This window comes from Pseudomonas sp. GW821-FHT03E01, from assembly GCF_059420765.1.
In genome coordinates this window covers 225,535-283,205 of record NZ_JBWKUI010000009.1, presented here as the reverse complement: position 1 = coordinate 283,205, position 57,671 = coordinate 225,535, and the positions used below count along the sequence as shown (strand labels likewise).

Below are 57,671 nucleotides of genomic sequence, written 5' to 3'. Positions count from 1 at the left end.
GGATAGAATCAGCGTGATACGCCTACTCAAACGGACGGCCAACGTTTTGATGTTGTCTGGATTGCTGGGGGCAGTGAGCGAAGCGGCTGTCATGGAGATAGAAGCGAAATTCAGTCCGGATCCATCCAACCCGCTGGTCAATAAATTTATCAATACAACGAAGTTCACCGGGTTCTGCCAGGGTAACGAACCGGCCTGTGAGCGACGAGGACTGTCCAGTTTCAGGACACCCATTACATTCACTGCAACCAGACCAATCCGGGTCCATGAGACCAATCGCCGCGAAGCCGCAATGTTCCGCATCCCGGCGGAATGGCGAACATTGACAGTTACCAAAATGGGGGGGGCAAGCACTGAAACGGCGGAAGTGAAAGTACGTATGCCTGGTTTCGCGGTTAACTATCGCCTCAGCCACGATGCACGCGATTTGGTTGGGCGTCCAGATTTGGGTTCTCACGCCGCTCACGGACTTCTATGGCAAGGAGGGCTATGGTTGAGTCCTCCGTCACCCTGTCAGTGGGCGATAATGGCGAGTACAAATATGAGGGAGCATGAAACGTTCTGGCTTACTCCGGCGGGTAGCACTTGTCATAAAGCACCTAACTACATTATTCCAGAGTTTGATTATAAGTCTTTTGACTTTGCTTACGAGCTTCAAACCCCTGAGCCCTTGAAGTTGTCGCAAGGTACTTACACCGGAAGTATTCAGTACTCCGTTGGCCCGGGTAAGGATTTTGATATGGGTGATGTCATGTTGCCCAGTGAAGACTCTCTAACGCTGAACTTCACACTTACCGTTGAGCATATGCTCAAGGTTGAAGTTCCACCCGGTGGTCATCGTGTGGAATTGGTCCCGCAGGGTGGCTGGCAATCCTGGCTGCAACAAGGCCGAAAGCCGACGCGTTTATTCAAGGACCAAACGTTCAATATCTCGGCCAGTTCGCGTTTCAAAATGGAGCTGGAGTGTCAGTACACCCAGGATGGCAATACCTGCTCTTTGCAAGAGCCAATTTCGGGCCACGTTGTTCCATTGAATATCAGCGTAAGTCTTCCTCACGGCTTGACCGATGCAAGTGGGCAACCAGTGACCCGTCGACAACTACTTCGTAATGGTAGTGGTACCGAGCTGTTTCAACCCGGTTTTTATGTGGAGCGAAGGCCGGGGACTCTGCACTTCGAAATCCCCTCCCGCGAAGTGGCTGAGATGATTCGGCCGGGCCGATCACGATATTATTCCGGCAATGTAACGGTTATCTGGGATTCGGAAATTTGATTGTTTTCGATATTCAAGTTTATTAAGTGAGGTACTGAAACATGAAGAGCTTGTTAGCCTTAATGGGTTTTTGTTTGTTTGCCCAAACGGTTCATGCCGCACCGAGTATCAATATCGGCACCGTTTACGATTATCTGGACGGTGATAAGAGCACCTATCTGAAGCGTGTATTCAATGGCGGCGACAGCACGGCGTTCGTCAAGGTCAACATTCTCGAAATTCTCTACGACGCCGACGGCAAGTCGCAGGAAGTGCCGCTCAAATCCAACACCGACGGCAAGTCCCGCGATGGTTTGATGGCAAGTCCCGCGCGACTGATCGTGCCTGCCAATGGCATGCAGGGCACCCGTCTGCTGTTCATGGGCGAACGGGACAGGGAGCGTTATTTCCGGGTGCGATTCGTACCCGTGGTGCCGGAGAAGGAGGACGAATTCGCGGTGTCCGGCGAAGAGCGGGAGGACTACAAAAAATCCCTGTCGGCCGGGGTCACCGTACTGGCAGGTTATGGCGCGGTGTTTTTCGTACGGCCAAAGGAAACACGCTTCGACAGTGCGATTGAAAACAACACAGGCACGTATCGGATCCGCAACAACGGCAACAGCGTGGTGGTGGTCGATGAGTTCAAGGATTGTTCGGTTAAAAACGAGCAGGACTGCCAGCCCACCACCAAGCATCACATCCTCGCGGGCCGTACCTTTGAGTTCGAAAAACAGGCCGGTCGCGAATATCGCTTCACCCTGGTTGAAGGTGAACGCAGCAAAAAACTGGACGTGAAGGGATAACCCATGAGCAGGAAGCTGACCCAGGTCTTTTTGTCGGTTGTCGCGATGTGGACGAGCGCTGATGTCTTCGCCGCCCGGGAAGAGCACACCTTCGAAGTGTTCGTGACGATTCCGACCCAGGCGTTTTATGTCATTCCATCGGACCCGGGCTGGATCCATCGCGAACAGCAACTGCCCTGGAACTTGACGTCGTCGACACTGGGTGGCTTGCGCAAGTACTTCGATGTGAAGAACGAAGCGGGCTCGATCGAGGCGCGGCTGGAAGGCCGACCGTATCTGTCCAACGGCACCGACGCCCATGACATTGCCTTGCGGGTGCTGTTCAACGGCAAACAGTTGAGCGAGCACGAGAGCAGCGAGGTGGTGTCCATGGCCGAGGCCGCGCCTGGTAAACGCGTGGTGCTGGAAATCCTCCCGATGCCGCCTGCCGATGGGGTTTACAAGCCCGGCAATTACTTTGGCAGCGTCAACATGATCTTCAACGCGGTGATGCCGGATGCCTGATACCGATTGTGTGGGGCGCAAGGGATGATTCGTTTTCAAGCGTTACAACCATGGGCGGGCGCAATGGCCGTGCTCCTGGGATCGCTGTCATCGGTCTGGGCGCAGGAGGTACAGATTCAAGCCTCGTTCAAGCCGGACTCGGCGAATCCGCAGCGTAACCAATTCCAGAATGACACCCCTCCCAGTGGTTACTGCGCCAGCTATCCCAGCGAATGCCGGGACAATGCGATGTTCAGTCTGCGGGTGCCTATTGAGTTCGACTCCAGCGGACCAATCGTGGCCAATCATGGTGATGCCCGGCAAGGCGCGATGATCAAGGTCCCGGCACAATGGCGAGAGCTGACGGTCATTCATGAAACGACAGGCGAGCCGGAAACCGTGAAGGTTCGAATCGCCGGGTTCGGCTCTGCCTATGTTACTGACGATGTGATTCAGCTGGTGGGCGCAGGTAACGATTATCGAGAGGCCCATAATAAATTGTGGGGCAGCAGTTGGGTGAATGCGCCATCACCCTGCCTATACAGTGGCGTGGTTTTTTTTGCGCCACAAAGGTATCGTTTTTTCTGGAAAACACCTTCTGAAGTTTCATGCCAGAAACAGGCGAAATTCGACGTGCCGTGGATGCGTTACGAATATGTCGATTTTGCGTATGAATTGGTGACCCCTAACCCTTTGGGCATGTCCTCGGGAAAATATCTAGGTAACTTGACCTACACGATCGGCCCCCACGGCGATTTCGACTTGGGCGACATCATGCTGCCCAGCAGTCCTTCATTGACGTTGAACTTCGCCCTGGACGTACAGCACACCCTCAAGATCGAGGTGCCTCCTGGTGGAAGTCGTGTTGAACTGGTCCCGCAGGGTGGCTGGCAATCCTGGCTGACGCAAGGGCGCAAACCGACGCTGCTGTTCCGCGACCAGACCTTCAACATTTCCGCCAGTTCACGTTTCAAGATGCAGTTGCAGTGCCAGTACGTCCTGGGTAATACCTGCTCGCTAAATGAACCGTTGTCCGGCGACTTTGTGCCATTGAACGTTGGCGTCAGTCTGCCCCATGGCTTGACGGACGCGGGCGGCCAACCTGTCAATCGTCGGCCATTGCGCCTGGACGGCAGTGGCACGCAGTTGTTCATGCCAGGGATTTATGTGGATCGCAAACCGGGAATCCTGCATTTCGAAATACCCGCCAGTGAAGTGGCAGAAATGATTCGCCCCGGACAACAACGACGGTATTCGGGACGCGTGACAGTTATATGGGATTCAGAAGTCTAGTGTCTTGCGCCAATGCAGTGAAAAGGAGTGCAGCAATCATGGAAATACTCAGGAAAATCATCCAGCTGAGCGGCTTGGGATTGGCGGGTGCGTTCATGCAGACCGCGGTCGCCAGCACCGTTGAAATGACCGCGGTATTTCGTCCCGATCCGGCGAAGCCGATGCAAAACACCTTTATCAATACGACCCCTCAGGGCGGGTATTGCGGAGATCATCCCGAGTACTGCGAGGAGGGTGTTTTCAGCATTTTGTTGCCCGTTCGCTTCCGGGCGGCGGCAGATATACCGGCGCTGCATGAGCAGCGTCGGGGCGCGATGTTCCGGGTTCCTTCATCCTGGCGAGACGTCACGGTGGTGCACGACGTGACCGGAGAGTCCGAGACGCTCAGGATGCGCGTGAACGGGATCGGGGCCGCTTACACGATCAAGACGCCTCTGCCCACAGGGGTCTGGCAAAGTACCTGGGTCAATGCGCCTCCCCCTTGTGGATATGGCGGGGTGGGTTATGGCACTGCCTTGTACTATGCGTTCTTCTGGCGAGTGCCGGCCAATGCGGGTGTGTGTGCCAAGCAGGCACAAAAGGACATTACCCAGGACTACCAGTTCGCTTATGAAAACACGGGGTTCAGCTACGAGCTGGCCACGCCCAACCCGCTCAAGATGTCGGCAGGCACCTATCGTGGCGTGCTGAACTACACCGTCGGGCCGCATCAGGATTTCGACATGGGCGATGTCATGTTGCCTGACGACGATTTGATCACCCTCAACTTCACGTTGAATGTCGAGCACACCTTGAAGGTGGATATTCCCCCAGGCGGCAATCAAGTGGAACTCGTTCCGTCAGGGGGATGGCAGGCCTGGCTGACCCAGGGGCGAAAACCGACCCGGTTGTTTCGTGATCAAACCTTCAACATTTCTTCGTCCAGCCGTTTCAAGATGCAGCTTCAGTGTCAAATCACCGGATTAACCGATTGCATGATTCTCGACCCCGTTTCGAAGCGACCTGCCGTGGTGAAACTGAGCGTCACCTTGCCCAACGGTTTGACGGATATCTTCGGGCAACCGGTCACGCGGCGTCCTTTGCATGTCGGGCAGGCAAATGCCCAGAAATTCCAACCCGGTTTCTACGTGGATCGCGCGCCAGGTACCCTGCATTTCGAGATTGCACCCAATTATGTGGAGTACATGATCCAGCCCGGGGTGTCGTCCAGATACTCCGGAAACATCACCGTGATATGGGACTCCGAAGTGTGATAACAGTGGAAGACGCCCTGAAGGCATGATCGCCTTCAGGGCGGGGGCTGATTATCCGGCGTTTTGCAGCGCCGCTCGGGTCAACCGACGGCTCAGCTGTTTTTCCTCGTAGCCGATGTCGTTGAGCAAACCGCCATAGACCTCGTCCGTCATTTCCTCGCCGGTGAGCACAAGGCTTTCCGGGACGTTGAGTTGACTGGCAAGGTCGAGTAACCGCTGCTTGAGCGCGCGTCGTTGCACAATCAACTGCTCTTTGGAACCGGCCCAGGCGCGTTGGGCCTCGCGCAGTTCATCCAGCAGGTCGGTCCTGTGTTCATACATCCGGGCATTGCGCCGGAACTCCGCGGGATAGGTGTCACGCAGGTATTTCTCCCAGTACGGCTGTTCGATCATTCCATTGACCAACCCGTCGCCGGCTTCCATCGACATTACCGTGTCGAACGCCGTGTCGAGCATTTCAGCGTTCACCCTGGCCAATTCGGGATACCGCAACAATGTCGATTGCCACGGCAAATCGAGACGTTGCGCCAGGCCGCTCTCATAGGCGAGGTACACTTCAATTTCGTCGCCGCCCGGACGTTTGGCGAAATCGGCCCGTGCAATATCTTCCACCCGCGCAAGACGGGCCGCCCCTTTTGCCAACCTGACCAACCTGCTTTCCAGCATGGCGCCCGATGTCGACAAGGCATAGGCTTCGGAGGCAAGCACCTTGATGCCCATGTGGTTGAACATCTGGGCTCCCGCATCGGCGCAGGTCGTGGGCGACGTTGCCATTTCGAACAGATCGGCGCGCAACTCGCTGTCCAGGTCGACGGCTTCGACCATTCGCCATACCCGGCTGCTCAGTTGATTACGCAATTCACCGCCGGCCCGGTAATCGGCCGAGGTGGTCTGTTTCTGGATCAAGGCGAAAAACCCTTCAGAGCCAGGCTCGGACATCAGGTCGTGCCAAGCTTCCTGGCGGAAGGTCCCCAACCCGGAGACTTCGGCACTCCACCACTCCGAGTCATCCTTCATCGGCCATTGGGCCATCGCGTCGGTGGCGGCGTCGGTATAGACCTGTGTGGGCGAGATGCCGACCGAGCGTCGATACGCCTGGAACTTGACGACATTGGCCTGAGACAGGTTCATTTCGAACAGGCGGGTCCGCGCCACGATAAACGCATCGTCAGAGCCGGGCACGACGGTGGGAATGATCCTGATCGGGTTTTCCTGCAGATCCAGAAAAAATCCTCGAGGCCGACGCTTGTTGGGCGCAAAGAGCCCGTCGGGCCACGTGGTGGCCCCCGTGTTGCTCAGACTCAGGATGCTGAGCCTGGGCATGCGCTCAACGTTCGGCAGCATCCCCAGCCTTGGGTTGTCATCGAGCCTGAGTGTTTCGATACGGGTCAGGTTTCGCAGCTGCTCGACCGACGCCGGCGTCAGCCTGATGTCGTTGTTCATCAGGCGTAGCGTGCGCAGGTAATGCATTTTGCCGATGCTGTCGGGCAACTGCGTCAAGCCGCAACCGCGGGCGCTCAGTTGCCGCAGGTGGGGGAAGTCTTTCAACAGGCCGGAGGCTTTCTGGGAGAACGTCGTGCGGTCCAGGTTCAACGTGGTGATCTGATCGAGGTAGTGCTTGATGTCCGGCAGTTCCTTCCACCAACGCTTGAGGTCGACAGCGTCGATTTCCGTGGAAAGGTCCAGTGCATAGCCGCCATCGGAAGTGGTGCTGCGCTCGCCGAATACGGTGGGCTTTCTCCTGAAACAATCGATGAGCCGTTCGCTGATGTGCAGCCCGCCACCGCGGACGAACCCTTGGCGATCCGGACCCCAGCTATCAGGTTGCCGATATCGCCATTTATTGAGCAGCACCTCAAGATCATGCAGTTCGCGGTCCAGTCGTGTCAGGGTCTGATGCCCTTGTTCCGGCGAGCCAAGGGATCGCACAAAGGTATCGGCTTCTCGTTCGTTGAAGTGGGGGTAGAGGTCCCGCACCCTTTCCGTGAGGGTGGCTTTGCGGGTGGACAAGCCAGGGCCGCGCAACAGCATCATGTCTTCGTGATCCGCCCGCGGACGGATTGGTGGCGCGAGGAGCACGGTGCGGCGTTCGGCAGGTGTCTGGGTCTTGACCATGACCCATTGTTTGAAAAAACGGCCCTGGCCGGGTCGATAACCCAATTGCGTCTGTTTGTTTTTCGGCAAGGCGTTGAGCACCGCTTCGAAAAAATCGGCGGCTTCCCGCAATTTGTGGTTTTGCGCGTCCCAGACTTCGAAGCGGTTCACCTCATCCCGGACCAGTATCCGGACGGTCGACGCGTCCTGCGTACCCACGCTGCAGCGCAGGGGGCCGGCATCGCTGCCTTCGCGTACTTCGATGCGTAACTCATTGAACGTGTCGGAATGAATCCTGAGCGCATTGAGCACCAGGCTTTCGGTTTCCGGCACCCGCTGCGCATCGTCGTAGAACCCTTCATAGGCATGGTTTGCCCGGACTTCGAAGTCCGCTTCACGGGCGCGGATCTTGATGTTCAAAGGCAGGCGCTGCTCTTGTTCCATTCGCTTGAGGTCAGGGCTGTCGGCACGGCTCAGCAGGGTCTTCACCGCACGGGACGGCAGCTGTGCAAACTCATGGCGCACGAGCCTGACCCGGGGATCGTCCGATGCTTGTGCACCTTGGTACAGCTGATTGACGATGTCTGGAAGCAGGCGATTGGCTTCGTCCGCCAGCCGATCGCGCAGCGCTTGCACCTGTTCGCTTTTCGCCATTGGCCGGCCGAGTACTGCTTGCAGTTCCGCTTCATCGAGGAAGTTGACGAGGCTTGGCGCAAACTGGTCGCTCAACAGGTGCGACAGGCTGGTGGCCAGCGTCTGCCCCGCCGTTGCCTCGGGATTGCCGTACTGGCGAAAGGGACCGGTCAGGTCGTCGTTGTGATAAACCTTCAGCGATTTATCCGCAGGCCAGCCGTCCAGATAGGTCGCCAGCGGTTCAAACCAGTAGGAGGACGGATCCAGCGCCAGCCCTGTGCGAATCCGTTCAATGCCGTTCCGGGCCTGGCGCTGGAGGTGCAGGCGTTCGAGGCTGTCGTCCAGTAGCGGTGGCGCAGCCGTGTTGTCGATGTACATCCGGCGCAGTGCGCCGTCGTCGGTGCCGCTGGCAATGCGCACGTGTTCGAGATCCGCGTCGGTCAGACCGTCGACGGTGTGGCCGAGACGGCGCAGCAGTTTCGGCGTACTCCATGCTCGCGGGTTTTCGCCTTCGTGAGTCCAGGCGCCGAGGCCGTTGTGTCGCAACTCGGGTGAATACGCATTGGCGCGGTGTGGATGCTTGACGCGGTAGTTGCCGGTTTGCGGGTCTTTCTGCACGGCGAAGTGGGTGTCATCCAGCGGCAGGATGTCCTGGCCCTGGTGGGTATGCAGGCCCAGTTCGTCAGGACCGGAGTCGGCCGACAGCTTCACATCCGGCAGTTCGTAAGGCCGCAGATCGGGATGCCACAGGCGTGGCTCGCCATTGGGCAGCGTGACCGGTTTCATGCCTTCGATCAGTGGCGAGAGTTTCAGACGCACGACCTCGCCAATGTTTGCCCCGGCGGCGAACGCCGCCAGTTGAATGGCATCTTCCACTACACCCACGATGTGCTCGACGGCTTCGTTCCACAGCCCCAACGTCATGTCGACGAAGCCTTCGATGACATCGTTGGCGATCTGATAGGCGGTGTAGGCCATCATCAATTCCCCCAACCCCGGCACGAACGGTGTGACGACCATCAGGGCGACGTTGAAGATGTCCGAGACTATTTTCTTGAAATTCTCCCACCAGGCCCATCGGGCATTGCGATCGGTGTCGGCGGTGGACACGGCGATGTGTCGGGCGTCATTGAGGATTTTGTTCAGCTTCTGCTCAAAGCGGTATTTCCAGAATTCGCCGCGGATCGGTGTGGCGCTGAAACGAAGATTGGGCTGCTCGACCGGCACTTCCCGCCAGCTGGGCCCTGGATCCAGCGGATCTTTCTGATGCCATTTCACCTCGAACAGACGCTGCTGCAACCCGCCGAAAAAATGCCCTCGCTCCGGCTGATCGACGAACCGGCTGAAGAACTGGCGATAAGTCATTCCAGTGGACGAGATGAGCGGGTTGTCCCGCAGCTGGCGAGTCAGTTCATTCATGAAGGCGACCGTTGAGGGGTACTCTTTCAACGGATGTTCAGGGTCTTGCGGGACATACGCGAATATCGGCACGACCTCTCGCCTGTGCTCACGGTACAGGTCCGGTGTGATCAATACGATCCCGGCCAGCCGGCTGTCCAGAATGGACAGTTCAGCGAAATGCATCACCCGGCCCTTGCGGGTGAGGTTGCGCTGGCCATCGAGCATCTTCAGGATCAGGTCGCTCGCATCGGCATCAATGTCGCCGGTCATCAGCGCTTGTTGAACGGCTGCCTTAAAGGCAGCTTTCTCGCTGTCGATGATTTTGAGTTGCAGAAAACGCCTGGCGACGGCATCGCCGGGTAGCAAGCGGTCTTCAAGGTATCGGGTATAGCGCGCGCCAATGTCCAGCTCACGACACAGGGTCTGGAACTGGGCGATGGACATTTTGCGTTTGACCGGCAGGACGTCGAACAGACCGCGCTCATCGGGCTGGCTGATGAAGTCGGAATCCGGCTCGCAGGTTTCGCTGCGTGCGAAGTTGTGCAGGGCAGCGTTCAGCAGGGAGACGGTTCGGGTGACGACGCCGCCTGTGACGTCGATGGCATACCAGGGGCGTTCCTTGGGTAAGTAAAGATGCAAGTAAGTGGTTCTGACATCGACATCGACCCCGTACTGTTTCATCAATGCATCGGTGAGCAAGGGTTCAGCGAAGTCATCAACGTTTTGTAACTCTTCGAGAAACCGATCCACCTTGTTCTGGGCAGACCAGAGTTCAAGGTTGGCATCTTGTAACTGTGTGTGAGCAGATTGAGTGGCGGTCCTGATCCATTGTCCGGAACGGGTTTGTGTGAGGCTCAGTTCCCGCGCCCTGCGCAACGAAGCATCCTTGAATGTCGGGTGAATTCGACTCTGGATGAAAGCGTAGTGACGGCCCTTATCGTCGTCTGCCCCTCCTGGGCGGGCAGTTTTACGTCCTTGTAAATCTGACATTGTTTTTATCAGCCTTGAGCAGTTATGGAAGGCAACAGCCTATCCTTCGTCGCTCAAAGTAAAAGTCTGAATTACTGCGCGGAACACCTGTGGAGAGTGCCGAAAGCATTGGAATTTTCCATGCCGAAAATAACTATTTACCACCCGGTCAGCGGCGGGAGAGCTCCACGGGCAAACATCCGGTGCCACTCCCCGGTTGCAGATACGGCATCAGGATGGGCGCCATGCCCTTGAGCACTTGCACGGGCAACGCCGAGGTAAATTTGAAGGCTTCGGCCGAGCGCCCCGGCACGTAGGCGGTCAAGGTGCCGAAATGGCTATCGCCGATGTAAAACACGAATGTTGCGGTGCGGTTGATCGATTTCGAGCTCAGAATCCGCCCTCCCGGACCGATGGCTTCGATGCGGTTGTCGCCGGTCCCGGTTTTACCGCCCATGGCCAGCGGGGTGCCGTTGGCCAGTTTGAAACTGCCTGCCACGCGTTTGGCCGTGCCGGCATCCACCACTTGCGACAAGGCCTCGCGCATGGCGGTTGCCACCTCGGAAGGCATTACGCGTTTGCCGACGACCGGATTGTTGATCAGTTGGGTTTCATAGGGCGTACCGGCCGCGAAGTGCAGGCTGTCGATACGCAGCGTCGGCAGGCGTACACCGTCGTTGAGGATGGTGCCGATCAGCTCCGCCAGTGCGGCGGGGCGGTCGCCGGAGCTGCCGATGGCGGTGGCCAGCGAGGGCACCAGGTGATCGAACGGGTAGCCGACTTTCTGCCAGCGTTGATGAATGTCGAGGAACGCCTCGATCTCCAGCATCGTGCGGATGCGGCTGTCACGGGCGCCCTTGTGTTTGCTTTTGAACAGCCAGCTGTAAACCTCCTGGCGTTCGAATTCGCTGGCTTTGACGATCTGGCTGAACTTGGCGTCGGGGTTGTTCAGCAAGTAGCCCATCAGCCACAGATCCAGCGGGTGGACCTTGGCGATGAAGCCCTGATCCGGCAGGTCGTAGCTGCCCGGGCCGTAACTCAGGTACAGGCGTTCGAGGCGTTCGTCGGTGAGTTTTTCCGTGAGCTTGGCGCCCTTGAGGTGTGAGCGCACGAAGGTGTTGAAGCTCTCCTGGTCGGCCTGCGGGAATAGATAGCGATGCACGGCCGCCATGCGGATCGGTGTCGGGTGCATGCTGTCGAGGAAGGTCTCGAGGCGGGTCTGGGTGTCTTTGTTCTGGTACTTCTTCCAGAACCGCAGCAGGAATGCGGTGCCTTCACGGTCGGCGAACTGGGCCAGGTATTCCTGACGCCGCGGGTCGCGGTCGTCCTTGAGCAATTCGGCGCTGCTGTTGGGGCCTGCGTAGGTGCTGTAGCGCACCAGGTCGCGCATCAGCCGGATGAACGGCAGGTTGATCGACTCACGAATGGCATCGCGCAGGGACGGCATGCGGCCGTTGTCTTCCTTGCGGAAGTTAACGAACGTGTGCAGCCCGCCACCGGTGAAAAACGCCTCGCCGGGGCTGGCCGAATATTTGCGATCCAGTGCGGCGCCGAGCATTTTTGGCAGGCTGCGGTCGGTGTTCTGAATCATGTAATCGACGGCCCAGCTGCTCAGGCGATCCTGTTCGGCGACTTCGGTTTTCTTCAGTTCGGCAACGGTCATGCCTGCGTAGCGATCGTGCAATTCGGAGATGATCTGCAGGTAAGTGGTGAGCACACGCATTTTTGCGGTGGAGCCCAGTTCCAGCTTGCTGCCTTCATTGATGTCGAACGGTTGGTCGGTGCTGTCGGTCTGCACCCTTACCCGCGAGCCGTCCGGGGTCAGTTCGAACAGGGTGAAGCTGTAGCGCACCTGCGTGGTGCTGGTGGGGGTGAGCAGGCGTTCGCCGATCAGGCCGATTTCCGCTGCATAGGCTGGGTCGGCCAGATGCTTGAGGTATGCGGTGGCCTGGGTTTGCAGCTCGCCTTGCAGGGTGCTGGTGGCGGAAAGGTCGAGGCGGTCGAGGTCATACAGCGGCCGGTTGAGCAAACTGCCCAGGCGACTGCGCGCGACACTGATGCCTTTGTTGGTTTCGATTGGTTGGATGGTGGGCTGGGTCTGCCAGTCGCGATAGGTCACTTGGCTGGCCAGTGCCGCCGCCGCGAGCGGCGCATCGATCACCCCATTTTGTGACAGCAGGCGAATATGGCTGTCGGTCAGGCTGGCCAATTCATCGCGGCCCTTGGTCAAGTAGTGCGAAGGGCGGCGTTGAGCAATCATCAGCGACAGCATTTCACGCAGGGCCAGGCCTTTCTCCGCCAGGCTTTTCTGATCGGTGTCGGTGCTGGCCAGCCGTTCGTTGGCCTTGTTGAAGTCGGCGCCGTACCACACACGCAAACCTTCGGCCATGCCGTGCACTTCACCGTGGCCCGGCACCGCGGACAGCGGAACACTGTTGAGGTAATCGCGAATCACATTTTGCCGTACCTGAAGGGTTTCCGGCCCCGTCTGATAGGCCCGCACGCTGGCGGAAATCATTTGGCGGATTTTTTCCGCGCCCGACACGGTCAAGCCGTCGGGCGAGTGTCGATATTTCTCAAGCTGTGTCGCCAGCGTACTGCCGCCCGCCGATTGGCCGGGCAGGCGCAACAGCTTGGCTACCTGGGACCACGCCGCCATGCCGAACCGTGGCCAGTCCACGGCGGGGTTGGCCAGGGGCTGGTGCGGATCGAGCAGAAAGCGGTTTTCGATGAACAGCAAGCTGTTGACCACCACCGGCGGGATCGCGGCAAAGCTTGAATAGAGCTGTTGTGGATACTTGAACTGATACAGCGGGGCCGCACGGCAATCGGTGATTGACAGCCCGGCCTGGATTTTCTCGGTATAGGGAATGAAAAAGCCCTTGTCGCTGTACTTCATCAGCGCAGGCGAAAAGCGGGTTTGCGCCGCTATCACGTAATCGCGTTTGAGCAGGCGCGGCAGAAATTCATCCAGGGAGCTGTAGCCCAGACGCTGATCGAACGGGCCTTCGCCAGGGTAGCGAATCGCGTCGCTGGGGCCGGGTTGCAGTTCATATTTCAGCGAGGCGGCATATTTACTGATTTCCCGGGCCTGGAACTTGGAGGTGCGCATTTCCTTGGCTGCAGCCAGGCCCAGGACAATCAGGATAATCAGCAGCAGCAACCAGAACGCCCCCCAGCCGTGCCGTGAACGACGGGGTTTTTCAGGTAAAGGCGCTTCATCCACACGTTCAGTCGGAACCACAGTGTCACTCGAATCGGTTTGCCACAAAGCGCCCATAGTCGACTGATCCATTCACGCAGATTGATCGGACTTGTTTGAAGCTTAGACGGTGGTTGGCGTTGGTGAAAAAATTGTGAACAACCAAATATCAGATGCGCACGATTACCTATGGAGAAGGGCTGTTGTGGCCAGGGAGCTTGCCTGTGGCGAGGGGGCTTGCCCCCGTTCGGCTGCGCAGCAGTCGTGAGCCCTTTAAATGCGGCGTGCCTGAAAAATTCAGTGCTGCTGTTTTTTGGGGACTGCTGCGCAGTCCAACGGGGGCAAGCCCCCTCGCCACAACAGCCCCCTCGTCACAGAAATCCCTCACAGATGTTTATAGCCAGCAGGCATCCCATAGCGGGTAATCGCCAATTTTATTGACCAGCCCCGCTCTTAAAGGGTTGGCAACAATGTAACGAGCGAATGGCAGGAGTTCTTCTCCATCGCGGATTGCCCGGTCGTGGTAGCCGCTTTGCCATAGCGGACCACACCGACCGTTCATTTTGTTCACTGCCAGGGTGCAGCGTGACTTGGTAGAGCCGACAACATTGCCCAGATTGTTGCCCTGCAGCTGCATTAGCCAATGAAAATGATCGGGCATCACAACCCAGGCAATTGAATTCACTAAACCCGCATCGTGAGCTCGGCGCAGTTCTGCGACAAGCAGACGCCCCAATCGCCAGTCAGAGAATATGGGTTGGCGCTCGTGAATAACTGCGGTGATGAGGTAAGCGCGGCCGTTTTCAGAGGCTCTGCCAAAGCGCAGGCGATGAGAGTTTGGTTGAGTAGGCAATCCATTGCTTCCTTGCGTAATAGTCAGGTGACCCTTCCACGCTAGTGCCCGATTGTCTGTTTCGGTTCTGCAAATGCTGAGTGAAGATTCTGATTCCTGCGAAGGATTCACCACAGTAAGCCCCCTGCCCACAAGGGGTGTCGTCTGAAAGGGTTGAGCTAGACGCATCAACGAGGTAAATGCTGCCTAGGTAGGGGCATGACGATGCACCATTGCTGTGCAATACTCCGTGCGGTTTCAGTGGCGAAAAAACCTGCATAAGCCAGGTAATGCCACTCCGTTCTGCGGGAATTACCCGTTAGTTATCGCTGAATATTGTGTTTTATATAGTGAAAACACCTGTCGTTAGCTTTTTATACTGCACGCCCCGCTGATCTTGGAGGTTTTGTCCTACAAGACGTGTCTGTCCACAAGACAGGCCCGGTTTCACCAGGCGCTGGCCTATCGGTCGGCGCTTCGACACTCGGTGGTCATATCCAATAACAAGACGAGGTTGCACCCCTATGCCAGTCGGCAATCACCTGCCTCACGGCGAGACCGCTCAGGGCGGCCCGCTTAAACGCGAACTGGGCGAACGGCATATTCGCCTGATGGCACTCGGTGCCTGTATCGGCGTCGGCCTGTTCCTGGGCTCGGCCAAGGCCATCGAAATGGCCGGCCCGGCCATCATGCTCTCCTACATCATCGGCGGTCTGGCGATCCTGGTGATCATGCGTGCCCTCGGCGAAATGGCCGTGCACAATCCGGTCGCCGGCTCGTTCAGCCGTTATGCCCAGGATTACCTCGGGCCTTTGGCGGGTTTTCTGACCGGCTGGAACTACTGGTTCCTGTGGCTGGTGACCTGCGTCGCGGAAATCACCGCAGTGGCGGTGTACATGGGCGTCTGGTTCCCCGACGTGCCGCGCTGGATCTGGGCACTTGCCGCGTTGGTCAGCATGGGCTCGATCAACCTGATCGCGGTGAAAGCCTTCGGTGAGTTCGAATTCTGGTTCGCCCTGATCAAGATCGTCACCATCATTGCGATGGTGGTCGGCGGTATCGGCGTGATCGCGTTCGGCTTCGGCAACGACGGCGTCGCCCTGGGAATTTCCAATCTGTGGGCCCACGGCGGCTTCATGCCCAATGGCGTGCAAGGCGTGTTGATGTCCCTGCAAATGGTGATGTTCGCCTACCTCGGCGTCGAGATGATCGGCCTGACCGCCGGTGAAGCGAAGAACCCACAGAAGACCATCCCCAATGCGATCGGCTCGGTGTTTTGGCGGATTCTGCTGTTCTACGTCGGCGCCTTGTTCGTGATCCTGTCAATTTACCCGTGGAACGAAATCGGCACCCAGGGCAGCCCGTTCGTGATGACCTTCGAGCGTCTGGGCATCAAGACCGCCGCCGGCATCATCAACTTCGTGGTGATCACCGCGGCGTTGTCGTCCTGCAACGGCGGCATCTTCAGCACCGGGCGCATGCTCTACAGCCTGGCGCAGAACGGCCAGGCCCCGGCCGGTTTCGCCAAAACCTCGAACGGCGGAGTGCCCCGTCGTGCGTTGCTGTTGTCGATCGGCGCGTTGTTGCTGGGTGTGCTGCTCAACTACATGGTGCCTGAGAAGGTTTTCGTCTGGGTTACCGCGATAGCCACCTTCGGCGCGATCTGGACCTGGGTGATGATCCTGTTGGCCCAACTCAAGTTCCGCAAAGGCCTGAGCGCCAGCGAGCGTGCCGGCCTGAAATACCGCATGTGGCTGTACCCGGTCAGTTCGTATCTGGCGCTGGCCTTCCTGGTGCTGGTGGTCGGCCTGATGGCGTACTTCCCGGATACCCGAGTGGCGCTGTATGTGGGCCCGGCGTTCCTGGTACTGCTGACGGTGTTGTTCTACATGTTCAAGTTGCAGCCGACCAATGTGGCGCAAGGCGCGGTGCGTTCGGCTTCGTAAGTTGTAACGCCAGCCATGCAAAAGCCCCGGTCAGAATGATCGGGGCTTTTGCATTTAAACGGCTGCCACGGGTATCGGCACATTCAACCGCTTATTGAAATCCAGCCAAACCCCCAGCAACGCCATCAATCCGACCCCCAACATTGCGCTGAATAGCTGCATCGCCAATACGTTCCCACCCAAGGCATTGAGCATGTCCGCCAACGGCGCCAGCAACACACCAAAACAAAACACCTCCAGAGAATATCGGCCCATGCGACAGCTTTGTCGCGCCAGCCAGTGTTGCGTCCAGCCCGTGTCCGGCAACAATCTCGCGGTGACGTAGGCGAGGGCGAGGAAGTGCAGCAGACGCGCCGGTGAGAGGTTGGTCTTGCTGATCGGATAGAGCCATTCGCCGAGCCATTGGGGCATGAACGCGTCATGCACGGTCGGCCATTTCCACGACAGCGCGATCATCCCGGTCATTACCAGATAGGTCAGAGCCGCGATGAGAACCGGCTGTCGAGTCAGCGGTCGAGGTTGCGGCGCCCGAGGCCTTTGCCGGTGAATCGCCGCCGCCCCCCCGAGAATAAACAGCAGCTGCCAGGCCATCGGATTGAAAAACCACACCCCCCCGTCGGTGCCCGCCAGGTTCCACTGCAACCATGGCGCCAGCAGGTACAACACCACCGACAGCCCCACCACGTATTCCGCCTTGCGCAGCAGCATCGGCAGTACCAGCGGCAGGCCGAGCAGCAACAGAATGTACAGCGGCAACGGGTCCATCAGGTTCGGCTTGAAGCGCAGCAGCAACTCGTCCATCAACGCTTGCTGCGGATTGCTGAGGAAATACTGCAAGCCCATTTCCTGCACCAGATCGCGGGTTTCCACGTGGCTGTTGGCGAAAAACACGATGCCCATCAGCAGCGCCAGCAAAAAGATGTGCACTACATAAAGCACCCAGGCGCGTCGCAGGATTTTCACCGTGGCGACCATGAGCCCGTCGCGCCGGGCGATCTTGCCGTAGGCCAGCACGGCCGCGTAACCGGCCAGGAACACGAAAATCTCCGCCGCATCGCTGAAGCCGAAGTTACGCACCGTGAACTGCGCGAGCGGGTTCTGCGGCACGTGGTCCCAGAAGATAAAGATCAGGGCCAGGCCGCGGAAAAAGTCGATTCGGTGATCGCGTCCAGACGTCATGAAGGCGGGCTCTTGAACGGGCTGTTGAATAAGGAGTTGCCGGCGCAGCAAAAGAGGGTGCGCCGCACATTGGCGGCGCGCAGGGTGCCGTTATTCACAGGCAATTGCAAAAGGCTGGATATTACCGAATGTCTCAGATGCTTATAGCGAACGGATCGAACGGCGTGGCCGTCGGTCTGCCGGACTGTCCGCGCACCAGAACTCCCCATGATGGCATCTGGCGAGCATCTACACTTCGGTTCTCAGGAGTGTGAAACGTGAAGGTTTCGCTGATTGTCCCGGTATTCAACGAAGAGCAGGCGATCAGTCTGTTCCACCAGGCGGTGCGTCGTGAGTTGAAACTTGACCCTTATGAAGTCGAGATCGTGTTCATCAACGACGGCAGTACCGATCAGACGGCTGAGCAGGCCAAGGCGCTGGCCCAGGTCGATGAACAGGTATTGCTGATCAATTTCTCGCGCAACTTCGGCAAGGAGCCGGCGTTGTTTGCCGGGCTGGAGTACGCCACTGGCGACGCGGTGATCCCCATGGACGTGGACCTGCAGGACCCGATCAGCGTCATTCCACGGTTGATTGCCGAGTGGCAAAAAGGTGCCGATGTGGTACTCGCCAAGCGCCGGGACCGTGCCAGCGACAGTTACCTGAAACGCCACAGTGCGGCAATGTTCTACCACCTGCTGAACAGGATTTCCTACACCCGTATCGAGGAGAACGTCGGGGATTTCCGCCTCATGGACCGCAAGGTGGTCAATGTGATTCGCGCACTCCCCGAGCATCAGTTGTTCATGAAAGGCGTTCTTTCGTGGGCCGGTTTCACCACCGTGGTGGTGGAGTACGAGCGGGCCCAGCGGGTGGCGGGACGCAGCAAATTCAATGGCTGGAAGCTGTGGAACCTGGCGCTGGAAGGCATTACCTCGTTCAGCACCGTACCCTTGCAGTTGTGGACTTACATCGGCGGCGGCATTTCAATCTTCGCGGTGCTGTATGCGGTGTACATGGTGCTGGACAAGATTTTCTTCGGCAACAGCGTCCCCGGTTACCCTTCATTGATGACGGCCATATTGTTTCTGGGCGGTGTGCAACTGATCGGCATCGGCATTCTTGGAGAGTATGTCGGTCGCATCTACATCGAAGCCAAGCATCGGCCCCGGTATGTGATCAAAGACGTCATCGGCGGCAAAGACCGGGTCGGGCTTTAGCATGGGCAGACTGGGCGATTTTTTCAGCGGCGAAATCGGCCGTCGTCGGGTCTGGCTGTTTTTTCAACTCGCGACGCTGATCTATGTCATTCCGCTGATCCTCGCCGACTATCCCTACATCGATGACAACTGGCGTTCGCTGTCCGCCGGCACGGACTGGGTGGGGCAGGGGCGGTTGTTCACCGAGCTGTTCTACAACGCGCTGACCTTCAGCGATGCCGCGCCGAACATCTTTCCGTTGCCGCTGTTGATCGCCACGCTGGCCATGGCCTTTGCGTTGACCAGCCTGACGTTTCATTACTACCCGCAGCCGACGCTATCCTGCTGCATGGTGGTGTTGCCGCTCTGGTACAACCCGTTCTTCCTGCAGAACCTGTCGTATCAATACGACGGACCGACTAATGCCTTGAGCCTGGTGGCGGTGATCTATGCGATCACGTTTCGTCATCCTTCGCGCATCTTGCAATGGCTGGTGCCGGCCTTCCTGATTGCCCTGGGGCTGGGGCTCTATCAGGTGAGTATTAATGTATTTCTGGGCCTGTGTTGCCTCGAACTGCTCAGGGGCGCGAACGATAAATGGGCCTGGCCGCAATGGTGCGAGTTGATCGGCTGGAAACTCGCGCAGGTGGTGCTCGGCGGCTTGATCTACAGCGTCACCGCTTATCCGTACATGGATCAGACCCGCGTTTTGTTCCTGAACTGGGCGGCAGCACCCTGGCTGCAGCTGGAAATCAACATTGGTCGCGTGCTGGAAAAAGTCGTGCTGCTGTTTCACGGTGGATTCACCTGGGTGTTCGCCGTGCTGCTGTTGTGTGCCATCGCGGGCAGCGTACGGCTGACCCGGAACGTGGTGGCACGCCAGGACACGGCGTTGAGAAAAGTGCTGATGGGCCTGGCGTGTGTGCTGACCGTGCCGACCGTGATTTTTCTAGTGTCGGGGGCTGTGTTGTTTTTCCGGGATTTCAATGAAGGCGCCAGAACCTTGATGGGGTTCGCAGTGCTGTTGGTGCTGCTGTTCTATTTGAGCCATCTGGCGCTGGCACATATTCATGAGCGGCTGACGCTGCTGTTGGTGGTTCCGCTGCTGGCCATGCTTTCGCTGTCCTACGCCTATGGTCGCGTACTGTCGGTGCAGAACACCTTCGCTTCCAGCGCGTTGTTTTCCCTGGGGCATGACATTGCATCCCATCGGCAACTGCGCGAGGCCAAGCGCATATACATGTCGGTGAGTTATTCCGATCACTGGCTGGTGGAGTCTGCAGGCTCGTTCAAGCAGATGCCGGTTTTGCATTATCTGCTGAACATCAACTTCTACATGCTGGCGGAAAACCTGCCGAAAGCGGGCATCACCAACGTGGTCGCGGAGCGGGAGCGACGCAACGCGACGTTGATGGGTTATCAGGGTTATCCACCGCTGGTGGATAACAAGTTCTACAACCTCTATCTGTTGGGTGACTACGGTTTCATCGTGATGAAAGAGCCGACGCCGATCGCCACGCTTGCGTGGTGAAACGGTGAGCGCTCCCGCGATCTATCTCAAACGCTTGCCATCCGGGGTTGCCGACGGTGCGGGTTTGCTGGGGGTGCTGGCGATCGCATTGTTGGCGAGATTTCACGCCATCACCGTGCCGGTCATCTGGTACGACGAGGCTTACAGCATACTGCTGGCCGAGGGCTCGCCTGCGTACATCTGGGCCACGACGGCTCGGGATGTTCATCCGCCGCTTTACTATGTCTTGCTGCATTACTGGATGGTGCTGTTCGGTCATGGCGTGTTATCTGCGCGGTCCCTGAGCGCACTGGCTGATGTCGGCACGCTGTTGCTGGGCATTAAATTGATGAGCCTGTTGGCGACGCGAAAGGCGATCTGGATCGCAGCATTGTTGTTGGCGTTGCTGCCGATATCGGTGCGCTACAGCCAGGAAGTGCGAATGTATACCTTGCTGGGGTTTTGGCTGATGGGGGCGACTGTGGCGCTGGTGTGCTGGGTCAAGGCGCCGGATCAAAAGCGTTACCCGGCCGTTTACGTGTTGCTGATGACGGCGGCTTTTTACACGCACTACTTCGCCGCATTGTGCGTGTTGGTGCATTGGCTTTTTTGGTGGCGGGTGCGCAAGGTCCAGGACACGGTCCCCGTACGTGCGTGGATACTGGCCAACAGTGCAATCGTCGTGTTGTACCTGCCGTGGGCACCGCCTCTCGTCAGTCAATTGCTGCGAATGGACGGGCTCGAATGGATACCGCCGCTGACCTGGCCGACGGTGCTGACCTTCGTTTGGCAACTGGTGGTGATGGAGGGTTCGACCAGTGACTTATGGCGCGCGACACCCTTGGTTTTGATCATGGTTTGCGCCGCTGCCGTACTGTTCAAGGCACGCAACGAGCGACCCTTCAGTGTTTTGCTGGTGGGCTATTTTTTTGTGCCGGCGCTGACCGTGTTTCTGGTGTCGCTGATCGTGCCGGTTTTCAATGCCAGGTACCTGGTATTCGCCGCCGCTGCGTTGCCCCTTATCGTTGCGCTCGCACTGGACGCATGGAGCCAACGCCACGCTGTCCTTGCTGCTGTCGCCATGGTTTTTATTGTCTTGGTGGAAGTGCACGGGCTGTCGGCGATTTACGCACAAACGGATGAGATGAACGGCACCAGCATTCGCAGAGACGCGAAACTGGACGCCGTGGTCGCAGGTCTTGGTCGCGAGGTGCGTCCGGGTGACGAGATCATTGTGGATAACCTGTATTGGTACTTGCCGTTCATGTACTACAACTCGACAGGCATTCAGCCGAGGCTATACGTCTTCAAAACAGCGACCGGCACCTTGTGGGGAACCGCTGAATATGGTGGCTGGGCACTCATTCCCCGTCACCTGCACTCGATTTTCTTCAATGATTTTTCGACCCTGAAACTCAATGCCAGGAGAGTCTGGTGGGTGACGGGCATTGCTCGTCCTGAGCATGACGCCTTGTTTCCGAAACATTGGAAACAGGTGCTGACGCTAAGGGAAGGGGGCAGTGAGGCTCGTTTGTTCATCGTGGAGGACGCGCCAATCCCTGAGATTGGCGCGCTAACACAGTCTATGCAGCCGCCGCATCATTAGGCTCAAAACTGTCCGCCCGTGCCATCTGCCACATCCGCGAATAAAACTCGCCGTTCACTTCGCCAGTGAGCAATTCCCCCGGTTTCAAGAACACATGCAGCTGCGAGAACAGCTTGATCTCGGTCGCCGACATGCGTCGCACCAGATGCTTGGCCGACAGCTGTGAAGGATGGTCGAGGCCTGCGGCGGCGAGCATTTCGGCGAGGGCCTTCAGCGTATTGCGATGGAAGTTGTACACGCGCTGGGCCTTGTCCGGAACGACCAGCGCGCGCTGGCGCAGGGTGTCCTGGGTGGCGACGCCGGTCGGGCATTTGTTGGTGTGGCAGCTTTGCGACTGGATGCAGCCGATGGCGAACATGAAGCCGCGCGCCGAGTTGGCCCAGTCGGCACCGATGGCCAGGACGCTGGCGATGTCGAAGGCACTGACGATTTTGCCGCTGGCGCCGAGCTTGATCTTGTCCCGCAGGTTCAGGCCCACCAGGGTGTTGTGCACGAACAACAGGCCTTCACGCATCGGTACGCCGATGTGGTCGGTGAATTCCACGGGCGCGGCGCCGGTGCCACCTTCCTTGCCGTCGACCACGATGAAGTCCGGGAGGATGCCGGTTTCCAGCATGGCCTTGGCGATGCCCATGAATTCCCACGGGTGGCCCAGGCAGAACTTGAAGCCCACGGGTTTGCCGCCGGACAGTTCACGCAGTTGCGCGATGAAGTGCATCATTTCGATCGGCGTGGAAAACGCGCTGTGGCGCGACGGCGAAATGCAGTCTTCGCCCATCGGGATGCCACGGGTTTCGGCGATTTCCTGGGTGACTTTGTGCTTGGGCAGAATCCCGCCGTGGCCGGGTTTGGCGCCTTGGCTCATTTTGATTTCGATCATCCGCACTTGCGGGTTCTGTGCCTGGGCGGCGAAGCGTTCCGGGTCGAAGCGGCCATCGGCGGTGCGGCAGCCGAAGTAGCCGCTGCCCAGTTCCCAGGTCAGGTCGCCGCCGTTTTCCCGGTGATAGGGGCTGATGCTGCCTTCGCCGGTGTCATGGGCGAAGTTGCCGAGTTTGGCGCCCTGGTTCAACGCGCGAATGGCGTTGGCGCTGAGGGAACCGAAGCTCATGGCCGAGATGTTGAACACCGATGCCGAGTACGGTTGGGTGCACTGCGGACCGCCGACCATCACCCGGAAACTGCTCGGGTCGCTCAACGGCGCCGGGCGCATCGAGTGGCCGATGAATTCGAAACCCGACTGATACACGTCGATCAGCGTGCCGAAAGGTTTGTCGGCGCTCTCGTTCTTGGCCCGCGAATACACCAGCGAACGCTGGGCCCGGGAGAAGGGCAGGGCATCGCTGTCGGATTCGAGCAGGTACTGGCGGATTTCCGGGCGAATGCCCTCCACCAGATAACGGATATTGCCCAGGATCGGGTAATTGCGGCGCACCGCATGAGGGCTTTGCAGCAGGTCGAACAGGCCCACCAGGCTGAGGACGCCGGTGACGGCGGCGATCGGCCAGAGCCAGTCGTATGCCAGGAAGGGCAGGCTGGCGAGGGTGAATATCACACAGACGGCAAAGAAGGCGTAGCGGCTCAGGAGTGACAGGCTCATACGGTTTCCTTGGGTTCGGACTCGGTCATGATGGACCGTGGTATACAGGCTTTTGTGGCGAGGGAGCTTGCTCCCGCTCGGCTGCGCAGCAGTCGCAAAACCTGCTGACGGGATTTGTCTGACTGAACGCATTGCCTGTTTTGGGATCGCTTCGCGATCCAGCGGAGCAAGCTCCCTCGTCACAGAGATCTCCTGTGTTAGCACAGAGCGTCTGGCATTCTGCGCCTGGAGAATAAACGAAAACAGCCTGGATTGAGATTTGATCCCTTGTTCGGCTGGTCAGACAGCCGCTTTCGATTGGCGCACCGGCAGCTCGACCCGAAACGTGGTACCCACGCCGACTTCGCTGCGTACCGAAATGTCGCCCCGGTGTTTTTTCACGATGCCATAGGACAGGGACAACCCGAGCCCTGTCCCCTGGCCCACCGGTTTGGTGGTGTAGAACGGGTCGAATATCTTCTGCAGGCATTCCGGTTCGATGCCTGATCCGGTGTCCGCGACTTCGATCGACACCGTTTCACCTTCAAGCCCGGTACGCAGGGTGATGGTGCCCCGTTTCGGCCCCATGGCCTGAGACGCGTTGACGATCAGGTTCATGATCACCTGATTGATCTGCGACGGCAGGCATTCGATGTCAGGCAGCGTTTGATACTCCTTCACCACATCGGCCTTGTACTTGAGTTCATTGGCGACGATGTTCAGCGTCGACTCGATGCCCTGTTGCAGGTTGGTCCACTGCCATTCCTGATTGGAGTCGACGCGGGAGAAGTCCTTCAAGTCTTTGACGATCTGCCCGACCCGATTGATGCCGTCCTTGGACTCCTTGATCAGCAGCGGAATGTCTTCGCGCAGAAACTCCAGCTCGACCTTTTCCCGGAGCTGGCCGAGACGTTCGAGGACCTCGCTTGAGGTAATGGCCGCCTCCGCCTCCCGATAGGCATCGAGCATGGTCTGCAGTTGCTTGAAATAGCCATCGAGGGTGCCGAGGTTGGAGGAAATGAAGCCGATGGGATTATTGATTTCATGGGCGACACCCGCCGCCAGTTGCCCCAGCGAGGCGAGTTTTTCCGACTGCACCAGTTGGCTTTCCAATTGTTTGCGCTCGTCGATTTCCCGCTGCAATGCTTCGCTGGCCTGTTTGAACTGGGCCGTGCGCTGATCCACCAGATGCTCCAGATGGCTCATCTGGATAGACGCCCGTTCGGTCATGTCCCATTTGGTGAGCAAGGTATTGGCCATCTGCTGGACTTCGATATTGTCGAACGGTTTTTTCAGAATCAGCAGGCGGTCGTGGGCGTGCAGGCGCTCCAGCAGTTCATCCCACGAATAGTCGGAATAGGCGGTACACACCACCACTTGCAGGCTCGGGTCTTCCTGCCACAGGTGTTCGATGGTCTGTGCACCGTCCCAGCCCTCGGGCATGCGCATGTCGACGAAGGCCAGGGCGTAGGGACGGTTTTCCTGTAAGGCCTGGACGAGTTTGCCCAGGCCCTCCTGACCGCCGTAGGCCGAATCCAGTTCGAACAGCGGTTGGGTGGATTTCACTTCGCTGCCGAACAGCGCGGCCTCCATTTCGTCCAGTTCTGCATGTTTGGCCGAGGTTGGGGTGAGGATTTTGCGAAAGTCATCATGGATGGACGGGGTGTCGTCGATCAGCAGAATGCGGCGGTTCGATAGGTCGCTCATGCTTCCTCCATGACGGGGTTCAACGGGATCTGCAAGGTGAACAGGGCGCCCTTGCCCGGTCCGTCGCTGTGGGCGGTGAGATGGCCGTTCATTTCGATCGCGGCCAGCGCACAGCTGTGCAGGCCGAAGCCGTGGCCTTCCTTGCGGGTGGTGAAACCGTGGGCAAAGATCCGCGTCATGTTTTCCGGCGCAATGCCTTCGCCGTCATCCTTGACGCTGATTTGCAGGATCGTGTCCTCGACGACTTTTACCCCAAGGGTGATCTGTCGGGCTCGGTTGCTGAGGTCGGACATGGCGTATTTGGCGTTGCTGATCAGGTTGATCAGGATCAGCAACAAGCGGTGCTTGTCGCCCATCACTTGCGGTACGTCGCCGTACTCCTTGACCACCGTGACGTGATGCCGGGTCAAGGCGCCTGCGTTCATGCGCAGGGCGTCCTCGAGCAATTCGCTGATGTACAGCGGTTCCACCAGGTTGTTGGCCCCCGCGTAGGACTGCTGGGTGGCGACGATGTCTTTGATGTGATCGACGCTTTTGCTCAGTTGTGCGAGTTCCTCGGTCATGCCTTGCTGTTCGAGGGCAATCGCCTCCACCAGTTGATTCAAATAGCCGGGCAGTAGTTTTCCTTTTTCGTTCTGGGTCAGAAAAGTGCCGAGGTCGCTTTGATGCTCGTTGATCAGCTGCATCGCCTTGCCCAGCCCCTGGGCCTTGCTGCTACGCAGCCGGCGGCTGACCAGATCGGCCGAGATGTTCACGCTGTTGAGCACGTTGCCGACGTTGTGCAGCACGTTGGTGGCGATTTCGGCCATGCCGGCCTGACGCGCGGTGTCGAGCAATTCGCTCTGGGTATCCTTGAGTTCGCGGGTGCGCTCTTCGACCCGTTGTTCGAGGACTTCGTTGGCGGTTTGCAGTTCCTTGTTGACCCGCTGAGTCTCCCCGAAGCTGCGCATCAGGCGAATTGCCAGGTACACCAGCACCAGCACCAGCAGCGTCGAAAACACCAGCATGTAGAAGTGGTAGCGCTGGTCGATGGCATCGGTTTGCTGCTGGTCTTCGTTCAGCAGGCCGGTAATGTCGTCCAGTCGTTCGGCCACGGGAATGGCCTCGATGTTTTCCAGTAACCGATTGACCACCGGTTGCTCACGCAGGATCAGGGTGATGTGGTTACTCAAAATATCGATCGGGCTGTGAAACTGCTCCGGCAATCGTTGCTTGTTAACCCCCAGTTTGTTCATCCCCAGCAGAATATCCGCCGCTTTATCGTCGGAGGTGACCTGGGCGAATTCCAGGCTGCTGAGCAGCAAGTCGTAAGTGTCGGTGGCGATGTTCTGCAGTTGCAGCTTGTCTTCATCGGGCAGTTGAGCAAGCGGTTGCTGGATGTCGTCTTCGGCCGTGGGCAGGAACGCCAGTGAGTTGCGCAGCACCGCGTTGTGGGATTTGAATTGCTCCACCAGCCGGGTTTTTTCCTGGATGGCGGCAAGGTATGCCTCATGACTGGCACGCCAGGTCGGCGTGTCGTTGCGGCCGTGATTGGACTCCATGCTCTCGAACCGCTGCCACAGGCGCGTCATCTCGCTCAGCGGTGTCACCAGTGGATCGTAGTTGTGACTGATGGCGATCCTGGCCTTGAGAATCTCGGTTTCCCATTGCGCGTTCAACTGTTTGATCCGACCGATCAGGTCCCGGGATTCGGCGTAGGTCGACGTCTCGTTCGAGCTGGACTTGAGGTACAGGAACAACAGCGTCGAGGCCAGCAGTACGGCCACGGCTGCGAGCAGTGCCAGGTTGCGACGGGGGGAAGTTTTCATAAAGGTTTGCCTCCCCATTCACCGGTCAGGGTCTTGAGGAATTTGATGATCAGGTCCTTGTCCTTGTCGGAGGGCACACGACCGAGCTGGAACTTGAACATCACGTCTACCGCTTCTTCGAGGGTTTTAGCCGAGCCGTCGTGAAAGTACGGCGCGGTCACGGCGACATTGCGCAGGCTCGGCACCTTGAACACGTTGCGGTCCTCTTCGGCCTTGGTGACCAGATAGCGGCCCAGATCGGCTTCGGTGGGGTTGCCACGAGCCTGAAAGTAATCACCCATGACCCCGAATTTCTGGAACATGTTGCCGCCGATGTTCACCCCCTGATGGCAGGCAATGCAGCCGTAGTCCTTGAAACGTTGGTAACCGTACTTCTCGTCAGTCGTGAGGATCTCGGTATTGCCCGACAGGTATTGGTCGAAGCGCGAGTTGGCACTGATCAGCGTGCGCTCGTAGGTGGCCAGGGCACTTTGCACATTGTTCATGGTGACGCCGTCCGGGTAGGCCTTGGTGAAAGCGTTTTTGTAATCCGGGTCGGCGGAGAGCATCTGGACCACTTGTTCCCAATGACTGCCCATTTCACTGGGGCTCTGCACCACTTCGTGGGCTTGGGTTTCCAGAGAATCGGCGCGGCCATTCCAGAATTGCCGGAAGTTCAGGCTCGCGTTGAACACGCTCGGGGTATTGATCGTCAAGGGATCGCCCTTGAAGCCAGTGGACAACGCCTTGTCGTCGGCACCGCCGATTTCTAGACGATGGCAACTGGCACAGGACAGGCTGTTGTTGACCGACAGCCGTGGTTCGTTGAACAACCGGCGACCGAGTTCGACTTGCGAGGGATTCTGCTCGGGCACTGCGGGCAAGGGTTTGAGCGGTTCGTCCAGCGGTGCGCCACTGGCTATCAGACAACAACCGAGTAGAGGCGCAAGGAGCAAGTAGCAGAAGGAACGTGACATCTTGTGATTCCTTGGCTCAGGGCCTGTGTGTCGTTGCACATCGTTCAGGAGAGGGGCTTTACGGAGGTCAGGTATTGCACGAAGGCGTCCGGCTCCACGGCTTTGCTGAAGTAGTAACCCTGGCCTTCCTCGCAATGGAGCGCCTTGAGAAAATTCAGTTGTTCGAGGGTTTCCACCCCTTCGGCAATGACCGTCAGATTGAGGCTTTTGCCCAGGCTGATGATGGCGCCGACCAGAGCCGCGTCGTTGCTGTCACGGCCCAGGCCACGAATGAACGATTGATCGATTTTCAGTACATCGATGGGAAACCGTTGCAAGTAACTCAGGCTGGAATAGCCGGTGCCGAAGTCATCGATGGCCAGCCGTACCCCCAATGCCTTGAGCCGACTCAGCGCGACCATCGTGGCATCGACGTTCTGCATCAATACGCCTTCGGTAATTTCCAGCTCCAGCAAGGCCGGGTCCATGCCTGTGTTCTGGAGTATCTGTTCGATGCCGTCGACAAAATCCCGCTGGCGGAAATCGATGGCCGACACGTTCACCGACATGCACAGATTCGGCAGGCCCTTTGCCTGCCAGGTACGGGCTTGCCGACAGGCCTGGGCCAGCACCCATTTGCTCAATGGCACGATCAAACCGCTGTCTTCGGCCACTGCAATGAAGTCTGTCGGGTAGATCCAGCCGTGCCCCGGTTTTTGCCAGCGGATCAACGCCTCGGCGCCGACCACCTTGCCGCTGCCCAGGTCGAGTTTCGGTTGGTAGTGCAGGACAAACTCGTTCCGCTCCAGTGCCAGGCGAATCCCCGACTCGATGGTCTGCTGTTCCCGCGCGCGCTGGTTCATCTCATCGATGAAAAAGCTGAAATCGTTGGGGCCGCTTTCCTTGACGTTGCGCATCGCGGTTTCGGCTTTCTTGATCAGTGCGATGGCATCGAAACCGTCATCGGGATAGATGCTGATGCCCAGGCTGGCCGTCACGCTCAAGTCGTGCCCGGCGACGTGCTGGGGCGCACGTATGGCGTTCAATAGTTTTTCGGCGATGCCCTTGGTCTGTTGGGGGTGGTGGATGTCGGCCAGGATCACCACAAATTCGTCGGAGCCGTAGCGAAACACCGAGTCGGAGGCACGCACGCAGGCCACCAGGCTTTGCCCGACACGCTTGAGCATCTCGTCACCGGTCGGGTGGCCCAACGCATTGTTGATGCGCTTGAAGCGGTCGAGCCCCAGAAACATCACCGCCAGTTGTTTGTCATGGCGTCTGGACAAGGCCAGGGACTGGTTCAGCCGGTCACCCAGCAAGGTGCTGTTGGGCAGCTCGGTCAACACGTCGTACTGCAACAGATGAGACACCTTGAGCAGTTCATGGACCCGGGCTTCGATGGTTTGCTCAAGGCTCAGTACTTTCATCGCCGCGTCCTGCGCCATCTGCCACTTCCAGGTCAGGGCGCTGGCCATCTGGCGGATTTCCAGGCTGTCGAAAGGTTTTTTCAACACCAGCAATTGATCGCCGAACTCCAGCCGTTCGGCCATGGCTTCCCAGGTGTAATCGGAGAACGCCGTGCACAGCGCGATTTGCAGGTTAGGGTCGACCTTCCAGAGCCGCTCGATGGTTTCCAGACCATCCCAGCCAGGCGGCATGCGCATGTCGGTGAACGCCATGGCGTAAGGGCGACCTTCTGCCTGGGCCCGCTTGACCAGTTTGAGTGCTTCCTGGCCCTGATAGGCGGAGTCGAGCTGGAAGACCAGCCGAGTCGTTTGCGGGGTGTCGAACAGCGCGGCTTCAGTGCCGGCGAGGGTGAGTTCATCGTCGGTATCGGCGCCCAGAATCTTGCGGAAGTCCTCATGGATCGAGGGCGTGTCATCGATGATCAGGATGCGCCGGTTGGCCTGGATGAACGGAGTTTTCATTCCTTGTCCTCCGTGGCACGTTGCGAATCACCCGGCATTGCTCCGGGATTGTGATTCGCGCACACGATGCTCCCGGCTTTCAACAGTTCGGCGGCCTGCTGGCTGCTGACCGCTTTGCTGAAGTAGTAGCCCTGGGCATTCATCGGTGAACCGGTGGCCATCAGCGAAGTACGTTGCTCCTGGGTTTCGACACCTTCGGCGATGATGCCGATCCCGACGTCGCGGGCGAAATTGATAATGGCCCGCAAGGTGGTGGCGCTGGCCGCGTCGTGGGCGGCGGTGTCGATGAACGCCTGAGCGAGTTTCAGGTGATTGACCTGGTAAGTCTTGAGGTAGTCGAACGAAGAGTATTCGGTGCCGAAGTCATCGATGGCGATCTTCACCCCCAGCTCACGCAGGCGTGGCAGGATATCGTTGTGCGTCCACTTGGTCTGGGCCAGGGTCGCTTCGGTGACGTCGAAACGCAGGTCCCACGGGCACAGATCCCAGCGGGCAGTGGTGCGCAACACGTCATAGATCAGCTCGGGACCACTCTTGAGCTGGGCCAGGGACAGTTTTATCGCCACCACCGGTGGTGCCATGCCTTCATCGCGCCACTGGTGCATTTGCCGACAGGCGCGCTCCAGCACCCAGTGACCGAGGGCGATGATGATGCCGGTCTTTTCCGCCGCGGGCAGGAATGCGGGTGCTTCCAGTAAACCGCGTATGGGGTGATTCCAGCTGACCTGCGCTTCCATGCCGAGGATCTTGCCACTGCTCAGGTCTACTTCCGGCCAGTAACGCAGTTCGAGCTCGTCGCGTTCGATGGCGGTTTTCAAGTCGTTGGCGATGGTCATGCGCTCGACCACTTCCTGATTGATTTCCTCGGAATGGAAGTGGTACTGGTTGCGGCCCTTTTCCTTGGAGCGATACAGCGCCATGTCGGCCTGGGTCAACAGGCTGTCGGCGCTGAGGCTGACCTGGGCGTAGCTGCTAATGCCGATACTGACCGAGACCCGCACGTCGTTGCCGGCCAGGGAGTAGGGCAGCACCAGTGCATCGCGGACCTTGGCGGCCAGGGCTGCTGACTGGGTCGGATCGCCGACGTCCAATTGCAGAATCGCGAACTCGTCGCCCCCCAGACGGGCGACCACGTCGTTTTCCCGCACGCAGGTTTTGATCCGTCGGGCGACCTCCTGCAGCAACAGGTCACCCACCGGGTGGCCCAGGGTGTCGTTGATGCGTTTGAAGTGATCCAGGTCCAGGTAAAACATGGCGAACGGGGTGGCCCCGCGCCGGGCGGCGGCGAACGCCTGATGCAGGCGCTCGATCAGCGTCGCGCGGTTGGCCAGCCCGGTCAGCCCGTCGGTGCGGGCCAGCAGGGCGATCTTTTCCTCGGCCAGTTTGCGTTCGGTGATGTCGATGATGATGCCTTCGACTTCCAGCAAGCGGCCTTCATCGTCGCGCACCGGGATGTAGCGGTTTTCGACCCAGCGCCAGTCACCGTCGCCGGTGCGCATCCGGAATTCGATGGAAGCACCGGCTGCATGGCGGTCCAGCACCCGCGCCATGGCGGTGTCGACTTTCTCTTGATCGTCGGGATGGATCAGCTCCTGAGCCCAGTTGGAAGAAGCCACCAGGGCCGCCGCGATGTGGCCGTATTTGGTGATGTTGTGGGAGATATACATCAACGGAAACGACGGTTCGCCGCGCAGCCGATACAGAATGGTCGGGCTGTTCTGCACAATGATGTTGGCGTCGGACAGCTCCCGGGTGCGCTCCTCGACCGCTTGCTCCAGCAGGGACATCTTCAGCGCCGCGTCTTCGGTCATTTGCCACTTGGCGGTCAATGCGCTGGCCATCTGGCGGATTTCGATGGCATCGAAGGGTTTTTTCAGGATCAGCAGGCGATCGCCCAGATCCAGGCGCTCGTCGATGTCTTCCCAGGAATAGTCGGAATACGCGGTGCAGAGCGCCACTTGCAGCTTGGGATCGACCTGCCACAGGCGTTCGATGGTTTCCAGGCCGTCCCAGCCCGGCGGCATGCGCATGTCGATGAAGGCCATCGCGTAGGGTGAGTCATTCGCCAGCGCGGTCTCGACCTTGTCCAGCGCCTCACGGCCCTGAAACGCGGATTCGATGATAAAACCTTGCGACGATACCGACACGGGGGTGCCGAACAGGGCGTTTTCAGCGCTGGCCAGACTGTCGTCTTCGATCGATGACGGGCTGAGAATCTTGGCGAAATCCTCGTGGATCGACGCGGTGTCGTCGACGATGAGAATCCGACGATTAGTCCGCGCAAGCAGCGTATTCACTGACATGCGCCTGTACCGACAGCAGTTTGGTGCGATGAGCTCATAGAGGGTATCCCTTCCCTGAGTGCAGGACGGAGCGGGCATCGTTTGGATCCGAGTGACCTGAGCATAGTCGTCCGGTCGGATATTCGCCCGGTTGACTGAAACGAATCATTTGCGGAGTCGGTCGGAAAATCATCTAGCCTGTAGCTCAGGCTCGGGAAAGTCAGAGGAAGTTTTTTCGCGCCTGACATAAAGAGGCTGGTTTCACTTGAGGTATCGCCATGGAAGAGCAGCTCCCCACGACTGTGACCGATAAACCCACGTTACTGCTGGTCGACGATGAGGAGTCGATTCTCAACAGCCTGCGCCGCCTGCTGCGCAGCCAGCCCTACGAGGTGCTGCTGGCCACCAGCGGTGCCCAGGCCCTGGAAATCATGGAGCAGCGGTCGGTCGATCTGGTGATGAGTGACGCGCGAATGCCTAATATGGACGGCGCCACGCTGCTGGCCCACGTCCATCAGCGCTACCCCGACACCACCCGGATCATGTTGACCGGTTATGCCGACCCCTCGGCCATTATCAAAGCCATCAATGAAGGGCAGATCCATCGTTACATCAGCAAGCCCTGGCACGATGAGGAAATGCTGCTGACGCTGCGGCAATCGCTGGCCTATCAGTATTCCGAGCGTGAGCGGTTGCGTCTGGTGCAGGAGACCTGGGACCAGAACGAAAAACTGAAGCTGCTCAACACCACCCTGGAAAAACACGTCGCGGCCCGCACCAGCGAGCTGCAACAGACCGCTGACATGCTGGACCTGGCTTACGAAGAGCTCAAACGCAGCTATGTCACCGGCACGGAAGTGTTTTCGTTGCTGGCCAACCTGCGCCTGCCACCTGCCAAGCAGACCAACCGGCAGATCATCGAACTAGTGCGGGTGTACTGCAAACTCCATTACTTGGACGAAGCCACCAGTCGAGACCTGACCATGGCGGCGGCGCTCTACAACATCGGTAAATTGAGCTGGACCGACAGCATGATGAGCACGCCTTCGGATCTGCTGCATCACAATGACCGCGAGCGCTATCGGGGTTATCCGAAGCAGAGTGAGTCGCTGCTGATGACGCTCGACCCGATGAAAGATGCCGCGCGGCTGATCCTGCACCACCAGGAGCGTTGGGACGGCAGCGGTTTTCCCGATCGGCTCAAGGGCGAGGCCATTCCGCTCGGTTCACGGTTGCTGAAACTGGCGGTGGATTTCATCGAGTTGCAGCGTGGGCTGATCCTCGAACGGCAGATGAACAGCGATGAAGCCCTGGTGTATATCCGCCAGTACGCCGGTCGGCTCTATGACCCGGAACTGGTGGAGGATTTCATTAAAGTCTGTGCTGCTTACCTGAGCGATGTGACGCTGGCCGATCCGACGGTCAAGGTGCTGACCACCCGGGACCTGGCGGCGGGGATGATCCTGGCGCGCAACCTGAATGCCGACAACGGCATGCTGCTGCTCAATGCCGGCAAGGTGTTGAACGGGCCGCTGGTGGAGAAGCTGATCGCGTTCGAGGCGATGGAAGGTGCCAAGTACAGCATTTTTGTGAAAGTGCCGGAGGAAGTGGCGATTCTCGAGACGAGTTGAGTCTGTAGGAGCGAGGCTTGCCCGCGAAGAACGATGACGCGTAGTACCTGAAAAAACGCGGTTCATTCTTCGCGGGCAAGCCTCGCTCCTACAGGGAGGCTGCGGAAATTTTTTTCGGCGTGACGAAAAGCCGGCGCTCATGTGATCCTTGCGCCTTTACCCAAGGCCAATCCTGATCCATGACGCTTTCATCCGCCGCTTCGCCCCGCATCATCCACATTGCCGCTGCCCTGTTGATCGGCCCCGACGGTCGCACCTTGCTGGTGCGCAAGCGCGGCACCCAGGCGTTCATGCAGCCGGGGGGCAAGATCGAGGCTCATGAGCAACCGGTCCACGCCCTGGCCCGTGAGCTGGAGGAGGAATTGGGACTGGTCATCGATCCGGCGCACGCCACCTACCTGGGGCCATTCTCGGCACCGGCCGCCAACGAGCCGGGTTTTGTCGTACTGGCCGAACTGTTTCAGCTGACCATCGATTCTGACGTTTGCCCGGCGGCGGAAATCGAAGAGGTGCGCTGGATCGACCCGGCCACCGACGGCGATCTCACGCTGGCGCCATTGACACGAGACCTGATCTTGCCGTTTTATCGAGCTTCACTGATCGAAACCGCCTGATCACCCAGACCCTCTGACTTCAAGGACAGGATGCCCATGATTCCACTTCAAGACTTGCTGATTTTTGCCGCCGCGGCGTTGCTGATGGTACTCACGCCGGGGCCGAACATGATCTACCTGATCTCCCGTTCCATCTGCCAGGGACGCAAGGCCGGGGTGACGTCATTGCTGGGTGTGGTCGCGGGATTTCTAGTGCACCTGTTCGCTGCTGCAGCGGGTTTGACCGCGGTGTTCATGGCCGTGCCGGTGGCCTACGAGGTGCTGAAGTGGGCCGGTGCGTTGTACCTGATGTGGCTGGCCTGGCAGGCGGTCAAGCCCGGTGCGCGTTCGCCGTTCGAGGCGCAGCAGTTGCCGGCGGACTCGTCACGCAAATTGATCACGATGGGTTTTCTCACCAGCGCTCTGAACCCGAAGATCGCGGTGTTTTATCTGTCGGTGTTTCCGCAGTTCATTTCCCCTGAGCACGGTTCGGTGTTCAACCAGAGCATCATCCTCGGCCTGACCCAGATCAGCGTGAGCTTCAGCGTCAACCTGCTGATCGCGCTGTTCGCCGCAGGCATCGCCTCCTGGTTCGTCAACAACCCGAACTGGCTGGCGATGCAGCGCTATTTCATGGGCTTCGTCCTGTCCGGGCTGGCGGTGCGGTTGATGTTTGAGCAGCGGCGAGTGGCCTGAACATGTGGATTCAGCGGCTTGATGCCAGTCATGCCCTGGATTATCGGGCGCTGATGCTCGAAGCCTACGACTCGCATCCCCAGGCGTTCACTTCCAGCGTGCGCGAGCGCGCCACGATGCCGCTGGGGTGGTGGGAGTCGCGCCTGACCAGCAAGCTGGACCGGGTGCTCGGGGCGTTCGAGGAAGGGGAACTGGCAGGCATCGTCGGCCTGGCCTTCGAGTCTCGGGAAAAGGCCCGGCACAAGGCGACGCTGTTTGGCATGTACGTGACCGGCAAGGTGCGCCAGCGCGGGCTCGGTTATCAACTGTTACAGGCGGCGTTGGCTGAAGCGCAGAGTCATCAAGGCCTGAGGCTGATCCAGCTGACCGTCACCGCCGGCAACGAAGCCGCCTTCAGGCTGTATCAGCGCTGCGGCTTCGTGCAGTTTGGCCTGGAACCGTTGGCGGTGCGGGTCGGCGAAGACTACTTCGACAAGATCCACATGTGGCGCGAGATCACCCCTGAGCCTTGATCGTTCTATCGGACGGCACTAACCCCATCCAGCGTCGAAAACGACGTGTCCTTGGCCGTCAGCAAAAAGTCGCGCATGTACGGCGCATCCAGCATGTCGGCGCGGATCCCGGCATACAACGTCGCAAACAAGCCTTTCTCCCCCAGTCGCTTGGCCTTCACATAACCCCGTGAACTGTACTCATGCAGCGCCCAATGGGGCATGCCGCAGACACCGCGACCGCTAGCCACCAGTTGCATCATCATCACCGTCAGTTCCGAGGTGCGCACCTGCGCCGGTTCGATGTCGGCCGGCTCCAGGAAGCGGGTGAAGATGTCCAGCCGATCGCGTTCCACCGGGTAGGTGATCAAGGTTTCCGTGAGCAGGTCTTCGGGCACGATGTACGGTTTGCTCGCCAAGCGGTGTTGGTTCGCCACCGCGAGCATGGCTTCGTAGGTGAACAACGGCACGTAAGTGATGCCCACCAGTTCCAGCGGATCGGAGGTCACCACCAGGTCCAGGTCGCCTCGGGCCAGCGCCGGCAGCGGGGCGAAGGAGAAGCCCGAGGCCAGGTCCAGCTCGACTTCCGGCCAGGCATCGCGGAACTGGTCGATGGTCGGCATCAGCCACTGGAAGCAACTGTGGCACTCGATCGCCATGTGCAGACGCCCCGCCGTGCCACCGACCAGCCGTGCAATGTCGCGCTCGGCACTGCGCAGCAACGGCAGGGTGGCGTCGGCCAGTTGCAGCAGGCGCAAGCCGGCACTGGTGAAGCGCACCGGTTTGGTCTTGCGCACGAACAGCGGCATGCCCATGCGTTCTTCCAGCTCCTTGAACTGGTGGGACAGCGCCGATTGGGTCAGGTGCAGGCGGTCGGCTGCATCCACCAGGCTGTCGGCTTCGCGCAGGGCGTGCAGGGTTTTCAGGTGACGGATTTCAAGCACCGAGGGCTCCATGAGGAAAACTTGTGATCAACACGAAAAGGTTGAGTTTGTCTCATGTTGGCTGAGCTGTCGACAATAGCAGCATGTTTTACAGCATCCTTTATAGAGAGAAATTCACCATGGCCCTGGCCCACACACTTGGTTTTCCGCGCATCGGTGCCGACCGCGAACTGAAAAAAGCCCTCGAAGCCTACTGGAAGGGCGATCTCGATCAGGACGCCCTGAACAGCGTCGGCCGCCAACTGCGCGCCACCCACTGGCAATTGCAGAAAGACGCCGGCATCGACCTGCTGCCCGTCGGCGACTTCGCCTGGTACGACCAGGTACTGACCCATTCCCTGACCTTCGGTGTGATCCCCGAGCGTTTCGACAGCGTCAAGGATGAACGCGGCCTGCCGACCCTCGACACTCTGTTCGCCATGGCGCGTGGCGCCACGGCAGCCTGCTGCGGCAGCGAACACGGCACCGCGCAATACGCCCAGGAACTGACCAAGTGGTTCGACACCAATTACCACTACCTGGTCCCGGAATTCAGCGCAGACCAATCATTCAAACTGAGCTGGGAACAGTTGTTCGATGAAGTCGAAGAAGCCAAGGCCCTCGGCCACAACGTCAAACCGGTGATCATCGGCCCGCTGACTTACCTGTGGCTGGGCAAAGCCAAAGGCAACGACTTCGACAAGCTCGACCTGCTGGAGCGCCTGCTGCCGATCTACGGTGAAATCCTCGGCCGCCTCGCCGCCCAAGGCGTGGAGTGGGTGCAGATCGATGAGCCGATCCTGACCCTCGACTTGCCACAGGCCTGGAAAAACGCTTTCGAGCGCGCTTACCACATCCTCCAATACTCGCCACTGAAAAAACTCGTGGCCACCTACTTCAGTGGCCTGGAAGACAACCTCGGGCTGGCCGTCGGCCTGCCTGTACAAGGTTTGCACATTGACGCGGTGCGTTCGCCGGATCAGCTCGGCCAGGTTTTGGATCGACTGCCGACCTACAAGATTCTTTCGGTGGGGCTGGTCAACGGCCGCAACGTCTGGCGCTGCGAACTGGAGCAAGCCCTGGCACAACTGCAATTTGCCCAGGAGCGCTTCGGCGATAACTTGTGGGTCAGCAGTTCCTGCTCGCTGCTGCACAGCCCGGTGGACCTAGCGCGTGAAGACAAACTCGACCCCGAACTGAAAAGCTGGCTGGCGTTTGCCGTGCAGAAGTGCGGTGAGATCGCCGTGCTGCGCGATGCCCTGAACGATCCGCAAGCGCCCAAGGTGCAAGCCGCCCTGGCTGAAAGCCGCGCCATCCAGGCCAGCCGCGCCCAATCGCCGCGTATCCACAAGGCGGATGTCCAGGCCCGCATCAACGCCATCGGCGCGGCAGACAGCCAACGCCATTCGCCGTTTGCCAAACGGATCGAGCAACAGCGCGCGCGCTTGCAGCTGCCGGCATTCCCGACGACCACCATCGGCTCGTTCCCGCAAACCGGTTCGATCCGCCTGGCTCGTCAGGCCTTCAAGCAAGGCAAACTCTCGGCCAACGATTACACCGATGCCATGCACAGCGAAATCCGCCACGCCGTGAAAATCCAGGAACGCCTGGGGCTGGACGTGCTGGTGCACGGTGAAGCCGAGCGCAACGACATGGTCGAGTACTTCGCCGAGCAACTGGACGGCTACCTGTTCACCCGTTTCGGCTGGGTCCAGAGCTACGGTTCGCGCTGCGTCAAGCCGGCGATCATCTACGGCGACCTGAGTCGCCCGAACGCCATGACCGTCGACTGGATCACCTATGCCCAGAGCCTGACCGACAAGATCATGAAAGGCATGCTCACCGGTCCCGTGACCATGCTGATGTGGTCGTTCCCGCGCGAAGACGTTTCGCGCAAAATCCAGGCGCAGCAGTTGGCGTTGGCCCTGCTTGATGAAGTGGTCGACCTGGAAGCTGCGGGCATCAAGATCGTCCAGATCGACGAAGCCGCGTTCCGCGAAGGCCTGCCGCTACGCCGGGCGCAATGGCAGGAATACCTCGACTGGGCGGTGGAAGCGTTCCGCCTGAGTGCATCGGGTGTGGGTGACGAAACCCAGATCCACACCCACATGTGCTACAGCGAATTCAATGACGTGATCGAATCCATCGCGGCCATGGACGCCGACGTCATCACCATCGAAACTTCACGCTCGGACATGGAATTGCTGGAGGCCTTCGAAGCCTTCGACTACCCGAACGACATCGGCCCGGGCGTCTACGACATCCACTCGCCCCGGGTGCCGGACACGGCCGAGATGGTCAAGTTGATGAGCAAAGCGGTGAAGCGCATTCCTGCCGAGCGGTTGTGGGTAAACCCCGATTGCGGGTTGAAGACCCGGGCCTGGCCAGAGACTGAGGCGGCGTTGGTCAATATGGTGGCGGCGGCGCGGCAGTTGCGTAGTCAGTTGGCCTAAATCCTGCGGCGCCTGTTCTGGCGCCTTCGCGAGCAAGCCCGCTCCCACGGGGGAGAGGTCGATCACAGAAGTTGTGTACGACATCAATCCTGTGGGAGCGGGCTTGCTCGCGAAGCAGGCGACTTGGTCTTGAATACGACCGCTCAGTACCCTAGCCGTAGGTCACCGACTGTGTGAACACCAGCGAAACGGGATAGTTGCCATACAAGCCTCTTACGCTGAGCTGGTGTGTGCCAGAACCCACTCCAAAAAGGACAGACTGCCAGAAGCCATTAGTGCCCACGTAAACGCGGTCCTGAACGACGATCCCATTGAGCAATATCTGCACCATTGCACCGGGCGCGGCAACGCCATTCACGCTGATACCGGTCGTCCTTGTGTGCTGGTAGTCATACAGGCTCTGACCTCTTGCATTAAGCGCCAGTAATATGTGCGGTCTGACGGGAGCCGGTTCGGGTGCCAATACACTGAACGTCCACAGGTTCGAGGTTCGCCCTGTGGGTTGCTCCATAACGGTAAGTCGATAAAACGACGAGGCCGTTACTGTGACGGTGTAACTCCAGTTGCCGCTGTCGGGCACTTTGAATGAGTCGATGGGTTTCGGGACATTATCGTTTTGGAACAGTGTAAGTGTGCTATCCGGTTTACCCGTGCCGGACAACGTCACGCGATTGGTTTTGGTGCTGCCGCCGTTGGGAATCGAAGCGTTTGTATTGGCATCGATCGCTCTATTGATGAGCAGACTCCAGGTCTTGTTCAGGAGTGTTAACTCACGAACAGGGAAAAACGTGTCGACGCCACCCTTGTTGTTGAAGTTCGCAATCGAAAGCCCCATCACCTGACCGCCATCCTTGAACAGTTCAAGTTGCTGACGGTTGATGACTCCGCTCAACCCACTTGTCACATGATCGGCAGTAATCACGCCATCGAACAATATGATGGGATGATCGGCTCCCGCCGCATTGCTTCCACCCAAGGCCACGCGCATTCGGGTCCCTATGGCGATAAATAGCCAGCGCGCCAGACTCCAGCGCGCATCGCCTTGAAACGTGCTGAGGTCCAGCGTCTTGTGATCCGGCGCTTGTGCAATGCTGAGGCTCGGAAACACGATGGCTTCATCGGGTACAGCGGTGACTTCATAAGTGGTGACGCCGGAGTATTGGTCAGGTAGTTCGGGCTGGGACACACGATATCGAAGTTTCATGAAGTGACGCAGGTTGGCGGGCACTGTCGTCAGTGGCAATTCGATCAGTAGCGTACCGTTGGCGTTACCTGGCTGCGTGGCCACGACAGGGCTGCCCAAGCCGGCGCGGCCAATCACGATCAGAGCGATACGATGGGCGGCGGACATGCCTTTATAGGTGATTTCGACGGTCGTGCTTTTTTCGGTAAGCCGCGGATTGATTCGGTTGCCGGAGGACACCTCAACGAGCGTTGGAGGCGGGAGCTCCAGAGCTACATCCCCAACGCGTAACTCCAGTTCGGGCGCCGTCAGCGGCAGTGCTCGGTTACGTTCAATGTACCAGTCGATACGGATGACCTGGTGGTTCAGCGAGTCGATCAGTTCGAACGTCAATCTGAACTCAATGTCCTTACCGATGTGAGCGGCGGTAATGGTTAGCGAGTCGACCCAGACGAGTCTGTCGTCAGCGGTCCACACCTGAAGGTAAACCGTGTCGCCGACCTGGGTATGGGCCTTTGCCGGGCAAATGGCCGGAGTGCCGAAGGGAATATCCTTGGGATCGAGTACACCGTTTTCGTCCTTGCCGACATTGACGACATCCAAGGTGTCTTGGACGGGGCCGATGTGCAAAAGCAAAGCATGAGATTCCAGGGGGGCGAGGTGATTTTCCCCGGTTACGGTGTAAGTAGCCTTGAATGAGCCACTCATGTACGTGTCAAAGTGCCTCGTGTCGATCTCGAACGGCACGATGATTCCCGCCCCTGGGATCACCATCGAACGAGTGACAAACCTCTCTTCTATTTGCAGGCGAGTGGTGCCACCTGCGCTCGTGCTCAGACAGGTCAACGTTACCTTATCGCCAATTTCAAGCCCCTTGATGTCCGGGCCGACATACACAACTGTCTCTGCAAGGTCTGGCGACAGTACGCCGCCATGGGCCTGGGGGGCTGTAGGGGCGGGCCCGCGATATTTTTCGCCGATCAGCTCGGGAGAGTACGGGTAGGACGGCGTGCGGATCTTCTCGCCTTTCTCGATTCTGATGCGTTCGTAACTCAGCGTTATGGTCGCAGGGGCGAGTTGCTTCACGACCGCATAGGGAACAGGGAACGTTACGCTGGGTGTCCTGTAGATCAGGGGACCAAAGAGACGTGAAAATTCGGTCCTGGGGTCATAAAGCTTGAGCTCCACGGTGTCCCCGGTGATGGCGTCCCCCCTTTTAACGGGCACGACAACTTCCATTGGATGGCCATCGAGAGTGTCGATGAACAACACGTCATCCACCGTTTCATTTACCCAGCACATGTCCAGATAGGTTTTATCCGGAACCAGCTCCCCGTCACCAATTTTTGAAGTGTGGCTGCTGTTGTGCACCTGATCGTGAATTCTGTAACTGACGAGCAATGGCTTGGCAGGCCCTATCAATTCAAGAACGGATGATGGGACAAAAATCGTGATGTCCTGATCAATCTCTTCGGGCTTGATCACGTAAGCGACGAGCTGATTGCCTACAGTCATCAAAACTGTGTCCCCCGGGCTCATGATCGGCCAGCGCGGAATGATGAAATCAACGCCTCTCTCAACCATCGCCTGATCGATAATCGATGGGAATTCAGGGGCTTGCAAAGGCACTCGTTCGCTGGAGTTGCCCGTCGGATCGAGGCTGTCCGGGAAGGTCGGCTTGAACCATACGACGATTCCGTCCGAGGACTCGGGGCCATTGCCGCTGGTGCGCTCGACGGTGTACCACAACCGGTGGATGCCCGGTCTTTCAATGGCGCCTCTGGGAATGAAACTGAGTACGTCCTGGTTGTTGTGATCGGAAGGGACCACGACTGTCTTGATCAGGGTACCTTCCTCTGTCGGATCCGGGACCTGGCCCGGCTCAAGGCGTTTGCCCATGTACAGCCGTATCGTGTCTTGCGCCGCCATCAATTCGTAGGAGTGGAAGAGAATCAGCCAGCCAATTCCGGCGCCAGCCGTTTCGTCAGCGTTGACCCCGTACGATGCCACGGGGTAGTCGACCTTGTGCCAGCCAGGAATCAGGGCAGGATACAGATTGAGTATTCCATACTGCGTAAATACCCCCTCTGACTTGATCTCTGCGAAGGGATCGACCGGTTGCTGCGGGCTTTCGTGTTGCAGTGCGGCCAATTGTTCTGCTGTAAAAGCGCTCATAGCATGCTCCGATTTTGAGATGGTGCCTGAACCGCTGGGCATTGGTGCGTCAGAGGATTGAAGGCTCGAAGCTGGCGGCTGGCAACTGTCATAAATAACAGGCTGAGGTTGTTTTCCGATGAGTGGTGGGCCCGCATGCCCCACAACCGTTCAGCACTCTTCATCAAACTGTCACGTAACTGTGGCAGCGCGCTTGTACAAACTTCATCAGACTCGCGCTCTACTGGAGTTCTGCGTTTCGGTGTTTTTCATGCGTGCACGATTTTTATCCACAGCGGTCTTTCTGATCGCTGTGTTGTTCAATTTCCCGTCTTTGGCGGCGTCTCGTTGCGATGTCAATGTTCCGACCGAACGGGTCGATCTGGATCAGGTGAGTCTGGCGTACCAGAGCATCGGCCGTGCGTCCGACCCTGCGTTGTTGCTGGTAATGGGCCTGGGCGGGCAGTTGATTCACTGGCCGGATGAGGTAGTGGTCGCGTTGTGTCAGCAGGGTTTCCGGGTGATTCGCTATGACAATCGCGATGTTGGCCTGTCCACTTGGCGCCAGGCACCGGCCGAGGCCAACCTGACGTTCGAAGTGCTGCGCTACAAACTCGGTTTACCGGTGGCCGCGCCTTATACGCTGACCGACATGGCCGACGATGCACTGGGGTTGATGGACGCCTTGCACGTCGAGCAATTTCACGTGCTGGGCGCCAGCATGGGCGGGATGATCGCCCAGCATCTGGCGGCGATGGCGCCGCAGCGGGTCGAGAGCCTGACGTTGCTGATGACCAGCTCGGGTGCCGAAGGCTTGCCGGCGCCGAGTGCGGCGCTGGTGCAGTTGCTCGCGCGACGCAGTGCGCCGAATCGTGAAGTGGCGCTGGAGCAACAGGCTGATTTGCTGGCGGCGCTGGGCAGTCCTTCGGTCACTGATGATCGGCAGGCGTTGCTGCATCAAGCGGCGCTGTCTTATGACCGGGCGTTTAACCCGGAAGGCGTTAAGCGCCAGATCATGGCGATCCTTGCCGAGCGCAGTCGTGTAGATCTGCTCAACCAACTGCGCGTGCCGACGCTGGTGGTTCACGGCACCGCTGATCCGTTGTTGCCGGTGATGCATGGCGTGCATCTGGCGGCACACATTCGTGGCAGTCAGTTGAAGTTGATTCCGGGGCTGGCCCATCGTTTTCAGGAAGCGTTCAAGGCACCGTTGCTGGCGGCGGTGTTGCCGTATTTGCAGGCCCATCGCGAAGATACTTCCCACTGGGCGCAGATCGATCCGGTGGCAACTCCCAATCTTCTGTAGTTCCCAATCCAAATGTGGGAGCGGGCTCTTGTGGCGAGGGAGCTTGCTCCCGCTGGGCTGCGAAGCAGCCCCAATCCTGCACAGGCTGCTCAGTCTCAGGTAATCCGCATTGACCTGTTTACGACTGCTGCGCAGCCGAGCGGGAGCAAGCTCCCTCGCCACAAAAGCGCCTCAACTACAGAGGAAGCTGTTTTACGTTGGGACGAAGTTATCGAGCATCCGGTTCACCGCCAGTTCACCCAGCATGACGGAGTTCTGGATGCCGAGCACGGTATTGCGCTGCGGGCCGTTCAGCTGCCCCGCGAAATCACTCAACATCACGCTCGCCGCCGCCAGGGATTCGCAGGCGTTGACCAGCAGGGTTTCGTTATCGGCGTTGGGGGCGACGAGGTAAAGGGTGCTGGGTTTGCGTGGGGTGTCTTTGGGAATGACCGGTTTGAGGTAGTAATCGAGGGCGCGCTCGGCGGCTTCGTTGAGCTTTTTGGAGTCTGGGGTTTCGTAGGGGGAAACGTCGTCGGTTTCCGGTGGATTTGGCGTGATCTTGAACATTGAACTGGAGCTCCTGTTAGTAGAGCTGCAACTCATCTCGCTACTAAACGGAATGGGTGGCAGCTGTGCGCAAGTTAGTAGACCGGCCTCCAGTCAAAACCGGCGCGCCCGAGGGCGCCATGCGCACAGCCACCTTCAAGTGCAGGCAACTGCCTGACTGGATGACATTTATGCGACCGGAAAAAGCCGGGCTACTAAACCCGATCACTGGGAATCAGTGACACGAACCAAGTTACCGACGGGCCCCCAGGCGCACAAGCCAGCGGATTCTGACGTGGTTGTAGGCGACGACGCAAGGCGCTGTAGCTTTCAGGAAGTAACGCTAAACAGAACTAAACACGTCTGCCCAAACACCCCAAAACCTGTGGGAGCGGGCTTGCCCGCGATGGCGGTGTGTCAGTCACCGCAGATGTCGTCTGGGCCGTCATCGCAGGCAAGCACGGCTCCCACACAGGCTCAGCCTGCGGGCATATCGTTCAAACTTTCTCCTCCTGAAGACATATCAATGTGCCACTACAGTTTTTGCCGATGCTGCCGACATAAGCAGCATCGTTAATAATCATAGGGACTTGATCCATGAATCTTCACGTTCTACGCACCTGGGCAGCACTGATGTTGTTCGCCTGCCTGACCCTCACCGGTTGTGCCCACGTGCAACCTCCAGTACCGCTGGACCAGCAGTTCTGGGATGCCAAAGAACCGACTATTGGCGTGGCGATCACTGTGGTGCCCGAGCCGGTGCTGGCATTGACCGGCAATCAGGGGCTTCTCGATTACGCCATCAACAAGGGCGTTAACAGCAAGCTCAGTGACAACGTCGCAAAATGGCAAGTGGGCGACCTTCACACCTTGCCGGATGTCCTTGTCGCCAAGCTGCAGGCCAAGGGTTACAAAGCCAAGCGGATCAACGAGCCGGTCGACCTGAATGCGTATAAGGAAACCAGTTTCCGCGAAGGCTACATGACCCGTGACATGACGCCGGTCAAGGCCGCCTACGGCGTTGATCGTCTGCTGCTGGTGAATGTCTACGCCACCGGTGCCACCCGCAGCTACTACAGCGTTGTGCCGACCAGCGTACCGATGGCGCAGGTGGGCGGACAGGGCATGGTGATCGATCTGGCAGACAACAAACTGCTGTGGTTCAAACCCTTTGTCGCTACGCAAGCCGCCCAGGGCGAATGGGACGAGCCGACCTATACCAACTTGTCCAACGCGTTCTATCAGGCTATGGACAATAGCCGTCAGCAAATGATCACCCCGTTCGCGCAATGACGCGCCTGCCCATAGTGGCGGGTGCGCTGGCCCTGCTGATGCTGACGGGGTGTGCGCAAAAACCGGCTCCTGAGGCCGGTTTCAAGGACCAGAGTGCCTTGCCTTACATCCAGGCCCACGGGCTTAAGGTCGACGTGCAGTTGCCGCCATCCTTTGTGGGTGCCAGCACCGTGATTGACTCGCAGGCGGCTTTGAAGGCTGCGTCGTCGAGTCATAATCTGGTGGCCAGTTCAGGCAACGGTGCCGGGCTTGCCGGTTTGCTGGTGGCCAGCCTGATCAACACCCAGATGGGCAGCGGCAGCTTGCAGCGCGATGCGGAAAAAACCGCGCTCAACGAGGCGCGACCGATGGCCGACTTGCTTGCAGGCGTTCCATTGCAGGAGCGCCTGCAACAGCGCTATCAACAGGCTTCGCAAGCGGCCGGGTTCAAGCAAGGAGAAGGGCAGGTCACCGCACGCCTGGTGATTGAGCCCAAACTGATGCTTACCCCCGATCGCGGCAGTTTCGTGCTGATCAATCAGGTGCAGGTCCAGGATATTGCCGGTTCGGCGCTGTATCGCATGCGGATCGAAGTCGTCAGCCAGCCGATTCGGCGCTGTGGCAAGCAGTGCATCGACGACGGCGACCTCGATTTGGCTAAGGTCACGGCGGTGCTCGACGAGTGTATCGATGAATCGATGCGGGTTCTGGCCACTGACCTGATGCAGCCGACACCGCCAGCGACCGCCCAGGAAACCTTGCGTTATAACCTTGATGGCCAGCGAGTGGTCGAGCGTGGTTATCAACTGGCCAACAACGGAAACTATTGGCGTTATCGCAACCTCTACGGGGCGGTGAAATCGGTGCCGGTGCCGTTTGAGGATGCGTTGACACCAACGCAGTTGCAGAAGGTTTACGGGCAGTAACCACTTACACCTGCAGGAGCCGCCTTCGCAGCTCCTGCAGGTGTATGCAAATGCAGCAGGCCGCGATTTTTTTGAATTTAGCCGTGCAGGCGCACCCACACGCTGACCAGCACTGTCGCCGCCATCAACCACGCCACTGCCGCCACCGCTAGCGAAGCCTCCAGTCGCATCCGGTCGACCATCACATACAAGGTCGCCAGATAGACGAAGTACGGAATGATCGACCACATGCCAAACACGATGGTGGTCTTCAGATCATCCAGTGAACGCCCTTTCCCGACGATGTAATGAGCGATCAGCGCAAAGGTCGGAAACAGCGGCACCAGGCCTGCAATGTAATAGTTTCTGGTCTTGGCCAGCATGGCGAGGATCACCACCACCGCCGCGCCCAGGGTTGCTTTGAAAATCAGGTCCATCAGTGGCTCAGCCCGTATTTCTTCACTTTGTCGAACAGTGTGGTCTTGGCCATCCCCAGTTCCTGACTGGCTTGGGTCAGGTTGCCGCCGCTGCGCTGCAAGGCATCGTTCAGCAGGTTGCGTTCGAAAGCTTCCACCGCTTCGGCGAAGGCCAGGCCCTGATTGCTGCCGCTGGCGCCGGTCTTCTTGAAGGCCGGCAGACCGAGGGCGAAGCGTTCGGCGACGTTGCGCAGTTCGCGCACGTTGCCTGGCCAGTCGTGGCTCATCAGAATCGACACGGTCTGGTTGTCCAGTTCAGGCAGCGAGCGGTCGAAGCGCAGGGATGACTGCTGCAAAAAGTGCTCGAACAATTGCAGGATGTCTTCGCGGCGTTCGCGCAGCGGCGGCAGTTCCAGGGTGACCACGTTCAAACGGTAATACAGGTCGCTGCGAAACTCGCCGGCCTTGCTCGACTCATCCAGGTCGGACTTGGTCGCGGCGATCACCCGGCAATCCACCGCCACGCTCTGGTTCGAACCCAGGCGTTCGAGGGTGCGTTCCTGCAGCACCCGCAGCAGCTTGATCTGCAACGGCAGCGGCATGCTTTCCACTTCGTCGAGGAACAGCGTGCCGCCATCGGCGTGTTCGATCTTGCCGATCCGCCGTTTGCCGGCACCGGTGAAAGCGTTGGCCTCGTGGCCGAAGATTTCGCTTTCGAACAGGTTCTCCGGCAGGCCACCGCAGTTCAGCGCGACGAACTGTTTGCTGTGCCGACGGCTGAAGTCGTGCAGGCAACGTGCAACCAGTTCCTTGCCGGTGCCGGTCTCGCCTTCGATCAGCACGTTGGCCGACGTATCGGCGACGTTGGCGATCAGTTCCCGCAGGTTCTGCATGGCCGGCGAGCGACCGATGATCCGGCCTTCGAGGGAATCGCGCTCGAACAGTTGGCGACGTAACGAGGTGACTTCCCGCGCCAGGCTGCGTTGCTCCAGTGCACGGCGGGCGACGTCCACCAGGCGTTCGGGGGAGAAGGGTTTCTCCATGAAGTCGTAGGCGCCTTTCTGCATCGCGCCGACGGCCATCGAGATGTCGCCGTGGCCGGTAATCAACACCACCGGAAGGCTGCGATCACGGGCCTTGAGCCGGGTCAGCAGTTCCAGGCCATCGATGCCCGGCAGGCGGATGTCGCTGATGACGATGCCGGCGAAGTTATCGCCCACCCGCTCCAGCGCTTCTTCGGCGCTGCCGACGCCGATGCAGGGAATGTCTTCGAGCGTCAGTGCCTGTTGGCAACCGAGCAGCACATGGGGGTCGTCTTCGACGATCAGCACACTTAGGTCGTTGTTCATATTGGCTCGGCGGGAGTAGGGCTTACCAACGGTAAACTGAGGACGAAGGTGGTGCCACCGCTGGCCGGGTGTTCGACACCCAGATGCCCGCCCGTGGCGGCGGCCAGGCTCGCCGACAGGGTCAGGCCGAGGCCCAGGCCCTGTTCGCCGGGCTTGGTGGTGAAGAACGGTTCGAACAGATGCTTGCGCGCTTCGGCATCGATGCCGTGGCCGTTGTCGCGCACCCGCAGGCGATACTTGCCGTCGTATTCCTCGCCTTCGAGCCACAACGTCGGTTGGGGCTGCGACTGCATGGCATCGAGCGCGTTGCCGATCAGGTTGACGAGGATCTGCTCCAGACGGGTCTGGTCGATCTGCACCTGCACGTCGGTGAAATCGCGATGCAGTTGCAGCGGCACGCTTTCCATCCGGCTGCCCAGCAGTTGCAGGGCGGCGTCCACGCCTTTGCCGAGGCTGGCCTGGCCCTGGTCATCGCCGCGGCGGGCGAAGGAGCGCAGGCTGGCGGTAATCCGGCCCATGCGGTCGATCAGTTCATTGATGGTTTTGAGATTGGTGCTGGCCACATCCAGCTGACCGCGCTCCAGAAAACGCACAGTATTGCCGGACAAGGTCCGCAAGGCTGCCAGCGGTTGGTTCAATTCGTGGGCGATGCTGGTGGACATCTGGCCGATGGCCGCCAGTTTGCCGGCCTGGACCAGTTCATCCTGAGCGCGGCGCAAGGTTTCTTCAGCCTGCCGACGCTCACGAATCTGCCCCTTGAGCCGTTCGTTGCTGGCACGCAGGTCAGTGGTGCGTTCGGTAATCCGACGCTCCAGTTGATTGTTGGCTTCCTGCAAGGCTTCCCGCGCCGCAAGGCGGGTGGCGATCACTTTGCGCCGCTCGTTCCAGGCGATCAGCAGGAAGGCCACCAGGGCAAACGCCACCGCCACCAGGATTCCCTGATTGATCGCTTCACGCCGAAGGTCTTGCAGGGGCGTGAGCAGGGTGAAATTCCACGGGGTGTCGCTCAGCGGCCGGGTTTGCGACAGGTAGCTGATGTTCTCTTCATCGGACACCAGTTCGCTGTTGGCGGGGAAGGTCAGTTTTTCCTCGCCTTCAGCCAGTTTCTCTCGGGCCAGCGGTTGCAGTTCATTCAGCGGATACCAGTAGTACTGAAGGCTGCGGGCCAGGCGTTCCTTGGTGTCGTCGCTCAACGGCAGCACCGACTTGAGCCGCCGCGCCGGATCGCTGGAGAGGATGATGATGCCGTTCTCATCGCTGACGAACGCTTCCAGGCGCGCGCGCTGCCAGCGTTCTTCCATGGCTTCGAGGCGCACCTTGACCACCGCGACGCCGGTGATCTTGCCATGTTCCTCCAGGCCATGAGCCAGGTAATAGCCGGGTTCGCCGCTGGTGCTGCCGATGCCGTAGAACCGCCCCGGCTGGCCGCGCACGGCGTTCTGGAAGTAGGCGCGGAAGGACAGGTCTTCGCCCAGATAACTGTCGACATCGCGCCAGTTGCTGGTGGCCAGTACGCGTCCGGTGGTGTCCATCACATAAATGGCCCGACTGCGGCTGCGCCGGTTCAGGCCTTCGAGGTATTCGTTGACCCTCTGCCGCAGTTCCGGCGACGGGTCTGCCAACAGCTGGGAAACACTCGATTCGAGTTCCAGCAGGCTGGGCAGGTAGGTGTATTTGCTGATCTCGCTTTCGACGGCGCGCGCGTGCAGTTCCAGCTGACGCTGGCCATTCTCGCTGAGGCTGCGAATGCCGTAGTGTTCACTGACCCAGAAGCCGATGTAACCCAATCCGATCATCAGGGCGATGATCAGCGGCGGCAGGAACAGATGGCGAATCAAACGGGGTTTCACGGCGAGTGATGGCGGCGCGGCGCGATAGAGAGTGGAGTCGCATTTCATCACAGATGCCTTGGGTCAACCACAACACAATATCCATATCCCCACGGGCCCCGTGGGAGTTGCTGTATGGCAAGGGGGCTTTTGTGGCGAGGGGGCCCCCTCGCCACAAAAGCCCGCTCCCACAATTAGGGGAGCGGTGCCTTCCTTCTTAGTGCTGCAGAATCTTCTCGAGGAAATGCTGCGCACGCTCGGAGCGGGCGTTGATGTCGCCGAAGAACTCTTCTTTCCTGCAGTCTTCGATAATCTTGCCGGCGTCCATGAAGATCACCCGGTCCGCGACCTTGCGGGCGAAGCCCATTTCGTGGGTCACGCACATCATGGTCATGCCTTCGTGGGCCAGTTGCACCATCACATCCAGCACTTCGTTGACCATTTCCGGGTCCAGTGCCGAGGTCGGTTCGTCGAACAGCATGACGATCGGGTCCATCGCCAGCGCACGGGCGATCGCCACACGCTGTTGCTGGCCACCGGAAAGCTGGCCCGGATGCTTATGCGCATGGGCAGACAGCCCGACGCGCTCAAGCAGTTGCAGGCCTTTCTTGGTGGCTTCTTCCTTGCTGCGACCCAACACCTTGATCTGCGCGATGGTCAGGTTTTCGGTGATGGTCAGGTGCGGGAACAGTTCGAAATGCTGGAACACCATGCCCACCCGCGAACGCAGTTTCGGCAGGTTGGTCTTCGGATCGGCGATGGACGTGCCATCGACGATCAAGTCGCCTTTCTGGAACGGTTCCAGTGCATTGACGCACTTGATCAGGGTGGATTTGCCGGAACCGGACGGCCCGCACACCACGATCACCTCGCCTTTTTTGACCTCGGTGCTGCAATCAGTCAGTACCTGGAAGTCCCCATACCACTTGTTGACGTTCTTGATAGAGATCATACGGCGAACCTTTTTTGCAGACGCTTGACCAGCTGCGAGGCGGCAAAGCTGATGATGAAGTACGTGAGACCTGCGAAGATCAGGAACTCATTGGAGCGGCCGATGATGTCGCCACTGGCACGCGAGGCATTGAGGAAGTCCACCAGGCCGACCGCGTAGACCAGCGAGGTGTCCTGAAACAGGATGATGCTCTGTTGCAACAGCAGCGGGGTCATCTTGCGGAACGCTTGCGGCAGGATGATCAACCGCATCATCTGGCCATACGTCATACCCATGGCCTGGGCGGCGCTCATCTGGCCCTTGGGAATCGACTGCACCCCGGCCCGGACGATTTCGCAGAAGTACGCTGCTTCGAACATCATGAACGCCACGATGCACGAGGCGAACGCGCCGATCGGGGTGTCTTCGCCGGTGATCCAGCGCAATACGAACGGCACCGCTAGGTAGAACCAGGTGATGACCAGCAGCAGCGGGATCGAGCGGAAGTAGTTGACGTAGGCGCCGGCAATGTTCGACAGCAGTTTGTTGTGGGACAGGCGCATCAACGCCAGGACCGTGCCGAGGATGATCCCGCCGCTCACGCCCAGGGCCATCAGCTGGAGGGTCATGACCATGCCGTTCCACATACCCGGCAGGGACGGAATGATGCCCGAGAAGTCGAATTCCATCATTTACCCCCTACGGAAATCAGGCCCGGCACGGCGACTTTCTTCTCGACCGCGCGCATCAGCAGCATCAGGCTCATGTTCAGGGTGAAGTAGATCAGCGTTGCCAGGGTGAAGGCTTCGAACAGGTTGGCGGAGAACTCGGCGGTCTGTTTGGTCTGCGCCAGCAGCTCCATCAGGCCGATCAGCGACGCGACGGAGGAGTTCTTGAACACGTTCAGGAATTCCGAGGTAAGCGGCGGAATGATGATGCGATAAGCCTGGGGCAGCAGCACGTTCCAGTAGATCTGCGGCAGCTTGAAACCCATGGCGCGGGCAGCGGATTCCTGGCCGCGGGGCAGCGCCTGGATACCGGTGCGCACTTGTTCGCAAACCCGGGCCGTGGTGAACAGGCCCAGGCACACGACGACACTGAGGAAGGCCGAGGTGGTCGGGTTCAGGTCCTGCTTGTACCAGTCCTGCAGGTTTTGCGGCAGCAGGTCGGGCACCAGGAAGTACCAGATGAACAGCTGCACCAGCAGTGGCACGTTACGGAAGAGTTCGACGTAGCAGGTCGCGATGCCCGATACGATGCGATTCGGCACCGTGCGCATGACACCCAGGATCGAGCCCAGCAGCAGCGCGATGATCCAGGCGGCGACGGCGATGGCGATGGTCCAGCCTAAACCGGAGAGGTACCAGTCGAAATAAATTTCGCTGCCCACGCCGGTGGACTTGAAGAACACGCCCCAGTCCCAGTTGTAATTCATTAGGGTCTCCCCTCGGATTCGATCGATGTACAAGTGCCCGATGACGGTCAGGCACACGCGAACGGCTCGACAACCACCGGTTCGAGTGTTTCCAGAAATGCCAGCAGGGAGTGACAACCCCTGAAAGGGCAGAGGCCTTCTCAGGGGGGAACGTTAGTCAGAAATCAGGATTTCTTTTCGTCAGCCGCTTTGTCGGTCGGATTGGCGATCAGGGTCTTGAGCTCGTCGCTCATCGGGAAGTTCAGGTTCAGGCCTTTTGGCGGGATTGGCTGCATGAACCATTTTTCGTAGATCTTGTTGATCTCGCCCGACTTGTAGGTCGCGATGATTGCGTCGTCGACGGCTTTCTTGAACGGTGCGTCGCCCTTGCGAACCATGCAGCCGTAGATTTCGAACGATTGTGGTGTGCCGGTCACGGCCCAATCATCCGGCTTCTTGGCCTTGGCCATTTCACCGGCCAGCAAGGCGTCGTCCATCATGAAGGCCACGGCACGGCCGGTTTCCAGCATCTGGAAGGATTCGCCATGGTCTTTGGCGGAGATCACGTTCATGCCCATCTGCTTGTCGGCGTTCATCGACTTGAGGATGCGCTCGGACGTGGTGCCGGCGGTGGTCACGACGTTCTTGCCTTTGAGGTCGGCGAAATCTTTGTAGGGCGAGTCTTTCTTGGCCAGCAGCTTGGTACCGATTTCGAAGATGCCGGCGGAGAAATCAACTTGTTGCTGACGCTCGACGTTGTTGGTGGTGGAGCCGCACTCGACGTCCACGGTGCCGTTCTGCACCAGCGGGATACGGGTTTGCGAGGTCACCAGGTTGTATTTGACCTGGAGGTTGGGCATGTCCAGGTCTTTCTTGATGGCTTCGACGATTTTCAGCTGGATATCGTGGGAGTAGCCAACCGGTTTGCCGGAAGCGTCCGCGATGTAGGAAAACGGAATGGAAGCGTCACGATGCCCGAGGGTGATGGTGCCGGACTCTTTGATCTTCTTCAGTGTGCCGGTGAGTTCGGCGGCGAAAACTGGAGTGCTAATCAGAGCGGCAGCAATGGCTGCGCCCAGGAGATGGGGAACGATGCGCATCAAATTTTCCTCGACATTGTTTTTTTTATGGAGCCAGTTCATCGGCCTTTTTTGGTGCTTCGAATGCCTGGCGGCTCCTGAAGGAGTAGCGCAATAAACATTCGTCCGGGAGAGTAGAGCATGACTCGTGCCAGACCATGCATCATCTATCAAATTATTGATTTTTAAGAGTATTTTAATGTTGGTGACGTTGAGTTTGTTGTCGGATGATCCGGTTTTCCGAATCGACCGAGGAGTCGCGTTCGGAAAACCGAATGGATTGATTCACACAAAACTGTAGGAGCGAGGCTTGCCCGCGAAGGGGGCACTGCGGTCTGTCTGTTGAACCGCTTTATCGTTCTTCGCGGGCAAGCCTCGCTCCTACAGTAATGCGCGGTATGAAAAAGCCCCTGAATCGTGAGATTCAGGGGCTTTGGTTTAACCGGATACCCGATCAGGCCGCTTCGATCTTGCTGCGGTTCTGTTCGAGCTTGTTCAGGTAATCCTTGAGCTTCTGCTGTTCCGCCGCAGTGGTGAACAGCCCAAGCTTGCTGCGGCGCCACAGGATGTCATCGGCGGTGGTCGCCCATTCTTCGCTGCACAGGTAGTCGACTTCGCGGGTGTAGAGGCCGCCGCCGATGTGTTCGCCCAGGTCACCGAGGTTTTCCACGCCTTCGAGCATGCGCCAAGTGCGGTTGCCATAAGTGGTGGACCAGCGTCGGGCGATCTCGGTGGGGATCCAGTCGAACTTGTCGCGGATCCGCGAACTCAATGCCTGCGGAGTCGTCATGTCTTCGCCACCGGGCAGGGGCGCGCTGGCGGTCCAGCTTGGCTTGATGTGCGTGAAGTACGGGGCCAATTGCGCCAGCGCCGACTCGGCCAGTTTGCGGTAGGTCGTCAGCTTGCCGCCGAACACCGACAGCAACGGTGCTTCTTCACCAGAACCCGACAACGCCAGGGTGTAGTCGCGGGTGACGGCCGACGGGTTGTCGGATTCGTCGTTGCACAGCGGACGAACGCCGGAGTAGCTGTGCAGGATGTCCGCGCGGCTGAGTTGTTTCTTGAAGTGGGCATTGACCACTTTCAGCAGGTAATCGGTTTCGCCTTCAGTGATCGCCACTTTTGCCGGGTCGCCGGTGTACTCGCGGTCGGTGGTGCCGATCAGGGTGAAGTGGTTCAGGTACGGAATGGTGAAGACGATGCGCTGATCTTCGTTTTGCAGAATGTGCGCGTATTCGCCTTCATACAGTTTTGGCACGATCAGGTGGCTGCCCTGGATCAGACGGATGCCGTATGGCGATTCCATCTTCAGGTCGTCACGAATGAACTGGGCGACCCATGGGCCGGCAGCGTTCACCAGTGCCTTGGCGCGGATCGAAAACAGGCTGCCATCGGCGCGTTCCAGGTTCATGTGCCACAGGCCCTTGGTGCGACGGGCACTGACGCAGCGGGTTTGCGTATGAACGTGAGCACCTTTCTCGCGGGCAGCCATGGCGTTCAGTACGACGAGGCGTGCGTCATCGACCCAGCAATCGGAATATTCGAAGCCTTTGGTGATTTCGCTTTTCAGCGGGCTGTCCGGGCCGAACTTCAGGCTTTTCGAGCCTTCGAGTTTTTCCCGTTTGCCGAGGTGGTCATAAAGGAACAGACCGGCGCGGATCATCCAGGCCGGACGCAGGTGCGGGCGGTGGGGCAGCACGAAGCGCATCTGTTTGACGATGTGCGGCGCCTTGGCCAGCAGCACTTCGCGCTCAGCCAGGGCTTCGCGCACCAGGCGGAATTCATAATGCTCCAGGTAGCGCAGGCCACCGTGGATCAGCTTGCTGCTGGCCGACGAAGTGTGGCTGGCCAGATCATCCTTTTCGCAAAGGAACACCGAAAGGCCGCGACCGGCGGCATCCGCTGCGATCCCCACGCCATTGATCCCACCACCAATGACGGCGATATCGTAGACCTCGGCGAGAGGGGGCGTAGGCAAGGTAGAAGTGGGCATCGGCTGGCCTCGGGCTTTTTTGATTTCTATATTTGAATTCGAACATTAATGTTCATTTGCGAAAATACTAGCCCATAAAGACGCCCACAGCCAGTGTGCTTCGATTGAAAATACTGATCGAAGGGCCGTTAAAGGAAAATTTTCGAACATTGAATGATGGTAGGGAGTGCTTTTGTGGCGAGGGAGCTTGCTCCCGCTGGGCTGCGAAGCGGTCCTATAACCGGCTACCGCGGTATCTCAGGAAGAACATGTTGTCTGATTGGCGTCTGCTGTGCAGCCGAACGGGGGGCAAGCCCCCTCGCCACAGGGGGGATGTGCTTACACGACCTCCAGCCGAATCTTGTGCTGGCTCAACAACTGCGCCAGGGCCGGCGAAGGCGGCTGGTCGGTGACCAGGCAATCGATCAGGCTGATCGGCCCCAGGCGAATCATGGCGTTGCGCCCGAATTTGCTGGAGTCCGCGGCGAGAATCACCTGTCGGGCGTTGGCGATGATCGCCTGGGATACCCGCACTTCCTGATAGTCGAAATCCAGCAAGCTGCCGTCTTCATCGATACCACTGATGCCGACCAGGGCGAAGTCGACCTTGAACTGGTTAATGAAGTCGACGCTGGCCTGACCGACCACGCCACCGTCACGCCGCACGTTGCCACCGGTCAGCAGCACGTCGAAGTCGTCCTTGGCGCTGAGCATCGAGGCCACATGCAGGTTGTTGGTGATGATCTTCAGGTGGCTGTGGTTGAGCAGCGCCCGAGCAATGGATTCGGTGGTGGTGCCGATATTGATGAACAGCGAGGCATGATCGGGAATCTGCGCCGCAATGGCTTCGCCGATACGCTGCTTTTCATCGCGCATCTGATCGGCGCGCATGGCGTAGGCGGTGTTTTCGACGCTGGAGTCGTAGGCTGCGCCGCCGTGATAGCGACGCAACAGATTCACTTCCGCCAATTGATTGATATCGCGGCGGATGGTTTGCGGTGTAACGACGAACAGCTGGGCCATTTCCTCGATGCTGACATAGCCGCGTTCGCGGACCAGTTCAAGGATTTGCTGCTGACGGGGAGGCAGATTCATGGGGCTTCCTTTGGGCTGCCGTGCAAAATTTGCCCATGATGCCGCAGGAATCCGCTCCCTACCAGTTACAACCGGATACGAGTCCGGTCCGTGGCTTATTCAGCGCCTTCGTGCGGTTCCCAATCGCGAGTGCGGCTGACGGCTTTTTTCCAGCCGGCGTAGAGTTTTTCCTTCGCGGTTTCGTCCAGCGCCGGTTCGAACTCGCGCTCGATCACCGCCTTGCCGCGCAACTCGTCCAGGCTGCCCCAGAAACCGCAGGCCAAACCCGCCAGGTAAGCGGCGCCCAACGCGGTGGTTTCGCGCATTTTCGGGCGCTCGACTTGAGTGCCGAGAATGTCGGCCTGGAACTGCATCAGGAAGTTGTTCGCCACCGCGCCGCCGTCCACGCGCAGGGCCTTCAGGCGCTCGCCGGAGTCCTGCTGCATGGCGTCCAGAACATCGCGGGTCTGGTAGGCAATCGACTCAAGCGCGGCACGAATGATGTGATCCACGCGTACACCGCGGGTCAGGCCGAACAGTGCGCCACGGGCATACGGGTCCCAGTACGGAGCGCCCAGGCCGGTGAAGGCCGGCACCAGGTACACGCCGTTGCTGTCCTTGACCTTGTTGGCGAAGTATTCGGTGTCGTGGGCGTCGTTGATGATTTTCAACTCGTCACGCAGCCACTGCACGGTGGAGCCACCGTTGAACACCGCGCCTTCCAGCGCATAGGCCACTTCGCCACGCGGGCCGCAAGCGATGGTGGTCAGCATGCCGTGTTTGGACTTCACTGCTTTGTCGCCGGTGTTCATCAGCAGGAAGCAGCCGGTGCCGTAGGTGTTTTTCGCCTGGCCTGGCTCGACGCACATTTGGCCGAACAGGGCGGCCTGCTGGTCGCCGGCGATACCGCCAATGGCGATGCCGCTTTTGGTGTGGCCGTAGATTTCGGACGAGGACTTAACTTCCGGCAGCATCTCGCGCGGGATGTCGAGGACGTCCAGCATCTTCGCGTCCCACTCCAGCGTGTGGATGTTGAAGAGCATGGTGCGCGAGGCGTTGGTGTAGTCGGTGACGTGCACCTTGCCGCCGGTAAATTTCCAGATCAGCCAGCTGTCTACGGTGCCGAACAGCAGTTCACCCTTGCGCGCCCGCTCACGGCTGCCTTCGACATTGTCGAGGATCCACTTGAGCTTGGTGCCGGAGAAGTACGGGTCGGTGACCAGGCCCGTGGTGTCGCTGATGTATTGCTCGTGGCCGTCGCGCTTGAGCTGCTGGCAGATTTCGGTGCTGCGGCGGCACTGCCAGACGATCGCGTTGTAGATAGGGCGGCCAGTGGTCTTGTCCCAGACCACGGTGGTTTCGCGCTGGTTGGTGATGCCGATGGCCGCGACCTGGTCGTGATGCAGGCCGGCTTGAGCCAGGGCCTCGACCATCACGGCGCTCTGGGTGGCGAAGATTTCCATCGGGTCGTGTTCGACCCAACCGGCTTGCGGGTAATGCTGTGCGAATTCACGCTGGGCGGTGCAAACCACGTTCGCGTCGCGATCGAAAATGATCGCGCGGGAGCTGGTCGTACCCTGATCGAGGGCAATGATGTAGTTC

Annotated in this window: 40 protein-coding genes (2 of these 40 only partly in view); 17 read left to right on the top strand and 23 right to left on the bottom strand. The window is 59.0% G+C overall.

Annotated features, from left to right (window positions below):
• The 5 genes in view from AC07VO_RS17430 to AC07VO_RS17410 are tightly spaced (at most 41 nt apart) and all read left to right on the top strand, a layout consistent with a single transcriptional unit that may run on beyond the window.
• Positions 1-1,273 carry the 3' portion of a hypothetical protein gene (locus AC07VO_RS17430; RefSeq protein ID WP_457327277.1) on the top strand. 11 nt of this gene lie to the left of the window's left edge, so the window shows 1,273 of its 1,284 coding nt (coding positions 12-1,284); the start codon falls outside the window, past its left edge; the stop codon is at positions 1,271-1,273.
• A 41-nt stretch (positions 1,274-1,314) separates the two neighbouring features.
• Positions 1,315-2,055 (top strand): molecular chaperone, encoded by a 741-nt coding sequence (locus AC07VO_RS17425; RefSeq protein ID WP_457327278.1) that lies wholly within the window; start codon positions 1,315-1,317, stop codon positions 2,053-2,055.
• Positions 2,056-2,058: 3 nt separating this feature from the next.
• Complete coding sequence (locus AC07VO_RS17420; RefSeq protein ID WP_457327279.1) at positions 2,059-2,559, top strand: CS1 type fimbrial major subunit; 501 nt, start codon at positions 2,059-2,061, stop codon at positions 2,557-2,559.
• Between the two features lie 24 nt (positions 2,560-2,583).
• Positions 2,584-3,831 carry a hypothetical protein gene (locus tag AC07VO_RS17415; protein ID WP_495007644.1) on the top strand — a complete coding sequence of 416 codons (1,248 nt, stop codon included), beginning with the start codon at positions 2,584-2,586 and terminating at the stop codon, positions 3,829-3,831.
• A gap of 38 nt (positions 3,832-3,869) precedes the next feature.
• Positions 3,870-5,084 (top strand): hypothetical protein, encoded by a 1,215-nt coding sequence (locus tag AC07VO_RS17410; protein WP_018926645.1) that lies wholly within the window; start codon positions 3,870-3,872, stop codon positions 5,082-5,084.
• 51 nt (positions 5,085-5,135) lie between these two features.
• Here AC07VO_RS17410 and AC07VO_RS17405 read toward each other — a convergent pair whose 3' ends face one another.
• The 3 genes from AC07VO_RS17405 to AC07VO_RS17395 form a co-directional block, all read right to left on the bottom strand.
• A complete protein-coding gene (locus AC07VO_RS17405) occupies positions 5,136-10,088 on the bottom strand; it encodes an NEL-type E3 ubiquitin ligase domain-containing protein (RefSeq protein WP_495007643.1) in 4,953 nt (1,650 codons plus the stop codon).
• A gap of 262 nt (positions 10,089-10,350) precedes the next feature.
• Positions 10,351-13,461, bottom strand: coding sequence for a transglycosylase domain-containing protein (locus AC07VO_RS17400; protein WP_064616291.1), 3,111 nt, complete (start codon positions 13,459-13,461; stop codon positions 10,351-10,353).
• Positions 13,462-13,777: 316 nt separating this feature from the next.
• Positions 13,778-14,236: an REP-associated tyrosine transposase gene (locus AC07VO_RS17395; protein ID WP_026286462.1), complete on the bottom strand. Its 459-nt coding sequence runs from the start codon at positions 14,234-14,236 to the stop codon at positions 13,778-13,780.
• A gap of 503 nt (positions 14,237-14,739) precedes the next feature.
• Here AC07VO_RS17395 and AC07VO_RS17390 point away from each other — a divergent pair.
• A complete protein-coding gene (locus tag AC07VO_RS17390; RefSeq protein WP_457327282.1) occupies positions 14,740-16,161 on the top strand; it encodes an amino acid permease in 1,422 nt (473 codons plus the stop codon).
• 54 nt (positions 16,162-16,215) lie between these two features.
• Here the strand turns inward: AC07VO_RS17390 and AC07VO_RS17385 are convergent, their stop codons facing one another.
• Positions 16,216-17,340 (bottom strand): OpgC family protein, encoded by a 1,125-nt coding sequence (locus AC07VO_RS17385; RefSeq protein ID WP_457327283.1) that lies wholly within the window; start codon positions 17,338-17,340, stop codon positions 16,216-16,218.
• A gap of 257 nt (positions 17,341-17,597) precedes the next feature.
• On the opposite strand from AC07VO_RS17385, the gene AC07VO_RS17380 reads away from it, so the two are divergent.
• Genes AC07VO_RS17380 through AC07VO_RS17370 form a run of 3 tightly spaced genes read left to right on the top strand, consistent with a single transcriptional unit; the run spans position 17,598 to position 21,634 of the window.
• Positions 17,598-18,539, top strand: coding sequence for a glycosyltransferase family 2 protein (locus AC07VO_RS17380; RefSeq protein WP_018926640.1), 942 nt, complete (start codon positions 17,598-17,600; stop codon positions 18,537-18,539).
• Position 18,540: 1 nt separating this feature from the next.
• Positions 18,541-20,049: a glucosyltransferase domain-containing protein gene (locus AC07VO_RS17375; RefSeq protein WP_457327284.1), complete on the top strand. Its 1,509-nt coding sequence runs from the start codon at positions 18,541-18,543 to the stop codon at positions 20,047-20,049.
• Positions 20,039-21,634, top strand: a complete 1,596-nt coding sequence (locus AC07VO_RS17370) for a glycosyltransferase family 39 protein (protein ID WP_457327285.1) — start codon at positions 20,039-20,041, stop codon at positions 21,632-21,634. The genes AC07VO_RS17375 and AC07VO_RS17370 overlap by 11 nt, the downstream gene beginning before the upstream one ends.
• Here the strand turns inward: AC07VO_RS17370 and AC07VO_RS17365 are convergent.
• From AC07VO_RS17365 to AC07VO_RS17340, 6 genes are all read right to left on the bottom strand, one after another.
• Positions 21,612-23,231 (bottom strand): FMN-binding glutamate synthase family protein, encoded by a 1,620-nt coding sequence (locus tag AC07VO_RS17365; protein WP_230175108.1) that lies wholly within the window; start codon positions 23,229-23,231, stop codon positions 21,612-21,614. The two genes, AC07VO_RS17370 and AC07VO_RS17365, sit on opposite strands and share 23 nt — an antisense overlap.
• 279 nt (positions 23,232-23,510) lie before the next feature.
• Entirely contained in the window at positions 23,511-24,917 is a 1,407-nt protein-coding gene (locus tag AC07VO_RS17360) for an ATP-binding protein (protein ID WP_457327286.1), read from the bottom strand.
• Positions 24,914-26,725: a DAHL domain-containing sensor histidine kinase gene (locus AC07VO_RS17355; protein WP_457327287.1), complete on the bottom strand. Its 1,812-nt coding sequence runs from the start codon at positions 26,723-26,725 to the stop codon at positions 24,914-24,916. The genes AC07VO_RS17360 and AC07VO_RS17355 overlap by 4 nt, the downstream gene beginning before the upstream one ends.
• Positions 26,722-27,681: a cytochrome-c peroxidase gene (locus AC07VO_RS17350; protein ID WP_457327288.1), complete on the bottom strand. Its 960-nt coding sequence runs from the start codon at positions 27,679-27,681 to the stop codon at positions 26,722-26,724. Before AC07VO_RS17350 ends, AC07VO_RS17355 begins: the two co-directional genes overlap by 4 nt.
• A gap of 44 nt (positions 27,682-27,725) precedes the next feature.
• On the bottom strand, positions 27,726-29,588 hold the full coding sequence (locus AC07VO_RS17345) for a putative bifunctional diguanylate cyclase/phosphodiesterase (RefSeq protein WP_064616301.1): 1,863 nt from the start codon (positions 29,586-29,588) through the stop codon (positions 27,726-27,728).
• Positions 29,585-31,891, bottom strand: a complete 2,307-nt coding sequence (locus AC07VO_RS17340) for a GGDEF/EAL domain-containing response regulator (protein ID WP_018926632.1) — start codon at positions 31,889-31,891, stop codon at positions 29,585-29,587. The genes AC07VO_RS17345 and AC07VO_RS17340 overlap by 4 nt, the downstream gene beginning before the upstream one ends.
• A 257-nt stretch (positions 31,892-32,148) precedes the next feature.
• Here AC07VO_RS17340 and nosR point away from each other — a divergent pair, with 257 nt between their 5' ends.
• From nosR to AC07VO_RS17320, 4 genes are all read left to right on the top strand, one after another.
• Entirely contained in the window at positions 32,149-33,501 is a 1,353-nt protein-coding gene (gene nosR, locus AC07VO_RS17335; protein WP_019581571.1) for a response regulator c-di-GMP phosphodiesterase, NosR family, read from the top strand.
• A 179-nt stretch (positions 33,502-33,680) separates the two neighbouring features.
• Complete coding sequence (locus AC07VO_RS17330; RefSeq protein ID WP_457327289.1) at positions 33,681-34,115, top strand: NUDIX hydrolase; 435 nt, start codon at positions 33,681-33,683, stop codon at positions 34,113-34,115.
• Between the two features lie 36 nt (positions 34,116-34,151).
• Positions 34,152-34,790, top strand: a complete 639-nt coding sequence (locus AC07VO_RS17325) for a LysE family translocator (RefSeq protein WP_064616303.1) — start codon at positions 34,152-34,154, stop codon at positions 34,788-34,790.
• Positions 34,791-34,792: 2 nt separating this feature from the next.
• On the top strand, positions 34,793-35,302 hold the full coding sequence (locus tag AC07VO_RS17320) for a GNAT family N-acetyltransferase (protein WP_018926628.1): 510 nt from the start codon (positions 34,793-34,795) through the stop codon (positions 35,300-35,302).
• A 5-nt stretch (positions 35,303-35,307) separates the two neighbouring features.
• Here the strand turns inward: AC07VO_RS17320 and metR are convergent, their stop codons facing one another.
• On the bottom strand, positions 35,308-36,225 hold the full coding sequence (gene metR, locus AC07VO_RS17315; RefSeq protein ID WP_457327290.1) for a transcriptional regulator MetR: 918 nt from the start codon (positions 36,223-36,225) through the stop codon (positions 35,308-35,310).
• 119 nt (positions 36,226-36,344) lie between these two features.
• Between metR and metE the strand changes: the two genes are divergently transcribed.
• On the top strand, positions 36,345-38,657 hold the full coding sequence (gene metE, locus AC07VO_RS17310) for a 5-methyltetrahydropteroyltriglutamate--homocysteine S-methyltransferase (protein WP_495007646.1): 2,313 nt from the start codon (positions 36,345-36,347) through the stop codon (positions 38,655-38,657).
• 151 nt (positions 38,658-38,808) lie between these two features.
• On the opposite strand, the gene AC07VO_RS17305 is transcribed toward metE, so the two are convergent.
• The gene (locus AC07VO_RS17305) at positions 38,809-42,015 is read right to left on the bottom strand and encodes a hypothetical protein (RefSeq protein ID WP_457327291.1); all 3,207 of its coding nucleotides are present in this window, start codon (positions 42,013-42,015) and stop codon (positions 38,809-38,811) included.
• 250 nt (positions 42,016-42,265) lie between these two features.
• Here AC07VO_RS17305 and AC07VO_RS17300 point away from each other — a divergent pair, with 250 nt between their 5' ends.
• Positions 42,266-43,300: an alpha/beta fold hydrolase gene (locus AC07VO_RS17300; RefSeq protein WP_086946081.1), complete on the top strand. Its 1,035-nt coding sequence runs from the start codon at positions 42,266-42,268 to the stop codon at positions 43,298-43,300.
• A gap of 192 nt (positions 43,301-43,492) precedes the next feature.
• On the opposite strand, the gene AC07VO_RS17295 is transcribed toward AC07VO_RS17300, so the two are convergent.
• On the bottom strand, positions 43,493-43,849 hold the full coding sequence (locus AC07VO_RS17295; RefSeq protein WP_064616307.1) for a DUF6124 family protein: 357 nt from the start codon (positions 43,847-43,849) through the stop codon (positions 43,493-43,495).
• 576 nt (positions 43,850-44,425) lie between these two features.
• On the opposite strand from AC07VO_RS17295, the gene AC07VO_RS17290 reads away from it, so the two are divergent.
• Positions 44,426-45,121, top strand: coding sequence for a hypothetical protein (locus AC07VO_RS17290; RefSeq protein WP_064616308.1), 696 nt, complete (start codon positions 44,426-44,428; stop codon positions 45,119-45,121).
• On the top strand, positions 45,118-46,026 hold the full coding sequence (locus AC07VO_RS17285) for a hypothetical protein (protein ID WP_111454730.1): 909 nt from the start codon (positions 45,118-45,120) through the stop codon (positions 46,024-46,026). Before AC07VO_RS17290 ends, AC07VO_RS17285 begins: the two co-directional genes overlap by 4 nt.
• 77 nt (positions 46,027-46,103) lie before the next feature.
• Here AC07VO_RS17285 and AC07VO_RS17280 read toward each other — a convergent pair whose 3' ends face one another.
• The 10 genes from AC07VO_RS17280 to glpK all read right to left on the bottom strand — a co-directional run.
• The gene (locus AC07VO_RS17280) at positions 46,104-46,433 is read right to left on the bottom strand and encodes a GlpM family protein (RefSeq protein ID WP_172901245.1); all 330 of its coding nucleotides are present in this window, start codon (positions 46,431-46,433) and stop codon (positions 46,104-46,106) included.
• Positions 46,434-46,441: 8 nt separating this feature from the next.
• On the bottom strand, positions 46,442-47,770 hold the full coding sequence (gene aauR / locus AC07VO_RS17275; protein WP_086946084.1) for a two-component response regulator AauR: 1,329 nt from the start codon (positions 47,768-47,770) through the stop codon (positions 46,442-46,444).
• A complete protein-coding gene (gene aauS, locus AC07VO_RS17270) occupies positions 47,767-49,668 on the bottom strand; it encodes a two-component sensor histidine kinase AauS (RefSeq protein ID WP_064616311.1) in 1,902 nt (633 codons plus the stop codon). Before aauS ends, aauR begins: the two co-directional genes overlap by 4 nt.
• Positions 49,669-49,816: 148 nt before the next feature.
• Positions 49,817-50,551: an amino acid ABC transporter ATP-binding protein gene (locus AC07VO_RS17265; RefSeq protein ID WP_018926621.1), complete on the bottom strand. Its 735-nt coding sequence runs from the start codon at positions 50,549-50,551 to the stop codon at positions 49,817-49,819.
• Positions 50,548-51,219, bottom strand: a complete 672-nt coding sequence (locus AC07VO_RS17260) for an amino acid ABC transporter permease (protein ID WP_018926620.1) — start codon at positions 51,217-51,219, stop codon at positions 50,548-50,550. The genes AC07VO_RS17265 and AC07VO_RS17260 overlap by 4 nt, the downstream gene beginning before the upstream one ends.
• Positions 51,219-51,965, bottom strand: coding sequence for an amino acid ABC transporter permease (locus tag AC07VO_RS17255; protein ID WP_018926619.1), 747 nt, complete (start codon positions 51,963-51,965; stop codon positions 51,219-51,221). The genes AC07VO_RS17260 and AC07VO_RS17255 overlap by 1 nt, the downstream gene beginning before the upstream one ends.
• Before the next feature lie 164 nt (positions 51,966-52,129).
• Complete coding sequence (locus AC07VO_RS17250; protein WP_026286460.1) at positions 52,130-53,044, bottom strand: glutamate/aspartate ABC transporter substrate-binding protein; 915 nt, start codon at positions 53,042-53,044, stop codon at positions 52,130-52,132.
• A 433-nt stretch (positions 53,045-53,477) separates the two neighbouring features.
• Complete coding sequence (gene glpD, locus AC07VO_RS17245) at positions 53,478-55,016, bottom strand: glycerol-3-phosphate dehydrogenase (RefSeq protein WP_018926617.1); 1,539 nt, start codon at positions 55,014-55,016, stop codon at positions 53,478-53,480.
• A 318-nt stretch (positions 55,017-55,334) separates the two neighbouring features.
• Positions 55,335-56,090 (bottom strand): DeoR/GlpR family transcriptional regulator, encoded by a 756-nt coding sequence (locus AC07VO_RS17240; protein WP_007938932.1) that lies wholly within the window; start codon positions 56,088-56,090, stop codon positions 55,335-55,337.
• A 95-nt stretch (positions 56,091-56,185) separates the two neighbouring features.
• Positions 56,186-57,671: the 3' portion of a glycerol kinase GlpK gene (glpK, locus tag AC07VO_RS17235; protein WP_018926616.1), read on the bottom strand. Its footprint extends 20 nt past the window's final position; only the last 1,486 of its 1,506 coding nucleotides appear in the window; the start codon falls outside the window, past its right edge — the gene reads right to left on this strand; the stop codon is at positions 56,186-56,188.

What these genes read in the sequence shown, in the direction of transcription:
- AC07VO_RS17425 (WP_457327278.1), top strand. Translation starts at nt 1,315, where the DNA reads ATGAAGAGCTTGTTAGCCTTAATGGGTTTTTGTTTGTTTGCCCAAACG.
- AC07VO_RS17420 (WP_457327279.1), top strand. Translation starts at nt 2,059, where the DNA reads ATGAGCAGGAAGCTGACCCAGGTCTTTTTGTCGGTTGTCGCGATGTGG.
- AC07VO_RS17415 (WP_495007644.1), top strand. Translation starts at nt 2,584, where the DNA reads ATGATTCGTTTTCAAGCGTTACAACCATGGGCGGGCGCAATGGCCGTG.
- AC07VO_RS17410 (WP_018926645.1), top strand. Translation starts at nt 3,870, where the DNA reads ATGGAAATACTCAGGAAAATCATCCAGCTGAGCGGCTTGGGATTGGCG.
- AC07VO_RS17400 (WP_064616291.1), bottom strand. Translation starts at nt 13,461, where the DNA reads ATGGGCGCTTTGTGGCAAACCGATTCGAGTGACACTGTGGTTCCGACT.
- AC07VO_RS17390 (WP_457327282.1), top strand. Translation starts at nt 14,740, where the DNA reads ATGCCAGTCGGCAATCACCTGCCTCACGGCGAGACCGCTCAGGGCGGC.
- AC07VO_RS17385 (WP_457327283.1), bottom strand. Translation starts at nt 17,340, where the DNA reads ATGACGTCTGGACGCGATCACCGAATCGACTTTTTCCGCGGCCTGGCC.
- AC07VO_RS17375 (WP_457327284.1), top strand. Translation starts at nt 18,541, where the DNA reads ATGGGCAGACTGGGCGATTTTTTCAGCGGCGAAATCGGCCGTCGTCGG.
- AC07VO_RS17365 (WP_230175108.1), bottom strand. Translation starts at nt 23,231, where the DNA reads ATGAGCCTGTCACTCCTGAGCCGCTACGCCTTCTTTGCCGTCTGTGTG.
- AC07VO_RS17360 (WP_457327286.1), bottom strand. Translation starts at nt 24,917, where the DNA reads ATGAGCGACCTATCGAACCGCCGCATTCTGCTGATCGACGACACCCCG.
- AC07VO_RS17355 (WP_457327287.1), bottom strand. Translation starts at nt 26,725, where the DNA reads ATGAAAACTTCCCCCCGTCGCAACCTGGCACTGCTCGCAGCCGTGGCC.
- AC07VO_RS17350 (WP_457327288.1), bottom strand. Translation starts at nt 27,681, where the DNA reads ATGTCACGTTCCTTCTGCTACTTGCTCCTTGCGCCTCTACTCGGTTGT.
- AC07VO_RS17345 (WP_064616301.1), bottom strand. Translation starts at nt 29,588, where the DNA reads ATGAAAACTCCGTTCATCCAGGCCAACCGGCGCATCCTGATCATCGAT.
- AC07VO_RS17340 (WP_018926632.1), bottom strand. Translation starts at nt 31,891, where the DNA reads ATGTCAGTGAATACGCTGCTTGCGCGGACTAATCGTCGGATTCTCATC.
- nosR (WP_019581571.1), top strand. Translation starts at nt 32,149, where the DNA reads ATGGAAGAGCAGCTCCCCACGACTGTGACCGATAAACCCACGTTACTG.
- AC07VO_RS17330 (WP_457327289.1), top strand. Translation starts at nt 33,681, where the DNA reads ATGACGCTTTCATCCGCCGCTTCGCCCCGCATCATCCACATTGCCGCT.
- AC07VO_RS17325 (WP_064616303.1), top strand. Translation starts at nt 34,152, where the DNA reads ATGATTCCACTTCAAGACTTGCTGATTTTTGCCGCCGCGGCGTTGCTG.
- AC07VO_RS17320 (WP_018926628.1), top strand. Translation starts at nt 34,793, where the DNA reads ATGTGGATTCAGCGGCTTGATGCCAGTCATGCCCTGGATTATCGGGCG.
- metE (WP_495007646.1), top strand. Translation starts at nt 36,345, where the DNA reads ATGGCCCTGGCCCACACACTTGGTTTTCCGCGCATCGGTGCCGACCGC.
- AC07VO_RS17305 (WP_457327291.1), bottom strand. Translation starts at nt 42,015, where the DNA reads ATGAGCGCTTTTACAGCAGAACAATTGGCCGCACTGCAACACGAAAGC.
- AC07VO_RS17300 (WP_086946081.1), top strand. Translation starts at nt 42,266, where the DNA reads ATGCGTGCACGATTTTTATCCACAGCGGTCTTTCTGATCGCTGTGTTG.
- AC07VO_RS17295 (WP_064616307.1), bottom strand. Translation starts at nt 43,849, where the DNA reads ATGTTCAAGATCACGCCAAATCCACCGGAAACCGACGACGTTTCCCCC.
- AC07VO_RS17290 (WP_064616308.1), top strand. Translation starts at nt 44,426, where the DNA reads ATGAATCTTCACGTTCTACGCACCTGGGCAGCACTGATGTTGTTCGCC.
- AC07VO_RS17285 (WP_111454730.1), top strand. Translation starts at nt 45,118, where the DNA reads ATGACGCGCCTGCCCATAGTGGCGGGTGCGCTGGCCCTGCTGATGCTG.
- aauR (WP_086946084.1), bottom strand. Translation starts at nt 47,770, where the DNA reads ATGAACAACGACCTAAGTGTGCTGATCGTCGAAGACGACCCCCATGTG.
- aauS (WP_064616311.1), bottom strand. Translation starts at nt 49,668, where the DNA reads ATGAAATGCGACTCCACTCTCTATCGCGCCGCGCCGCCATCACTCGCC.
- AC07VO_RS17265 (WP_018926621.1), bottom strand. Translation starts at nt 50,551, where the DNA reads ATGATCTCTATCAAGAACGTCAACAAGTGGTATGGGGACTTCCAGGTA.
- AC07VO_RS17260 (WP_018926620.1), bottom strand. Translation starts at nt 51,219, where the DNA reads ATGGAATTCGACTTCTCGGGCATCATTCCGTCCCTGCCGGGTATGTGG.
- AC07VO_RS17255 (WP_018926619.1), bottom strand. Translation starts at nt 51,965, where the DNA reads ATGAATTACAACTGGGACTGGGGCGTGTTCTTCAAGTCCACCGGCGTG.
- AC07VO_RS17250 (WP_026286460.1), bottom strand. Translation starts at nt 53,044, where the DNA reads ATGCGCATCGTTCCCCATCTCCTGGGCGCAGCCATTGCTGCCGCTCTG.
- glpD (WP_018926617.1), bottom strand. Translation starts at nt 55,016, where the DNA reads ATGCCCACTTCTACCTTGCCTACGCCCCCTCTCGCCGAGGTCTACGAT.
- AC07VO_RS17240 (WP_007938932.1), bottom strand. Translation starts at nt 56,090, where the DNA reads ATGAATCTGCCTCCCCGTCAGCAGCAAATCCTTGAACTGGTCCGCGAA.